At 73.7% G+C, this 54,326-nt stretch carries 44 protein-coding genes; 22 read left to right on the plus strand and 22 right to left on the minus strand.

Annotated elements, in window-relative coordinates:
- A partial coding sequence (locus H6X67_RS09660) for a restriction system modified-DNA reader domain-containing protein (RefSeq protein ID WP_502797305.1) occupies positions 1-369 on the plus strand: 369 nt, incomplete at its 5' end.
- Positions 370-437: 68 nt separating this feature from the next.
- Here H6X67_RS09660 and H6X67_RS09665 read toward each other — a convergent pair.
- The 3 genes from H6X67_RS09665 to H6X67_RS09675 form a co-directional block, all read right to left on the minus strand.
- Entirely contained in the window at positions 438-1,457 is a 1,020-nt protein-coding gene (locus H6X67_RS09665; RefSeq protein WP_249368707.1) for an alpha/beta hydrolase, read from the minus strand.
- Positions 1,458-1,621: 164 nt separating this feature from the next.
- On the minus strand, positions 1,622-2,806 hold the full coding sequence (gene metX, locus H6X67_RS09670) for a homoserine O-acetyltransferase MetX (protein WP_249368692.1): 1,185 nt from the start codon (positions 2,804-2,806) through the stop codon (positions 1,622-1,624).
- Positions 2,807-2,986: 180 nt separating this feature from the next.
- Complete coding sequence (locus H6X67_RS09675) at positions 2,987-4,327, minus strand: O-acetylhomoserine aminocarboxypropyltransferase/cysteine synthase family protein (protein ID WP_249368893.1); 1,341 nt, start codon at positions 4,325-4,327, stop codon at positions 2,987-2,989.
- A 414-nt stretch (positions 4,328-4,741) separates the two neighbouring features.
- Between H6X67_RS09675 and H6X67_RS09680 the strand changes: the two genes are divergently transcribed.
- Positions 4,742-6,151: a C40 family peptidase gene (locus H6X67_RS09680; RefSeq protein WP_249368894.1), complete on the plus strand. Its 1,410-nt coding sequence runs from the start codon at positions 4,742-4,744 to the stop codon at positions 6,149-6,151.
- Positions 6,152-6,375: 224 nt separating this feature from the next.
- Here the strand turns inward: H6X67_RS09680 and H6X67_RS09685 are convergent, their stop codons facing one another.
- Positions 6,376-6,876, minus strand: coding sequence for an inorganic diphosphatase (locus tag H6X67_RS09685; protein WP_249368895.1), 501 nt, complete (start codon positions 6,874-6,876; stop codon positions 6,376-6,378).
- 194 nt (positions 6,877-7,070) lie between these two features.
- On the opposite strand from H6X67_RS09685, the gene dacB reads away from it, so the two are divergent.
- From dacB to folE, 4 genes are all read left to right on the plus strand, one after another.
- A complete protein-coding gene (gene dacB / locus H6X67_RS09690; protein WP_249368896.1) occupies positions 7,071-8,468 on the plus strand; it encodes a D-alanyl-D-alanine carboxypeptidase/D-alanyl-D-alanine endopeptidase in 1,398 nt (465 codons plus the stop codon).
- Positions 8,469-8,663: 195 nt separating this feature from the next.
- Positions 8,664-9,218: a hypoxanthine phosphoribosyltransferase gene (gene hpt / locus H6X67_RS09695; RefSeq protein WP_249368897.1), complete on the plus strand. Its 555-nt coding sequence runs from the start codon at positions 8,664-8,666 to the stop codon at positions 9,216-9,218.
- Positions 9,219-9,759: 541 nt separating this feature from the next.
- Positions 9,760-11,793: an ATP-dependent zinc metalloprotease FtsH gene (ftsH, locus tag H6X67_RS09700; protein WP_249368904.1), complete on the plus strand. Its 2,034-nt coding sequence runs from the start codon at positions 9,760-9,762 to the stop codon at positions 11,791-11,793.
- Complete coding sequence (gene folE / locus H6X67_RS09705) at positions 11,793-12,365, plus strand: GTP cyclohydrolase I FolE (protein WP_249368898.1); 573 nt, start codon at positions 11,793-11,795, stop codon at positions 12,363-12,365. The genes ftsH and folE overlap by 1 nt, the downstream gene beginning before the upstream one ends.
- Before the next feature lie 74 nt (positions 12,366-12,439).
- Here folE and H6X67_RS09710 read toward each other — a convergent pair whose 3' ends face one another.
- Positions 12,440-13,675: a sensor histidine kinase gene (locus tag H6X67_RS09710; protein ID WP_249368899.1), complete on the minus strand. Its 1,236-nt coding sequence runs from the start codon at positions 13,673-13,675 to the stop codon at positions 12,440-12,442.
- A 36-nt stretch (positions 13,676-13,711) separates the two neighbouring features.
- On the opposite strand from H6X67_RS09710, the gene H6X67_RS09715 reads away from it, so the two are divergent.
- Entirely contained in the window at positions 13,712-14,380 is a 669-nt protein-coding gene (locus H6X67_RS09715) for a response regulator (RefSeq protein WP_249368900.1), read from the plus strand.
- 351 nt (positions 14,381-14,731) lie between these two features.
- Here the strand turns inward: H6X67_RS09715 and H6X67_RS09720 are convergent, their stop codons facing one another.
- Together H6X67_RS09720 and H6X67_RS09725 are read right to left on the minus strand one after the other, a co-directional pair.
- Positions 14,732-17,266 carry an FtsX-like permease family protein gene (locus H6X67_RS09720; RefSeq protein WP_249368901.1) on the minus strand — a complete coding sequence of 845 codons (2,535 nt, stop codon included), beginning with the start codon at positions 17,264-17,266 and terminating at the stop codon, positions 14,732-14,734.
- Complete coding sequence (locus tag H6X67_RS09725) at positions 17,266-18,054, minus strand: ABC transporter ATP-binding protein (RefSeq protein ID WP_249368902.1); 789 nt, start codon at positions 18,052-18,054, stop codon at positions 17,266-17,268. The genes H6X67_RS09720 and H6X67_RS09725 overlap by 1 nt, the downstream gene beginning before the upstream one ends.
- Positions 18,055-18,243: 189 nt before the next feature.
- Here H6X67_RS09725 and folP point away from each other — a divergent pair, with 189 nt between their 5' ends.
- From folP to panD, 8 genes are all read left to right on the plus strand, one after another.
- Positions 18,244-19,098 carry a dihydropteroate synthase gene (gene folP, locus H6X67_RS09730; protein ID WP_249368905.1) on the plus strand — a complete coding sequence of 285 codons (855 nt, stop codon included), beginning with the start codon at positions 18,244-18,246 and terminating at the stop codon, positions 19,096-19,098.
- Positions 19,095-21,338 (plus strand): 2-amino-4-hydroxy-6-hydroxymethyldihydropteridine diphosphokinase, encoded by a 2,244-nt coding sequence (gene folK, locus H6X67_RS09735; RefSeq protein ID WP_249435514.1) that lies wholly within the window; start codon positions 19,095-19,097, stop codon positions 21,336-21,338. The genes folP and folK overlap by 4 nt, the downstream gene beginning before the upstream one ends.
- Positions 21,338-21,829, plus strand: a complete 492-nt coding sequence (locus H6X67_RS09740) for a DUF3180 family protein (protein ID WP_249435515.1) — start codon at positions 21,338-21,340, stop codon at positions 21,827-21,829. The genes folK and H6X67_RS09740 overlap by 1 nt, the downstream gene beginning before the upstream one ends.
- A gap of 133 nt (positions 21,830-21,962) precedes the next feature.
- On the plus strand, positions 21,963-22,466 hold the full coding sequence (locus H6X67_RS09745; protein ID WP_249369945.1) for a PH domain-containing protein: 504 nt from the start codon (positions 21,963-21,965) through the stop codon (positions 22,464-22,466).
- Positions 22,463-24,175 (plus strand): PH domain-containing protein, encoded by a 1,713-nt coding sequence (locus H6X67_RS09750; RefSeq protein ID WP_249375661.1) that lies wholly within the window; start codon positions 22,463-22,465, stop codon positions 24,173-24,175. Before H6X67_RS09745 ends, H6X67_RS09750 begins: the two co-directional genes overlap by 4 nt.
- A gap of 161 nt (positions 24,176-24,336) precedes the next feature.
- Positions 24,337-25,266, plus strand: a complete 930-nt coding sequence (locus tag H6X67_RS09755; protein WP_249375663.1) for a Rossmann-like and DUF2520 domain-containing protein — start codon at positions 24,337-24,339, stop codon at positions 25,264-25,266.
- A gap of 4 nt (positions 25,267-25,270) precedes the next feature.
- Positions 25,271-26,221 carry a pantoate--beta-alanine ligase gene (gene panC, locus H6X67_RS09760; RefSeq protein WP_249435516.1) on the plus strand — a complete coding sequence of 317 codons (951 nt, stop codon included), beginning with the start codon at positions 25,271-25,273 and terminating at the stop codon, positions 26,219-26,221.
- Positions 26,222-26,320: 99 nt separating this feature from the next.
- Positions 26,321-26,785, plus strand: a complete 465-nt coding sequence (panD, locus tag H6X67_RS09765; RefSeq protein ID WP_249368722.1) for an aspartate 1-decarboxylase — start codon at positions 26,321-26,323, stop codon at positions 26,783-26,785.
- 146 nt (positions 26,786-26,931) lie between these two features.
- On the opposite strand, the gene H6X67_RS09770 is transcribed toward panD, so the two are convergent.
- Positions 26,932-27,864 carry an endonuclease domain-containing protein gene (locus tag H6X67_RS09770; protein ID WP_249368721.1) on the minus strand — a complete coding sequence of 311 codons (933 nt, stop codon included), beginning with the start codon at positions 27,862-27,864 and terminating at the stop codon, positions 26,932-26,934.
- Between the two features lie 416 nt (positions 27,865-28,280).
- On the opposite strand from H6X67_RS09770, the gene H6X67_RS09775 reads away from it, so the two are divergent.
- Positions 28,281-29,954 carry a lysine--tRNA ligase gene (locus tag H6X67_RS09775; RefSeq protein ID WP_249368720.1) on the plus strand — a complete coding sequence of 558 codons (1,674 nt, stop codon included), beginning with the start codon at positions 28,281-28,283 and terminating at the stop codon, positions 29,952-29,954.
- Positions 29,955-30,031: 77 nt separating this feature from the next.
- Here H6X67_RS09775 and H6X67_RS09780 read toward each other — a convergent pair whose 3' ends face one another.
- The 12 genes from H6X67_RS09780 to H6X67_RS09835 all read right to left on the minus strand — a co-directional run bounded on the left by H6X67_RS09780 (position 30,032) and on the right by H6X67_RS09835 (position 45,392).
- Entirely contained in the window at positions 30,032-32,239 is a 2,208-nt protein-coding gene (locus H6X67_RS09780) for an FtsX-like permease family protein (RefSeq protein ID WP_249368719.1), read from the minus strand.
- Positions 32,236-33,015: an ABC transporter ATP-binding protein gene (locus H6X67_RS09785; RefSeq protein ID WP_396121336.1), complete on the minus strand. Its 780-nt coding sequence runs from the start codon at positions 33,013-33,015 to the stop codon at positions 32,236-32,238. The genes H6X67_RS09780 and H6X67_RS09785 overlap by 4 nt, the downstream gene beginning before the upstream one ends.
- The gene (locus tag H6X67_RS09790) at positions 33,012-33,536 is read right to left on the minus strand and encodes a PadR family transcriptional regulator (RefSeq protein WP_249368718.1); all 525 of its coding nucleotides are present in this window, start codon (positions 33,534-33,536) and stop codon (positions 33,012-33,014) included. The genes H6X67_RS09785 and H6X67_RS09790 overlap by 4 nt, the downstream gene beginning before the upstream one ends.
- A gap of 235 nt (positions 33,537-33,771) precedes the next feature.
- The gene (locus tag H6X67_RS09795; RefSeq protein WP_249368724.1) at positions 33,772-35,040 is read right to left on the minus strand and encodes an alpha-hydroxy acid oxidase; all 1,269 of its coding nucleotides are present in this window, start codon (positions 35,038-35,040) and stop codon (positions 33,772-33,774) included.
- A 458-nt stretch (positions 35,041-35,498) separates the two neighbouring features.
- Positions 35,499-36,164, minus strand: a complete 666-nt coding sequence (locus H6X67_RS09800) for an ATP-binding protein (protein WP_249368717.1) — start codon at positions 36,162-36,164, stop codon at positions 35,499-35,501.
- A 35-nt stretch (positions 36,165-36,199) separates the two neighbouring features.
- On the minus strand, positions 36,200-37,645 hold the full coding sequence (locus tag H6X67_RS09805) for a mannitol dehydrogenase family protein (RefSeq protein WP_249368716.1): 1,446 nt from the start codon (positions 37,643-37,645) through the stop codon (positions 36,200-36,202).
- A gap of 76 nt (positions 37,646-37,721) precedes the next feature.
- Complete coding sequence (locus tag H6X67_RS09810) at positions 37,722-39,035, minus strand: RbtT/DalT/CsbX family MFS transporter (protein WP_249368715.1); 1,314 nt, start codon at positions 39,033-39,035, stop codon at positions 37,722-37,724.
- 257 nt (positions 39,036-39,292) lie between these two features.
- Positions 39,293-40,126: a DeoR/GlpR family DNA-binding transcription regulator gene (locus H6X67_RS09815; protein ID WP_249368714.1), complete on the minus strand. Its 834-nt coding sequence runs from the start codon at positions 40,124-40,126 to the stop codon at positions 39,293-39,295.
- A 105-nt stretch (positions 40,127-40,231) separates the two neighbouring features.
- Complete coding sequence (locus H6X67_RS09820) at positions 40,232-40,891, minus strand: LutC/YkgG family protein (protein WP_249368713.1); 660 nt, start codon at positions 40,889-40,891, stop codon at positions 40,232-40,234.
- A 2-nt stretch (positions 40,892-40,893) separates the two neighbouring features.
- A complete protein-coding gene (locus H6X67_RS09825) occupies positions 40,894-42,537 on the minus strand; it encodes a LutB/LldF family L-lactate oxidation iron-sulfur protein (protein WP_249368712.1) in 1,644 nt (547 codons plus the stop codon).
- The gene (locus H6X67_RS09830) at positions 42,534-43,337 is read right to left on the minus strand and encodes a (Fe-S)-binding protein (RefSeq protein ID WP_249368711.1); all 804 of its coding nucleotides are present in this window, start codon (positions 43,335-43,337) and stop codon (positions 42,534-42,536) included. The genes H6X67_RS09825 and H6X67_RS09830 overlap by 4 nt, the downstream gene beginning before the upstream one ends.
- Positions 43,338-43,721: 384 nt before the next feature.
- A complete protein-coding gene (locus H6X67_RS09835; protein ID WP_249368710.1) occupies positions 43,722-45,392 on the minus strand; it encodes an L-lactate permease in 1,671 nt (556 codons plus the stop codon).
- Between the two features lie 242 nt (positions 45,393-45,634).
- Between H6X67_RS09835 and H6X67_RS09840 the strand changes: the two genes are divergently transcribed.
- Genes H6X67_RS09840 through H6X67_RS09850 form a run of 3 tightly spaced genes read left to right on the plus strand, consistent with a single transcriptional unit; the run spans position 45,635 to position 47,793 of the window.
- The gene (locus tag H6X67_RS09840) at positions 45,635-45,817 is read left to right on the plus strand and encodes a DUF8730 family Cys-rich protein (protein ID WP_249368709.1); all 183 of its coding nucleotides are present in this window, start codon (positions 45,635-45,637) and stop codon (positions 45,815-45,817) included.
- 3 nt (positions 45,818-45,820) lie between these two features.
- Complete coding sequence (locus tag H6X67_RS09845; RefSeq protein ID WP_249435517.1) at positions 45,821-47,524, plus strand: FAD-dependent oxidoreductase; 1,704 nt, start codon at positions 45,821-45,823, stop codon at positions 47,522-47,524.
- Positions 47,524-47,793, plus strand: a complete 270-nt coding sequence (locus tag H6X67_RS09850) for a metal-sensitive transcriptional regulator (protein WP_249369560.1) — start codon at positions 47,524-47,526, stop codon at positions 47,791-47,793. The genes H6X67_RS09845 and H6X67_RS09850 overlap by 1 nt, the downstream gene beginning before the upstream one ends.
- Before the next feature lie 108 nt (positions 47,794-47,901).
- Here H6X67_RS09850 and glpK read toward each other — a convergent pair whose 3' ends face one another.
- Together glpK and H6X67_RS09860 are read right to left on the minus strand one after the other, a co-directional pair.
- Positions 47,902-49,557: a glycerol kinase GlpK gene (gene glpK / locus H6X67_RS09855; RefSeq protein WP_249369558.1), complete on the minus strand. Its 1,656-nt coding sequence runs from the start codon at positions 49,555-49,557 to the stop codon at positions 47,902-47,904.
- Between the two features lie 75 nt (positions 49,558-49,632).
- Complete coding sequence (locus tag H6X67_RS09860; protein ID WP_249369556.1) at positions 49,633-51,357, minus strand: glycerol-3-phosphate dehydrogenase/oxidase; 1,725 nt, start codon at positions 51,355-51,357, stop codon at positions 49,633-49,635.
- Between the two features lie 135 nt (positions 51,358-51,492).
- Between H6X67_RS09860 and H6X67_RS09865 the strand changes: the two genes are divergently transcribed.
- From H6X67_RS09865 to H6X67_RS09875, 3 genes are read left to right on the plus strand one after another with little or no spacing between them, the layout of a single operon-like run.
- Positions 51,493-52,581, plus strand: a complete 1,089-nt coding sequence (locus tag H6X67_RS09865; RefSeq protein ID WP_249369554.1) for a sugar-binding transcriptional regulator — start codon at positions 51,493-51,495, stop codon at positions 52,579-52,581.
- Positions 52,578-53,156 (plus strand): amino-acid N-acetyltransferase, encoded by a 579-nt coding sequence (locus H6X67_RS09870; RefSeq protein WP_249369552.1) that lies wholly within the window; start codon positions 52,578-52,580, stop codon positions 53,154-53,156. The genes H6X67_RS09865 and H6X67_RS09870 overlap by 4 nt, the downstream gene beginning before the upstream one ends.
- Positions 53,153-54,136: an iron-sulfur binding domain-containing protein gene (locus H6X67_RS09875; protein ID WP_396121356.1), complete on the plus strand. Its 984-nt coding sequence runs from the start codon at positions 53,153-53,155 to the stop codon at positions 54,134-54,136. Before H6X67_RS09870 ends, H6X67_RS09875 begins: the two co-directional genes overlap by 4 nt.
- Positions 54,137-54,326: the final 190 nt, after the last annotated feature.

Consider the following 54,326-nt stretch of genomic DNA (forward strand, 5'->3'; position numbering starts at 1 on the left):
GCCCCGGTGCCCGCCACGGCGCAGCCGGTGGCGGCCGTCGAGCCCCCGCCGGTCACCGGCACGCACCGCTCGCTGGCTCCCGTGCTCGGCGCGCAGCACACGGTCAGCGCCGCCGACGCCCCCGCCGCCCTGACCGCCCTCGCCCGGCGTCTCGGCAAGACGAGCACCCTGCGCTGGCGCAGCCCGCGCCGCGGCATCGACCACACGGCCACCCTCTCGCGCGACGGCGTCATCACCCTGGCCGACGGGCGCACCTTCACCGACCCCTCGCGGGCGGCGGCGGCCGCCCAGCGCACCCAGGACGTGGACGGCTGGCGCGTGTGGCGCCTGGGGGAGCGCGGCGCCACGCTCGCCGACATGCTCGGCTGAGCGCGCTCGCCGGGCTGTTGGCCGGGTGCCGGGCCGATGGCCGGTTGAGGCCCGGCCGGTCGCGGGCCTCAGCTGAGCACGTACCCCCGCAGCCACCGCTCGAGCACGGCGTAGCCCTGCTCGCGCACGGGCGGTGCGGACAGGAACACGTCGTGCACGGCGCCCTCGACCCGCGCCACGGTCACCAACGGCCCCAGGCCGATGGCCCGGCGGGCAGTGCCGTCCGCGTCCACCACCGTGTCCGTGGAGCGCGAGTCCTGCGAGCGTACGACCCCCAGGTGGCTGCGCGCGGAGCCGATGGACAGCACCGGGCAGGTCACGGCGAGCCCCGAGGCGACCGCCGCCTGCCCGTCGAGGATGGCCGCCAGCCAGCCCGGGCGGATCGGCGGCGTCGGCAGGTGCTTCCACTCGGGATCCACGTGCCAGCCGGTGACGTAGGGGTCGTCGGCCCAGGAGGGGTCCGGCAGCTCGCCGTCGGCCTCGGTCCAGCCGTCCACCACCGTGAACAGGGTCGAGGGGTCGTAGGACGGCAGCGTCACGGGGTCGCGGGGGCTCAGGCGCGCCAGGGCCCGCACGATGGGCTCGCCCAGCACCCGCACCGGCTCCGCGCCCTGGATCTCCAGCCAGGCGGAGCTGAGGACGAGCCCGGCCAGCACCCCCGGGTGGCGGTGGGCCCACAGGGAGGCGGTCAGCCCGCCGGTGGAGTGCCCGCACAGGACGGTGGGCAGCGACTGGCCGTGCTCGGCCCACGCGAGGGTGAGCGCCAGCCCGATCTCCTCGTCGTAGGCCGCCAGGTCCTCCACCCACCCGAGCATCTGGCCCTCGCGCAGGGAGCGTCCGTAGCGGCGCAGGTCGAGGGCGTAGAAGGCACCGCCGAGCCGGGCCACGCGGCGCGCCAGGCCCGGGTTGAAGAAGTAGTCGTTCCAGCCGTGCAGGTAGAGGAGCACGAAGGAGGGCTCCGACGGCGTGCCCTCGGGCGCCGCCGGGTCCTCACGGGGCAGGTAGCGCACGAGGGTGGCGACGGCGCCGTCCTCCTCCGTGTCCGGGGTCAGCTCCAGCGTGCGCGCCTGGAAACCGGGGCCGAGCAGGTCCTCGCCCCAGGAGCCGACCGGCGGGTGGGGGCGCTCAGGAGCCGCAGGAGCCTCAGTGGTCTCGGTGGCCGGGGCCTGCGGGTCAGCGGCCGCCTTCAGCGGCCCAGTGGCCGACTCCGGCGTCCCGGGGCTCTGGCCGGCCACCTCCGGCGTCCCGCCGCTCACGCCTCGTCCTCCGCCAGGAAGTCGCGCAGGACCCGGTCCATCTGGTCCGCCTCGATGAGGAAGCCGTCGTGCCCGTGCAGGGAGTGGATCGTCGCCCGCCGGGCTCCGGGGATGCCGGAGACCAGCTGATCGGCCTGCTCGGGCGGGAACAGGCGGTCGGAGTCGACGTCGACGACGAGCGTGCGGGCCGTCACCCGAGCGAGCCCCGCCTCGGTGCCGCCCCGGCCGGTGCCGACGTCGTGGACCATCATCGAGTGGGTGACGATGAGGTAGGTGTTGGCGTCGAAGCGGGAGATGAGCTTGCCGGAGTGGTGGTCGAGGTAGGACTCGATCTGGTAGCGCCCGCCCACCGCCGGGTCCTCCTCGCCCTGGTGCCGGCGGCCGAAGCGCGCGTCCAGCTCCGCCGCCGAGCGGTAGGTGGTGTGGGCGATGGCGCGCGCCAGGCCCAGCCCGCGCACCGGGCCGACCGCGTGGGAGTAGTAGTCGCCGTCGAAGAAGTAGGGGTCGCCGACGATGGCGAGCTCCTGCAGGTGGCACCAGGCGAGCTGGTCCGCCGTCGTCGAGGCCCCCGTGGCCACGAGCGCCAGGTTGCGCACCCGCTCGGGGTGGCCGGCCCCCCACTCGACGGCGCGGTGCCCGCCCAGGGAGGCCCCGATGACGAGGTGGAAGGTCTCGATGCCCAGGGCGTCGGCGAGCAGGGTCTCGGCCTCCACCTGGTCGCGGGTGGTGAGCCAGGGGAAGCGCGAGCCCCAGGGGCGCCCGTCGGGTGCGGTGGAGGAGGGACCGGTCGAGCCCTGGCAGCCGCCGAGGATGTTGGCGGCGATGACGAAGTAGCGGTTGGTGTCCACGGCCCGGCCCGGGCCGATGAGCGTGTCCCACCAGCCCGGTGTCGGGTGCCCGGGGCCGGCGGGGCCGGTGACGTGGGAGTCGCCGGTGAGCGCGTGCAGGATGAGGACGGCGTTGTCGGCGGCGGGGGTCAGGGCGCCCCAGGTCTCGAAGGCGAGCACGGTGGAGGGCAGGACCTCCCCGGACTCGAGGGTGAGGACGCCGATCTCGAGGAAGCGGCGGTTGCCGGGCTCGTCCCCGGGGCGCCATGCGCCCGTGGGGGAGCCGGCCCTGCGGTCGACGAGCTTGGCGGAGGCTGAGCCGACTCCGGGGGTCGGGGGCTGTGGCGCGCTCATGAGGTCATTGTGTCGGGTCGGCGGGCGGAGGCGGAACCGGGCCGCTGGGCGGGACCGGGTTGCCGGGGGCCGGGCCGGCGGGTACGGGACCGGGTGGTCGCCGTCGGCCCCTCACCTGAGGTGACGGCCCGCCGCCCCGTGAGCGCTCACGGGGCAGCGGGCCGTCACGCGGAAGAGGGCTCAGCCGAGGGCGGCGACGGCCGCCAGTCCCCGCTCGAGGTCGGCAATGATGTCGTCGATGTGCTCGATGCCGATGCTCAGGCGCACCGTGCCCGCGGTGATGCCCGCCCTGGCCAGGCCGTCGTCGTCGAGCTGGGAGTGGGTCGTCGTCGCCGGGTGGACGCACAGGGAGCGCACGTCACCGATGTTGGCGAGGTTGGAGAACAGGCTCAGCGCGTCGATGAAGGCCGCACCGGCCTCGCGCCCGCCGGCCAGGTCGAAGGCGAAGACGCTGCCGGCCCCGCGCGGGCAGTACCTGCGGGCCAGCTCGTGGTAGGGGCTGGAGGCCAGGCCGGAGTAGCGCACCTCGGCGACCTCCGGGCGGCCCTCGAGCCAGCGGGCGACGGCGAGGGCGTTGTCGACGTGGCGCTCCATGCGCAGGGACAGGGTCTCGATGCCCTGCATGATGAGGAAGGCGTTGAGGGGGCTGGCGGCGAAGCCGAGGTCGCGCTGGCCCTGGGTGTGCGCCTTGAGGATGAAGGCCTTGTTCCCCAGGGGGCTGCCCACGCCCAGGTCGCGGGCGTAGACGAGGCCGTTGTAGGAGGCGTCGGGCTGGTTGAAGCCGGGGAAGCGCTCGGGCTGGGAGGCGTAGTCGAAGCGGCCGGAGTCCACGATGCAGCCCATGACGCTGGAGCCGTGGCCGCCGAGGAACTTGGTGGCGGAGTGGATGACGATGTCCGCGCCCCACTCGAAGGGGCGGATGAGGTAGGGGGAGGCGACCGTGTTGTCGACGACGAGGGGGATACCCAGCGCGTGGGCGGCCTCGGCGATGGGCTCGATGTCGAGGACGTCGCCCTTGGGGTTGGGGATGGACTCGCCGAAGAAGCAGATGGTTCGCTCGTCGGCGAGGGCGGTCCAGGAGGCCGGGTCGCCCGGGTCCTCGACGAAGCGGGTCTGGATGCCCATGCGGGGCAGGGTGTGGGTGAGCAGGTTGACGGTGCCGCCGTACAGGGAGGGGGAGGCGACGATGTTGGAGCCGGCGTCGCCCAGGGTGAGGAAGGTGAGGGTCTCGGCGGCGATGCCGGAGGAGACGAGGAGGGCGCCGAGACCTCCCTCGAGGGCGCTGATGCGGCTGGCGACGGCCTGGTTGGTGGGGTTGTCCAGGCGCGTGTAGATGGGGCCGAGGGACTTGAGGGCGAAGCGGTCGGCGGCCTCCTGGGCGTCGGGGAAGACGAAGGAGGTGGACTGGTAGATCGGCAGGGCGCGGGCGCCGGTGTCGGAGTCGGGGGTGTGGCCGGCCTGGACCTGCTTGGTCTCGAAGTGCCAGCCGGCGGGGTTGGCCGCGGTAGGGGCGTCAGTCATGCGGGGTCCTCGTCTCGGGAGCGTCTGCGCCGTCCGTGGCGCTGTCGTGAACCCTAGCGGCGGGTGCTGGAGCCGGGTGGGGGCGTCCACTCTCCGACGGCGTGGGGCCCGACCGCCCGGCGGGGCGGGTCGGCTGGTCCGACGGCGTGGGGCCCGGCCGGTAGCGGGCCCGTCCGCACGGAGGGCGGCCTCGGGTCGGGAATGACAACAGTGTCGTGATGCGTATCACATCAGGCGTCGATCGGCGTGTTGCTGCGGGAGTCCGGGGGCGATGGGGGCTAAAGGAGCCTGTGACTGATGTGAATGATGAGAAAACTGTTCCCTCATGTGACGAAACCTGGCTAGTGTGCCGTCAGCCAGGAGTCCTCCCCGCCCGGCCCGCCCACCCGGCGGCACCGGTTCCCGACGAGGAGGATGCAGCAGACGGAGGAAGCAGTGACCCGGACGACGAGCACGCGGCACCACCGCGACCGGACCGGCGCGCGCGGCGGCGCCCGCACGAGCGCACCCGCCGCCAGGCGCACCAGGAACGCCACCCGGGGGGCCCTGGCCACCGCCGCCCTCGCCCTGGCCGCCTCCCTCCTCGTCCCCGTCGCCACCGCCGACCCCGTCACCCAGGACGACATCGACTCCTCGCGCGCCGCCGAGACCTCCACCTCCCAGTCCATCGCCTCCCTCGAGGCCCAGCTCGCCCAGCTCACGGTCGACTCCGACGCCGCCGCCCTGGCCGCCCAGCTCGCCAACGAGGACTACCTCGTCGCCCTCGACGAGCTCGAGACCGCCACCACCGAGGCGGAGACCGCCCAGGCCGACGCCGACGCCGCCGCCGAGGCCACCGAGCAGGCCCGCTCCGAGCTCGGGGCCGCCGTCGTCCAGACCTACCAGGACGGCGGCAACGCCCTCGACGTCCTCACCCCCTACCTCACCAGCTCCTCCCTCGCGGACCTCGCCGACGCCGACGTCGCCCTGGCCCGCATCGGCGAGCAGTCCGACGCCCAGCTCCAGGGGGTCGAGGCCCTCCAGGCCGTCGCCGACACCCTCCAGGCCCTCGCCGACGACAAGCTGGCCGCCAAGCAGACCGCCTCCGACGCCGCCGAGGAGGCCAAGACCATCGCCGACGAGGCCGCGGTCACGGCCGCCAACGCCGTCGTCTACGCCCAGACCCAGCGCGAGACCCTCATTGCCCAGCTCGCCGCGCAGCGCAGCACCACCGTCGAGCTCGAGACCCAGTACCAGGCGCAGCTCGAGGCCGAGCGCAAGGCGCGCGAGGAGGAGGCCGCCCGCCAGGCCGCCGCGGACGCAGCCGCCGAGCTCGCCGCGCAGCAGGCCGCGGAGGCCGCCGCCGAGGCCGCCCGCCAGGCGGAGGAGGCCGCCGTCGCCCCTGCACCTGCCCCGGCTCCCGCACCTGCGCCGGCACCCGCTCCTGCGCCCGCTGAGGACCCCTGGCCCTCCAGCTCGGGCTACGGCGCCGATACCGCCCTCGCCGCCGCCTACACCTACATCGGCGTGCCCTACGTGTGGGGCGGCGAGTCCTACGGCGGCGTCGACTGCTCCGGCCTGACCATGCTCGCCTACCGCTCCGCCGGGGTCTACCTCACCCACTCCTCGCGGGTCCAGTACGGGCAGGGGGCCAAGGTGCCGCTCTCCCAGGCCCAGCCCGGGGACCTCGTCTTCTGGTCCTCCAACGGTACCCAGTCCGGTATCTACCACGTGGCCATGTACCTCGGGGGCGGGCAGATGATCGAGGCCCCGACCTTCGGCTACACCGTGCGCGTGACCTCGATGCGCTACTCCGGCGCCATGCCCTACGCCGTGCGCCCCTGAGCGCGCCGCCCGGCCCGCTGCCCGCGCGGCCCAGCGCGGCACCGCCGCCCGGCCCTGCACGACGCGACCGGGACCGCTCCGCCCCGCCCGGCACCGCCGTCGGACCCGCTGCCCGCGCGACCAGACCCGGTCAGCCCCGCACCGCCGTCGGACCACCCCAGCAGCACAGGGGCCCCGCCACGTGGTGACCGGGCCCCTGTCCCGTGCTGACTCGTGCTGCGGTCTCAGTGGCCCTCGCGGGCGACCCGCTCGGCCTCGCGCTCGTAGGAGCGGCGGATCTCCTCCTCCGCCTCCTCACGGCCCACCCAGTGGGCGCCCTCGACGCTCTTGCCGGGCTCCAGGTCCTTGTAGACCTCGAAGAAGTGCTGGATCTCCAGGCGGTGGAACTCGCTGACGTCCTCGATGTCCGTGCGCCAGGAGGCGCGCTGGTCGCCGGAGGGCACGCACAGGACCTTGTCGTCGCCGCCCTTCTCGTCGCGCATGCGGAACATGCCCAGGGCGCGGCAGCGGATGAGGCAGCCGGGGAAGGTCGGCTCCTCCAGCAGGACCAGGGCGTCGAGGGGGTCGCCGTCCTCACCGAGCGTGTTGTCGATGAAGCCGTAGTCATCCGGGTAGCGGGTGGAGGTGAAGAGCATCCGGTCCAGCCTGATGCGGCCGGTCTCGTGGTCCACCTCGTACTTGTTGCGGTTGCCCTTGGGGATCTCGATCGTGACGTCGAACTCCACGGAGTCCTCCTTAACGTGTGGTCGGCTGCGGCCCGCCGGGCCCGCGAGCACCGGCACCCGCGTGGGCGGACCGGGACTCAGCGCTCCCGGAAGGGCGGTCTCGATGGCACTAGTGTGACCTACGACGGCGCCGCGGGAGGCATCCCGCGCCCCGACGTCACCTACCCGACGCCCACCAGCACCCCGGAGGACCCGTGCGCAAGGCCACCACCGCAGCCCTCACAGCCGCGACCCTCCTGGTCGCCGGCGGCTACTACGGCCTCGCGGACGCCCTCGACCTCGTCCCCGGCGCCCTCACCCTGGCCGGCCCCGCCTACGAGATCCAGGCCTTCCCGACGACGACGAGCGACCGGCCCGTCGCCGAGCCCGCCGCCGCCCTGCCCGCCGAGGCGCCCGTCCCCAGCGCCTCCGTGCTCGCCGGCTACGCCCAGGCGCTCGCCACGGACGAGCGGGTCGGCACGGGCGTCACCGGCGTGTCGGTCATCGACGTCGCCACCGGCCAGGAGCTCGTCGACCACCAGGCGGGCACCCCGCTGACCCCCGCCTCCTCCAACAAGGTCCTCACCGCCTGGGCGGTCCTCAGCGCCCTGGGGGCCGACCACCGCCTCACCACCTCCGCGGTCCTGTCCGGAACGACGGTCACCCTCGTGGGGGGCGGCGACGTGCTCCTGGCGGCCGACGCCGGCGACCCGCAGGCCGTCGTCGGGCACGCCGGCCTGGGGGACCTCGCCCGCGACACCGCCGAGCAGCTGCGGGCCCAGGGCGTGACGAGCGTGAGCCTCGCCCTGGACGACACGATGTTCGACGGCGTCACCTGGAGCCCGGACTGGGAGGAGGGCAACGAGTCCTGGGTCGCGCCCATCCAGCCCCTCATGATCGACGTCACCGCCCACAGCTCCGCCACCGGCTACCCCGCCGACCCCGCCATGGAGGCCGCCGAGGCCTTCGCGACGGCGCTCGCGGCCGCCGGGGTGGAGGTGACCGGGACCGTCACCCGGGGCGCCGCGCCCCAGGGCGCGAGCGTGCTCGCCGCCGTCGAGTCCGCGCCCCTGTCCGAGGTCCTGGCCGTCTCCCTCAAGGCCTCCGACAACTCCATGACCGAGGTCGAGGGGCACGTGCTCGCGGCGGAGACGGGGTACCCGGCGTCCTTCGCGGGGGCGGCGCAGGCCGTGCGCGCCCAGCTCGAGGCCGACGGCTTCGACACCACCGGGCTCACGCTCCTGGACGCCTCCGGCCTGGCGCGCGGCAACAAGGTGCCCGCCCGGCTGCTCGCCCAGGTCATGGCGCGCTCCGCCGGGGCCGACGGCGGCACCACCGGCCGCACGCTGCTCACCGCCCTGCCCGTGGCGGCCCTCGACGGGACGCTGGACGACCGCTTCTGGCAGACGACGGCGGCCGGGCGCGTGCGGGCCAAGACGGGCTCGCTCGACCAGTCGGTCTCGCTCACCGGCACCGTCGTCACCGCTGACGGGCGGCTGCTGGCCTACTCGGTCATCGTCGACGGCTTCGCCGAGGGCGGGCTGTACCCGGCGCGCGTGGCCCTCGACCAGGACCTCATCGGGCCCCTGGCCGAGTGCGGCTGCCAGGGATGAGGGAACGGACTCCGGGCTGAGGGGGCCGGTAGCTGGGTGGCTCGCCGGGCTGGGGCCCCGCCGTCGGAACTCGTCCGCCGGGGCCGGGCTGTGACCCGCTCGGCGTGGCAGGCGGGGGCGTGACAGACTCCTGCCGTGCGGGCACCGGCCCGCCGACCCCACCGGCACCCGACTGTTGACGGAAGGCACACCAGGATGGACGCGCGCGACATGCAGGACGACCTCGCCCAGGTCCTCATCACCGAGGAGGAGATCTCCCGGCGCCTGGACGAGATGGCCGCGCAGATCGACGCGGACCACGAGGGGCGCGAGCTGCTGCTCGTGGGGGTGCTCAAGGGGGCCGTGTACGTCATGGCGGACCTGTCGCGGCGCCTGCGCTCGAGCATCCAGATGGACTGGATGGCCGTGTCCTCCTACGGGTCCGGCACCAAGTCCTCGGGCGTGGTGCGCATCCTCAAGGACTTGGACGCGGACCTCACCGGGCGGCACGTCCTCATCGTCGAAGACATCATCGACTCCGGGCTCACCCTGTCCTGGCTGGTGGGCAACCTGACCAGCCGCGGGGCGGCCAGTGTGGAGATCGCGACGCTGCTGCGCAAGCCCGAGGCCCTCAAGGTCGAGGTGGATGTCGACTACGTCGGCTTCGACATCCCCACCGAGTTCGTCGTCGGCTACGGCCTGGACTACGCCGAGCAGTACCGCAACCTGCCCTTCATCGGGCTGCTCAAGCCCGAGGTCTACGAGGGCTGAGGCGGCTCGGGGGCTCCGCTGCGGCCGGAGCGCCTGTAGCGTGCCGTCGCCCGGCCTGGGGGTGCAGGGCCCGCACGTGGACAACTTGTGTGTGCAAGGGACAACTTGCTTGCACAAGGACAACTTAGCCGACCCAAGGACAACCTGCGTGCAGCAGGACAACCTCAGGGCATCCGCCAGGTTGTCCTACGGACAGCACGTTGTCCTGAGGGCGTCAGGTTGTCCTCACGCGGGCACGTTGTCCAACGCGCACGCCTGTGCCCCCAGAACGAGGGCCGGCTGGCCTGCGCTCGGCCCGGACCCGACCGACTCCCACGTCCTTCCCGCCCACGCCCGGCGCGAACAGGGGCCCAGGGGGCAGCGCCCGCGCCCCGGCGTCGGCTAGCGTTCGCGGAGTCGGAGGCAGAAGGGACCGGAATCCGTGAGCAAGACTGACAGGCCGCAGCAGGACTCCCCGGGCAAGGGCTCGAAGAAGCACGGGCCCGAGCGCCGCAGGCGCGGCGCGCTGGGCAACCCCTTCCTGTGGGCAGCCCCGGTCATCATGGTCGCCCTCATCGGCTGGATGCTGCTGTCCTCCCTCAGTGGCTACCGCACCATCGACACCTCCGAGGGCCTGGACATCCTGCGCCACAACCCCGGGACCGTCGAGGCCGTCACCGTCATCGACGGCACCCAGCGCGTCGAGCTCGACCTCACCGAGAGCTACACGAGCGAGCCCAACCGCAAGGGCGAGACCGCCCAGCAGCTGGGCAAGCGCGTCCAGTTCACCTTCACCGACGCCCAGGCCGACCAGGTCGCCCGCCTCGTCGAGTCCGCCGACCCCTCCGGCGGCTACAACTCCGTCGTGCCCACCACCTCCTGGTGGTCCTACATCGCTCAGCTCATCCTGCCGCTGGCGATCTTCTTCGCCGCCATGTGGTGGCTGCTGAGCCGCATGAACGGCGGGCGCGGCGGCGCCCTCGGCTTCGGCAAGTCCAAGGCGAAGATCGGCTCCAAGGAGATGCCCGACGTCACCTTCGACGACGTCGCCGGCGAGGACGAGGCCGTCGAGGAGCTCGAGGAGATCCGCGAGTTCCTCTCCGAGCCGGAGAAGTTCCAGGCCGTCGGCGCCAAGATCCCCAAGGGCGTCCTGCTCTACGGCCCTCCCGGCACCGGCAAGACCCTCCTCGCCAAGGCCGTCGCCGGCGAGGCCGGTGTGCCCTTCTTCTCCATGTCCGGCTCCGAGTTCGTCGAGATGTTCGTCGGCGTCGGCGCCTCGCGCGTGCGCGACCTGTTCGAGCAGGCCAAGGAGAACGCCCCCGCCATCATCTTCGTCGACGAGATCGACGCCGTCGGCCGCCACCGCGGCTCGGGCATGGGTGGCGGCCACGACGAGCGCGAGCAGACCCTCAACCAGCTCCTCGTCGAGATGGACGGCTTCGACGCCACCACCAACGTCATCCTCATCGCCGCCACCAACCGGCCCGACGTCCTCGACCCCGCCCTCCTGCGCCCGGGCCGCTTCGACCGCCAGGTGAGCGTCGAGGCCCCCGACATGGCCGGGCGCGAGGCCATCCTGCGCGTGCACGCCAAGGGCAAGCCCATGACCCGAGACGTCGACCTCGCCCTCGTCGCCAAGCGTACCCCCGGCTTCACCGGCGCCGACCTCGCCAACGTCCTCAACGAGGCCGCTCTGCTCACCGCCCGCTCCAACGCCCAGCTCATCGACAACCGCGCCCTGGACGAGGCCATCGACCGCGTCCTCGCCGGCCCCCAGAAGCGCACCCGCGTGATGAACGAGCACGAGAAGGCCGTCACCGCCTACCACGAGGCCGGCCACGCCCTGTGCGCCGCCGCCGGCGCCTACTCGGACCCGGTGACCAAGGTGACGATCCTGCCGCGCGGCAAGGCCCTGGGCTACACGATGGTGATGCCCAGCGACGACAAGTACTCCACCACCCGCAACGAGCTCCTCGACCAGCTCGTCTACGCCATGGGCGGACGCGCCGCCGAGGAGATCGTCTTCCGCGACCCCACCACCGGCGCCTCCAACGACATCGAGAAAGCCACCGCCACCGCCCGCAAGATGGTCACCGACTTCGGCATGACCCGCTCCGTGGGCGCCGTCAAGCTCGGCACCACCGAGAACGAGACCGTCCTGGGCCTGTCCGCCACCAACCGCGACTTCTCCGAGTCCGTGGCCGCCACCGTCGACGACGAGGTCCGCGCCCTCATGGACGGCGCCTACCGCGAGGCATGGGAGATCCTCACCCGCAACCGCGCGGTCCTCGAGGACCTGGCCACCCAGCTGCTGGAGAAGGAGACCTTGCTCGAGAAGGACCTCGAGGAGATCTTCGCCCCCGTCGTGCGCCAGGCCGAGCGGCCGCTGTGGCGGGCGGATGACTCCCTCGCCCTGGACGAGGAGATCGTCTCCGGCTCCTACTTCGCCGGCTCCCGGGTGCCGCGCCGCTCCCGGCCCGCCGGCGGTGACGCCCAGGCCGTCTGGGAGGCCTCCGACGACGCGGCCGCCGTCGTCACCTCCGACGGCGACGCCCCCGCCGAGACGGTCGGCACCCCCGACGCCGGGACCCTGTGATGGTCTACGACGCCGAGGGCGTGCGCCGGGCGGTGCGCGACCTCCTGGTCGCCATCGGTGAGGACCCGCAGCGCGACGGCCTGCGCGAGACCCCCGAGCGCATGGCCCGCGCCTACGCGGAGATGTTCTCCGGCCTGGGCGAGGACCCGGCCTCCCACGTGGAGAAGGTCTTCGACGTCGGCCACGAGGAGATGGTCCTCGTGCGCGACATCCCCATGTACTCCGTGTGCGAGCACCACCTGCTGCCCTTCCACGGCGTCGCCCACGTCGCCTACATCCCCGGCGAGGACGGCCGCGTCACCGGCCTGAGCAAGCTCGCGCGCCTCGTCGACGGCTACGCCCGCCGCCCCCAGGTGCAGGAGCGTCTGACCGCGCAGGTCGCCGACGCCATGGTCGAGCGCCTGGGCGTGCAGGGCGTCCTCGTCGTCGTCGAGGCCGAGCACCTGTGCATGTCCATGCGGGGCGTGCGCAAGCCCGGCTCCAACACGGTCACCTCCGCCGTGCGCGGCCAGCTGCGCAAGGCCGCCACCCGCGCCGAGGCCATGAGCCTCATCCTCGGCCGCCGCTCCTGACACCCCGGCGGCTCAGCCGGCGCCCAGGGGCACCGACAGCACCACGGTGAAGCGCGTCCCCACCTCCACGGACATCACCCCGCCCAAGGCCTCCACCCGGCGTCGGGCCCCGACAGCCCCAGGCCGCTCGTGAGCGTCCCGGCCCCCTCGCCGTCGGCCACGACGACGTTGGAGGCCATCGCCTCCAGGCTCACCCCGTCGCACTCGACCAGCAGCCGCGCCGCGCCCGGCGCCGCGTACTTGCTCATGTTGACCACCAGCTCGCTGAGCACCCGCACGAGCTGCTGACGCACACCCGGCGTCACCTCCGGCCGCTCCAGCGCCTCCAGGCCCATGACCTCCAGGGCCACCCCGCGCGCGGCCAGCAGCGTGCGCGCCTGCGCCACCACCTCGGCCAGCGGGCGCGGCGCGACCGAGGCCAGCACGTCGAAGCCCTCCCCGCCGGCCACCCTCCCCATGGCCCGCAGGCTCGAGCGCAGCTGCTCGACCGCCACACGCACCGAGGCCGTCATCGCCGCCAGCTCCCCGGCCAGGCTGTCCCCGGGCGCCGCGCCCAGCCGGGCCTGCTCGGCGCGCATGACCGCGTGGGTGAGGTCGCGCACCACCGTGTCGTGCAGCTCGGAGACCACCAGGAGCCGCTGGCGCTCCAGGTCCGCCTCGAAGCGCCGGGCACTGGCCTCGGTCTGCGCCCGCGGCGCTCGCAGCAGCTCGGTGACCACCAGGCACGTGGTCCCGAGGACGAGGGAGGCGAAGTAGTAGTCGGAGACGAAGGTCGAGACGTCGAAGGCGTAGAGCTCCGGGTAGAAGGTGTTGGGCTCCTTCTCAAGGAACCACAGGAAGGCCACCAGCTCCTCGACGACGCCGATGACCACCGTGGTGTAGGCGCCCACCCGGCGAAAGCCTCGGCTGACGAGCACGCAGGCGCACAGCCAGGGCACAAGGCCGGGCGCGATGTAGATGGGCGTCTCCACCACCATGTGGAAGACCGGGCCCAGGAGGAGCGCGAGCGCGGCCGCCCCCAAGGGCCACACGGAGATGAGCGCGACGCACGCCCCACCGGCGAGCGAGACCACGACGGACGCCGGGGGCAAGCCGCTCATCTGGGCCAGCGACACGAGCGTGAGGACCAGGGCGCAGACCAGGCACAGCAGGTGCGTGCGGCGGGTGGGCCGCCACGTCGGGAAGCGGCTCGCGGCCAGCACCCCGGTGGTGCCGGCCCGCTGCGCCCGCACCCATGCGCGGGCTGCCCCGAGCGGTGTCGGGCCCGGTCGCGCGCCCGGGGCCGCCGACCCGAGGGGTGTGGGCGTCATCGTGGTCTCCTGTTCGCCGGCCGCTAGCATCCTGCCATGCCCTCCTCCCCGGTCGCCGCCCGCACGCGCCCCGTGAGGGTCGCCGTCGTCGACGACGACGCCTTCGTGCTCACGGCCCTGCGCGGCTACCTCAGCGCCGACGAGAGGATCGAGGTCGCCTCCACCTTCTCCCGAGCCGCTGACGCCCTCGCCTTCCTGGGCCGGGTCCCCGTGGACGTCCTGCTCACCGACGTGCGCATGCCGGGCATGGACGGGCTCGAGCTGCTGGCGCGCGTGCGCCGGGACCACCCGGCCCTCGCCGTGGTCGTCCTCACCTCCTTCGACGACGACCAGGCGATGCTCACCGCCCTGGCCTCCCAGGCCAACGGCTTCCTCCTCAAGGACGCCGCCCCCGAGGAGATCGCCCGGGCCGTGCTGGCCGCCGCCGAGGGCGGCACGACGATCGCCCCCTCCACGGCCTCCCGGCTCGTGGCCCGCCACCTGCGCCCCGTCGCCGTCACCGGCCACGAGGACCTGACCGCCGCCGAGCGCGAGGTCCTGGCCCTGCTGTGCGAGGGCTACTCGAACGCCGAGATCGCCGAGCGGCTCGTCATCGCCGAGTCCACTGTCAAGACCCATGTCTCCAGCCTCATGAGGAAGTACGCGGTGGCCTCGCGGCTCAAGCTCGTTGTCGCCGTCCACCGCGAGCAGGAGCTGCGCGGCTGAGTGCCTCGTGCTCGGGGTCGCACGCTCATCTGAGCGGGCGGTGCGCATAATCCGCAAGACTCCGCGGTTCTCGGGATGGGATGTCTTGCGTCCTGCGGCTCCCATGTGCGTGGGCCTCACCCACGCACATGGGAGCCGCAGCGGGCGTTCTCACTGAAAGACCCCAAACCTTGGGATACCAACGAGAACCCCGGATCGGCCAAATCACATGCGTCACATGAGCGTGCCACTGACCATCCGGCGCCGGCCCGGAGGTCACGGGGAGCACCACCCGGGCCCGCTGGGCCTGCCCGGGCCCGGAGGCCGCCGGCCGCCCGGCCCGCCCAGGTTCTCCCGGGCGGGCCTCTCCGCTCAGTCGGTGGCAAGCGCCTCCACAGGGGCGACGGCCGCTGCCCGCGCCGCCGGCCGCAGGGCCGCCAGCAGGCCGACGACCGCCGAGGCGGCGAGCACCCCCGCCAGCTGCGCCCACGGCACCACGAGCGACAGCTCTCCCCCGCCGTCACCCATGAGCCCCGCGACCCCCGCCTGGCCCATGAGCACGCCCAGGACCACGCCGATGACCCCACCCAGCAGGGTGGTGAGCACCGCCTCGGTGAGGAACAGGCCACGCACCAGGCGGCGGTCGGCCCCCGTGGCGCGCAGCACCCCGATCTCACGGGTGCGTTCCAGGACGCTGACCTCCGTCGTGTTGGCCAGGCCCACCAGGCTGATGAGCACCGCCAGGAGCAGCACCGCCCCGACCTGCCGGATCGTCCCCCAGATCTGGGAGGTGAAGGCCACGCGCCCGTCGGCGCTGCCCGTCACGAGCAGCCCCGTGCCGTGCAGCTGCTCGCGCAGCGCCTCGGCGGGGGCCGTCGAGGCGCCGTCACCGCTCGTACGCGCCCACAGGGACACCTCCGTCGGGGAGTCGCCGTAGAGCTGGGCGGCCACCGCCGGGCTGATGACCGGACCGAAGCCGCCCTCCTCGACGTGGGCCGTGAGCGTCACCGAGCCCGCCGGGCCGGTGAGGATCACCCGGGTGCCGTCCGGGATGAGGTAGATGCCGCCCAGCACGAGAGTGGAGTCATCCAGGTGCTCCAGACCGTGCTGGGAGCGGACGACCGGCGCCAGCGCCTGCCTGTCCACGCTGTGCACCACGAACTCGTCACTGCCCGCCGTGGAGGAGACCTGGACCGTCAGGCTGGGGACCACCGCCACCTGCTCGACCCCCTCGATCCGCTCCACCTGCCGGGTGAGCGCGGCGACGTCCTGCTCGGCACCGACACCGTCCACCCGCAGGTCCATGGGGTTGCCGCTGGCGAGATAGCCCGCCATGGAGGCGTTGATACTGGCCATGGCCGTGAGCATGGTGACGGCGACGACGACGGACACGAGCAGGGAGGCCGTGGTGGCCGCCGTGCGGCCCGGGTTGCGCGCCAGGTTGCGGCAGGCCAGGTGCGCCACCGGGTGGCGCCGGGCCGGCCGCTCGACGGCCCCGGCCACCAGGACGACGACGAGGGGCAGCGCCACCAGCACGCCGACCACCAGCGCTACGGACCCGACCGCCATGATCTCGATGGTGCGCGTGAGGACCCCGGCGACGAGCACGGCCCCACCCGCCGTGGCGACCACGAGCCCGACGGCGGCCGTCACCACGCGCCGTCGGCTCAGACGACGGTCCTCCGCGACCTTGCCGGTCAGGGCGATGAGGGGTGAGACCCGCCCCGCCTGGACGGCCGGGCGCAGCGCGGCCAGCACCGTCGCGGCGGTGGACAGCCCGACGGCGAGGGCGAGGGAGCGCCAGGTGACGGTGAGGTGCTCGGCGCTCAGGCCCTCCACGAGGCCGAGCCGTGAGGCCGCCAGCGCGGCCCCCGCGCCGAGGGCGGCCCCCAGGACGGACCCCGCCAGGCCCGTGCCCAGGGCGGTGCGCAGCACGAGGCGGCGCACCTGGGCGCGGCTGGCGCCGACGCAGCGCAGCAGGCCGGTCTGGCGTGTCTGGTGCGCCACCAGGGTGGTGAAGGTCGTGGCGATGACGATGACGGCGACGACGGCGCACACGGGTGCCAGCAGGTTCAGCAGCTCGAGCGTGGCGGAGGTGAGCGCGTTGTTGTTCTGGGCGCGCAGCGAGGCGATCTCGGAGGCGGTGTAGACGTCCACGCTGTCGCCGTAGCGGTGCTGAAGGGCTGCGGTGACAGCGTCGGTGGACGCCCCGTCCTGGACGGTGAGGTAGACGGCCACCGGCACCTCGGACAGCCCGAGCGAGCTCCAGCCCTGCGCCGTGGTGAGGACGTAGGACTCCTGCACGCCGAAGCGGGTCATGGAGGCCGCGGGCTCAAGGACCCCGACGACGCTGACCGCCGACACCGTGCTCCTCGTGTCGTGGAGGTTGGCGTTGAGGGGGATCGTGTCGCCGACGCGGACGTTGTTGCTGCGTGCGAGGACGGGGGAGACGGCGACCTCGCCCGGCGCCGTGGGCAGGCGCCCCTCGATGAGGCGCGGCGCGTCCCCGGTGGTGGAGGGAGTGCCGGGTGGGGCGCCGTCGGTGCTGCCGGTGGCCGGGGCGGTGGGCTCCCCGCTGACGGCGGCCGGCTCGGGGGCGAGCAGGGCGAAGGCGTGGGTGTCGTAGCCGTCGCCGGGGCGGTCGATGTGCATCAGCTGCTCCAGGAGGGGGCGCGCGGCCGCGACGCCCTCGACCTCCGCAGCCGTCCGGGCCACGTCCGCGGGCAGCTCCTGCCCGCGTGGGGGCAGGAGGACGAGGTCGGCGTCCCCCACAGACGCGCGGGCGGTGGCGGTCACCTGGGCGGTGAAGGAGGCGGTGAGGATGAGGGCGACGGCGATGAGGGCGGCGCTGAGCGCGACGGCGACGAAGGCGGCCAGCGTGCGGCGCAGGTCGAGCAGGGAGGGCATCAGCGCGCTCCTGCGGTGAGGCCGGCCGCCGGGCCTGCCTGGGCCCCCGGGCCTGCCAGCGCGGCCGGTCCTGCCTGGGCGGCCGGCAGCTCCACCCGCCCGTCGCGCAGGCGGACCACCCGGTCCGTGACCGCGGCGGCCTTCTCGTCGTGGGTGACCATGACGACCGTCTGCCCCAGCTCGGAGCACATGCGCCTGAGGGTGTCGAGCAGTGAGGCGGCCGACACCGAGTCGAGGGCACCGGTGGGCTCGTCCGCGAAGACGACCTCCGGGCGGCTGACGAGAGCCCGGGCCACGGCCACCCGCTGCTGCTGGCCGCCGGAGAGCTCGCTGGGCCGGTGCGCCAGGCGGTCGCCGATCCCGAGGATGTCGATGACGGCCTCGTGCCAGTCCGCCTCGGGACGGCGCCGCGCCAGCCGCAGCGGCAGGAGGATGTTCTCCTCTGCCGTGAGCGTGGGCAGCAGGTTGAAGGACTGGAAGATGAAGCCCAGCTGGTCGCGGCGCACCGCTGTCAGCTCCTTGTCGCTCATGCCCGCCAGGTCACGACCGGCGATGAGGACGTGGCCGGAGGTGGGCGAGTCCAGGCCCGCCAGGCAGTGCAGGAGCGTGGACTTGCCCGATCCGGAGGCCCCCATGACCGCCAGGAACTGCCCGCGCGGCACCGTCAGGCTCACGCCGTCCAGGGCGTTGACCCGCGCCTCGCCCGAGCCGTACACCTTGCGCAGGTCGCGGGCCTCGATGACGGTGCTGCCCGGGCTCCGGGTGAGGGTGGGGGACGGCGGTCTCATGGTGACTCCTCTGACGCGGCCCGGGCCTGTCCCGGGCTTCTCACCGAGGCTAGGAACCGGCGGCGGCGCACCGAATCCCCCGAAGGGCGCGACCACCCGGGCCGTCTCCGACCTTCGGAGGACCCGCGAGCACACCTGCCCCCGCCGGGGTGGTCCTGCCGATAGGCTGTGACCGTGAGTGCTGACGTCATGACCCCGGTGCCGCTGCCGCAGAGCCTGGACGTCCCGGCTCGCGCCGGCCGCACGCTCGTCATGGGGATCGTCAACGTCACCCCCGACTCCTTCTCCGACGGCGGCCGCTGGGACACCACGGAGGCCGCCGTCGCCCACGGCCTGGCGCTCATGAGCCAGGGGGCGGACCTGCTCGACGTCGGCGGGGAGTCCACCCGCCCCGGCTCCGTGCGGCTGAGTGCCGAGGAGGAGCAGGCCCGGGTCCTCGACGTCGTGCGCGAGCTGGCCGGCGTGGGCGCGCCCGTGAGTGTGGACACGATCCACGCCTCCACCGCCCGGGCCGTCGTGGGGGCGGGCGCCGTCATCGTCAACGACGTCTCCGGCGGCCTGGCCGACCCGCTCATGCACCGCGTCGTCGCCGAGACCGGCGTCGTCTACGTCTGCCAGCACTGGCGCGGCGACCCGGACACGATGGACCGCCTCACAAGCTATCCCGACGGCGTCGTCGCGGGGGTCGAGGCCGAGCTGCGCCAGCGCCTGGACGAGCTCGAGGCCGCGGGAGCGGCCCCTGAGCAGGTGGTCATCGACCCGGGCCTCGGCTTCGCCAAGACCCACCCCCAGTCCTGGCAGCTGCTGGCCGCCACCGCCGCCCTGCGCGAGGACCTGGGTCGCCCTGTCCTCGTCGGGGCCTCGCGCAAGCGCTTCCTCGCCGCCGCGCTGCCCGCCGGCGCCGGCCCGCTCGCGCGCGACGCCGCCACCACCGCCACCACCGCCCTGGCCGCCGCGGCCGGTGCCTGGGCCGTGAGAGTCCATGAGGTCCCGTCCAACCGGGACGCCGTCAGAACCGCTCGCCTCTGGAAGGAACCACGATGAGCACCTCCTCCACCCCGGTTGACAGGATCCGCCTGAGCGGACTGTCCGCCCGTGGCTACCACGGCGTCCTGGGCTCCGAGCGCGAGGAGGGCCAGCTCTTCGTTGCCGACGTCGTCCTGGGCCTGGGCCCGCGCGGGACCGCCGTCGCGGCCGTCACCGACTCCATCGACGACGCCGTCGACTACGCCGAGGTGGCCTGCGCCGTCGTCGCCGTCATCGAGGGCGAGCCCGTCAACCTCATCGAGACCCTGGCCTGCCGTGTCGCGGACGTGGTCCTCGGCTTCGGGCGCGTGCAGGAGGTCGAGGTCACGATCCACAAGCCCCAGGCGCCGGTGCCCGTCGCCTTCGAGGACGTGACGGTGACGATCACGCGCACGGCGCAGGACGCGGACGGGTCCCTCACCGGGGTCGCTGAGGGGCGTGCCGACGGCGGCGCCGACCTTCCGGCGTGGTCCGCCTCCGTCCCGGCTGCCGTTGAGGCGCCGACGGCGGCCGAGCCCGTGGTGGCACCGGTGGGTGCGGCCGTGCCCGTGGTCGCCCCGCTGCTCGCCGGGGGGCTCCTGGGCGATGTCGCCGGGGCGGCCCCGGCGGCCCATGCGGAGGACCCCGTCCCCGGGCCGCCGCTGTCCGAGGAGCCGGTCGAGGAGGTTGGCGTGGCGCAGGCATGGGCTGAGGATGCCGGCGCGCCGGAGGCGTGGGCCGAGGACGCGGGTGTGTCCGCGGCCCAGCCCGAGCCCGTGGACGAGCCTGCTGAGGCCCCGGCTCTGCCGGCCGTGCCACTGCCCGAGGACGAGCCCGCCGACGGCCCGCAGGCCGGAGGCTGGTGGACCGAGGCGGCCGGTGAGCCGGAGGCGTGGGCCGAGGACGCGGGTGCGCCCGCGGCCCAGCCCGAGCCCGTGGACGAGCCTGCTGAGGAGCCCGTGGTGGCCCCGGTGCCCGCCCCCGCGGAGGACCTCGTCCCCGTGGAGGACCCGGCCGCCGGCGGCGCCGGCCTCTGGCCGGACCCTGCCGCCGCCCCCGTTGAGACGGGCACCGCCCTGGGAACCGCGGGCCTGGCCTCCGGCCTCGGGGCCGGGGCCCTGGCCGCCGGCGCAGCCCTCGTGCCGGGCGCCGTCGTCGATCCCGCCGTCGATCCCGCTGAGGAGGCCGCCGCACCGGTGGCCGCCGACGCGGACGAGGCGCCCGCCCCCGGGTGGGGGGACGAACCCGCCGAGCCCACCGACGCCGCAGAGCCGGCGGCCCTCGCCGAGACGTCCGACCCGCTGCTCCCCGAGCCCGCCGCCCCGCCGGTCAACGAGCCCGGCCCGCTGGGCGCCGCCGTCCCGCTCGCGCAGCCCCCGGCCGAGGCGCCCGTGGACCCGCTCAGCCTGCGCCCAGCCGCGCCCGCGCAGGTGGTCCTCGCCCTGGGTGCCAACGTCGGCAAGGTCGTCCCCACCCTGCGCACGGCGGTGCGCGCGCTCAGCTCGCTCGAGGGCCTGACCGTCACCGCCGTCGCCCCGCTCGCCCGCACCACCGCCGTCACGATCCCCGGCACGGAGCCCCAGCCCGACTACCTCAACACCGTCCTCCTGGCCACCACGACGATGACGCCGCGCGAGCTCCACGAGGTCTGCCAGGACCTCGAGGCCGCCGCCGGGCGGGTGCGCACCGCCCCCTGGGGCCCGCGCACCCTCGACATCGACCTCATCTCCTTCGAGGGCGTCACCTCCGACGACCCCGCCCTCACCCTGCCGCACCCGCGGGCCGCCGAGCGCGCCTTCGTCCTCGTGCCCTGGTCCACCGCCGACCCCTTCGCCGAGCTCGACGGCCGCAGCGTCGCCGCCCTGGCCGAGGCGGCCCCGGACCGCGGGGGCCTGCGCTGGCTCGCCCTCGACTGGCTCGACTCCGACCGCCTCCCGGCCCTGCCGACCGGCCAGTACGTCGTCCCGCCCACCGATGACCAGGTCCCCGCCCCGGAGGGGACCCCGGCCCCCGAGCCGGCCCCCGCCCCTGTGGCCGAGGCGGTCCCGGCGCCGGTGCTCCCGGCAGCTGAGCCCGTGGCTCCCGCCCCGGTGCCGGCTCCGGCTGAGCCCGTGGCTCCCGCCGCCCCGGCGGCGGCCCCCGTCCACCAGCCCGAGCCCGCTGCCCCGCAGGCCCCGGCCGCCCCCGCCGAGCCGGTCTTCTCACCCGGGCCCGCCCCCGAGGACGACTGGGCCGCCCCCATGGGCTGGGACGACGTCATCGGCGGGAACCGCTCCTGATGCGCCGCACGCGCTGGACCGGCCTCCTCGCGTGCTACGCCGTCGCCACGGTCCTGACCTGGACGGCACTCGACCTGGTCCTGCGCCACCGGGGCTGGACCCCCGTCATCACGCCCTGGACCGCCCTCGTCGCCCTGCTCGTCAGCGCGGTCGTCCTCACCTGCGGGCTCGCCGTCAGGCGGCTGCGCTCACGCGAGCGCACCTGGATGACCCCCACCGGCGCCGCCGTCACGGCCGCCGCCGCGCAGGCCTCCAGCGTCGTCGGCACGGTGCTCGCCGGCGCCTACACCGGCCAGCTCGTCCTCGCGCTCGTCAGCCACGGCTCGCCCGCCGCGACCGCGGCCGCCTGGACCTCCGCCACCTGCCTCGTCGCCTGCGCCGTGTGGACCGGCACCGGCCTGCTCGTCGAGCACTGGTGCGCCCTCGACCTCACCGACGACGACAGCGACGACCCCTCCCCGGGCGTCCCCCAGGACGGCGCCCCCGCCTGAGCCCCCGGACACGGGTCCCCGAGCCCGGCCCGCGACGACGCCGTCGTCACCCCCGAATCCCCCCACAGGGGGATTCGTGCCCGACGGGCCCTGTGACACAGTGGGGCCGTTCCGCCCCAACGAGGAGCCCTCCATGAGCACCCCCAGCCCCGCGCCGGCCAACCCCTTCGCGCCCGAGGGCGTCGAGTTCCAGCCCGTCTCGCCCCGCCTGGTCACCGCCCGGCTCATCGCGAGCCTGCCCGTCAACCTCGTCCTCGCCGCCGGCCTCGCCGTGCCCGCCATCCTCCACAGCCCCTGGTGGTGGACCGGCACCGCCCTCATGCTCGCCCTGAGCCTGTGGGAGATGTGGCTCATCCCCCGGCAGGTGCGCGCCATGGGCTACGCCCTCAGCGAGGACCACCTCCTGTGGCGCAAGGGCATCATGTTCCGCCAGATGAACGTCATCCCCTACGGGCGCATGCAGTTCGTCGACACCTCCCAGGGGCCCCTCGCCCGCCACTTCGGCATGGCCGAGGTCAAGCTCCACACGGCCGCCGCCACCACGGACGCCACCATCAACGGCCTGCCCGTCGCCGAGGCCGAGCACCTGCGCCGGATCCTGTCCGAGCGCGGCGAGCAGAGGATGGCGGGGCTGTGAGCGCGCCCGAGGCCACGGCGGAGCGCCACATCAGCCTGCCCGCCGACGTCGAGTGGCGGCGCATGCACCCCGTCACCCCGCTGCTCGAGGGCTGGAAGGTCATCACCGCGCTCCTCGTCTTCGCCACCATCCAGAACGGCGACGACCTGCTCGCGCTCATCGAGGCCGTGCGCGAGCACGGCTTCAGCCTCCAGCACGACCTCGTGCGCTGGGCGATGGTCGGCCTGCTCGCCGTCCTGCTCCTCATCGGCGCCTACCTCGCCCTGGCCTGGCGCGCCAAGACCTTCGCCATCGACGGCGACGGCGTCTACCTGCGCACCGGCATCCTCTTCAAGCAGCTGCGCACCGCCCGCCTGCCCCGCATCCAGGCCGTCGACGTCGTCCACCCCCTCCTCGGACGGGTCCTCGGGCTCGGTCAGCTCACCGTCGAGGTCGCCGGCGGCAACGACTCGCGCGTCGTCATCGGCTACCTGTCCAGCGGCGACCTCACCGCCCTGCGCGACCAGATCCTCGACCTGGCCGCAGGTGCCCGCACCGCCCCCGGCAGCGCGGCCGCCGTCGGCACCACGACGCCGAGCGCGGACGCGGCGGACAGTGCCCGTGAGGACTCGGGCCCCGCCGTCGGCACCATGACAGCGGGGCGCGACGCCCTCCTGGGCCAGGACAGCGCCGCGCCCCTGCCCGCCGGGCGTCTGGCCGGAGCCGAGGAGACCCCCCTCTACACCGTCGAGACCCGCACCCTCATCGGCTCCCTCCTGCGCTCCGGGATGACGATCACCGCCCTGCTCACCGCCGTGGCAGCGGCCGTCCTCGTCATCGTCATCCCCCTGGCCCTCACCGGGACCATCATCGAGGAGGGCAAGGGCCTCCTGGAGTCGCTCAGCGGGATGCTGGCGCTGTTCTTCATCCCCTTCGCCTTCATCTCCCTGGCCTGGGGACGCTTCTCCAACGGCTGGGGCTTCCGCGCCGCCGCCACCCCCGCCGGCATCCGCATGCGCTTCGGCCTGACCTCCGACACCTCCACGACGCTTCCCCCCGGGCGCGTCCACGCCGTCGGCCTCCAGCAGGGCCTGCTGTGGCGGGGCAAGGACTGGTGGCGCGTGAGCGCGACCGTCGCCGGCCGCGAGGCCGTCGACACCAGCTCCGGCGGCGGCATCGAGGAGAACGGGGCGAACGTCCTGCTGCCCGTCGGGGACCGCGACACGGCCCTGCGGGCCCTGTGGCTCGTCACCCCGGACCTGGGCGTGAGCGACCCCGACGCCCTGCTCGACGCCGCCCTGTCCGGCCAGGACGACGACGGCGTCATCGACCCCGCCGCCCCCATCGGCTCCGCCGAGCGCGGCTTCGTGCGCGTGCCCCGCCGGGCCCGCGTCTTCGACTGGCTCAGCTGGCGCCGTCAGGCCGTGGCCCTCACCGCCACCTGCGTCATCCTGCGGCTGGGCCGCTGGCAGCGCAGCGTGAGCGTCATCCCCTACGAGCGCATCCAGTCCGTCCACGTCGCCCAGGGGCCGCTGGCACGGCGCCGGGACCTGGCCGAGCTGCGCCTCGACCTCGTGCAGATGGGGGCGGCCGTCTCCCATGTCTCCAACCTCGACGCCGCCGACGCCGGGGCGCTCGCGGCCGTCATCGCGCAGCGCGCCCTGCGCCGGCGCAGCGCGGAGTCTCTCGACCGCTGGCTCGCCCGCGCCGAGGCGGCCCCGTCCTTCTGAGGCCGGTGTCAGGATCCAGGCCATTGTCCGGGGTCCACTACCGGGACAGTCCCGTGATCGTTGAAGTCTCGCGGTTCTACGGGTGCCGTGAGGCGTGCCGGTGAGGCAATGGCCTGGATCGTGACAGGCGCCCTGGCCGCGGGCGTGAGACCATCAGCGCCGTGAGCACCACCACCGCGCCAGGACGCCTCGGCGTCGGCATCATCTCCGCCGGCCGCGTCGGCGCCGTCCTCGGCTCCGCCCTGCGCGCCGTCGAGCACCAGGTCGTCGGCGTCCACGCCGTCAGCGAGGCCTCGCGCGAGCGCGCCGAGATGCTCCTGCCCGGCGTGCCCGTCCTCGAGGTCGAGGAGATCGTGCGCCGCGCCGAGCTCGTCCTGCTGGCCGTTCCCGACGACGCCCTCGCGGGCCTCGTCCAGGGCCTCGCGGACCTCGGCGCCTGGCAGATGGGACAGATCGTCGTCCACACCTCGGGCGCCCACGGCACCGGCGTGCTCGCCCCCGCCCAGGCCGCAGGCGCCATCCCCATCGCCCTGCACCCCGCCATGACCTTCTCCGGCTGGTCCACCGACCTTGCCCGCCTCACCGGCTGCCCCATGGCCGTGACCGCCCCCGCCGCCTTCCTGCCGGTGGGCCAGGCCCTCGCCGTCGAGCTCGGCGGCGAGCCCTTCGTCCTGGACGAGGCCGCCCGCCCCGCCTACCACGCCGCCCTCGCCCACGGCGCCAACCACCTCGTCACCCTCGTCGACCAGGCCGTGCGCGCCCTGGCCGCCGCCGGCGTCGCCGACCCCGAGGCCACCCTGCAGCCGCTGCTCACCGCCGCCCTCGACCGGACCCTGCACGAGGGCGCCGAGCACGCCCTCACCGGGCCCGTCGCCCGCGGCGACGCCGGGACCCTCAGCCGCCACCTCACCGCCCTGGCCGCGCTGCGCGACGAGCAGGGGCGGGCCCTGGACGAGGTCGTCGCCACCTACCGGGCCCTGGCCGAGGCGACTGTCCGCCAGCGCCTGGACGCCGGCCGCCTCGGCGAGGAGCAGGCCGCTCGGCTGCGCGAGGCCCTGGGGCCGGACAGCACGGGGCCGGGACTAGCCTGAGCCCATGACCCGCGCCCCCCACCGCACCGCCCCCGTGCTCGCCCGTACCCGGGAGGAGCTGGCCGCAGCCCTCGGCCCCGACACCGCCCCCCGCGCGGTCGTCATGACGATGGGCGCCCTCCACCAGGGGCACTTCGACCTCGTCGCCGAGGCGGCGCGCCGCGTCGGGCGGGACGGCACCGTCGTCGTCACCATCTTCGTCAACCCCCTCCAGTTCGCCGCCGGGGAGGACCTCGACACCTACCCCCGCAGCCTCGAGGCCGACGTCGACGGCATCGACGCCACCCTCACCGGCGAGGACGGCACCCCGGTGGTCGGCCACCTCGTCGTCTTCGCCCCCACCCCGGAGGTCATGTACCCCGACGGCGAGCCCTCCGTCCGCCTCGACCCGGGCCCGGCCGCCACCGTCCTCGAGGGCCGCACCCGCCCCACCCACTTCGCGGGCGTCCTGCAGGTGGTCCTCACCCTCATGCACCTGACCCGGCCGCGCTGGGCCCTGTTCGGGCGCAAGGACGCCCAGCAGCTCGCCATCGTCTCCTCCATGGTGCGGGACCTCGCCGTGCCCGTCGAGATCGTCCCCGTCGACATCCGCCGGGAGCCGGACGGGCTCGCCATGAGCTCGCGCAACGCCTACCTCAGCGCCGAGCAGCGCCAGCAGGCCCTCGCCCTGTCGCGCGCGCTCGCCGCCGGCCGTGAGGCCGCCGCCGCGGGCGCCGACGCCGCGGGCACGCGCGCCGCGGCCCTTGAGGCGATGGTGTCCGCCCCCGGCGTCGAGGTGGACTACGTCGCCGTCATCGACCCACTGTCCTTCACCGACAGGGCCGGGGCCGGGCTGGGGCTGGCGCCGGCCGGGGGAGAGGCCGCCGTCGCGACCAGTGGCGAGGTCCTGCTGGCGGTCGCCGCCCGGCTCGGCACCACCCGCCTCATCGACAACACGCTCATCGCACTGGGCTGAGCGACGGGGGACCGCGGCCGGCGGCGGGCGGGGCCGCACGCTGTCGAGTCGGTCACCTCGGCTTCAACACGGCCGCCCGGACGCATAGCCTGGGCCGCGATGAGCACCCGCACGCGGACGATGATGACGTCCAAGATCCACCGCGCCACCGTGACCCAGGCCGACCTCGACTACGTCGGCTCGATCACCGTGGACGCGGACCTGCTCGACGCCGCCGACCTCCTGCCCGGCGAGCGGGTCGACATCGCGGACTGCACCAACGGCAACCGTCTGTCCACCTACGTCATCCCCGGCGAGCGCGGCCGCGGCGAGATCTGCATCAACGGGGCCGCCGCCCACCTCGTGAGCCCGGGCGACGTCGTCATCCTCATCGCCTACTCCCAGATGAGTGATGACGAGGCCCGTACCTACGTCCCGCTCGTCGTCTTCGTCGACGAGCGCAACCGCGTCGTGGACCTGTCCGGTGACCCGGGCCAGCTCCCGGAGGAGGGCCTGGGCGCTGACGTCGCCCGCATGCGGGGCCTGCGGTCCTCGGGCACCGCCTTCTCCGACGTGCGCGGCTGACCCGGGACCTGTGCTCCCCCCTTCCCCCGCTCGGCGGCGGGGCTTGCACGCTCATGTGACAGCTGTTGACGATGGCACGGGAGCTTGGGGCGGTGGTGTGAGCTCCCATGTGCGTCGTGGTCGTGCACGCACGTGGGAGCCGGCAGCTATCTGGCTGCTTCCTCAACTTTCCGCATGATTCCGCGGTTGTAGGGGAGGGCGAGTCGGCGTGAGCGTGCGATGCCGAGCAGGGCGCGGCACACCGTGCGCCGGATGGCCCTCTCCCCCTCGACGACATCCGCCGCGGAGAGCCTGACCGGCACGTACCCGGCGGCCAGTGCCCGCTGGTCCCGCCGCCGGTCCTTCTCGAACTGCCCGCACGAGGAGTGGAACTCGAAGCCGTCGCACTCCACGACCAGCCAGCCCTCCACACACAGGTCCACCTCCCCGACGCCCTCCACGACCGGCGCCACCTCGACGTCCAGCCCTATCGCCCGGAGCGCGAGCCGCACCCGGGTCTCCAACGGAGAGCGGCAGCCCGGCTCCGCCAGGGCCAGTCGGCGGCGAGCCCCCACCGAGTACCGGCCCGTCAGCAGCTCGGTGACCTCCTCCGTGGTGGTGTCCCCACGGTTGAGCGCGGCGTCAGCGATGGTGAGCGCGTCGAGCTCGCTCAGGCACGTGAGAGCGCAGGCCACCACCTCCGCTGGGCGCACCAGAGGACGGTCGTCGACGGTGACCGGGGTGAGGACCGTCCTGCGGTGGACGACGACGCCCGTGGTCGGCCGGGTCGTGCTGGGGCGCAGCCCGCGGTTGGCCGGGACGACGATGTGGGTGCGCTGGTCGGTGCTCCAGGTGGGGTAGCCCAGCGCCCGCGCCGCGGTGAGGCACGTGAGATGGGCGCGGAAGTGACGCGCCTGCAGCACGTGGGGGTCGGTCCCCGGGATGGCCACGAAGCCCGGCGCGTGCTGCTGGAGGGTGCCGGCGGCCACGGCCGTCCTCAGCAGAGCCCGCTCGCGGGCGCCATGAGCCACCTCATCCACGTGCGCGGCTCCGTGCAGCGCCTCGATACGGGCAGCCAGGGAGGCGGTCTCCAGATCCATGGGGACAAGGATCCCTGTCGAGGTCACGACCTCCCCGAGTTATCCACAGGCTGGCGGTGGTGCCGTGGCGACGGAGCACGTAGCCGGGGCCTGTGGACTGGTGCCGTCCGTGCTCTCCAGCCTCCCCGCTGGCCCCGGCTCGGCGTGGTCGCCGCTGGCTGGCACGCTCATGTGACAGGTGCGACGAGCGTGCGGGCCTTTGGCGGTGCTGCGTGAGCTCCCACGTGCGTGGGTGGCGCCGACGCACGTGGGAGCGAGCCAACTGAATTCGACACCATCAGCTGAACCTTAGGATTCCAACGAAAAACTAGGGTCCTCGAGATACTTGGATGAGCATGAGCGTGCCACCGCGCCCAGGTGCCCACTCACCTGCCGCCCGGCGGGGAGGGCGCGGCTGTGCCGGTACACTCGCGCGCGTGAGTGACGAGAACCAGAACCCCGCCGCCGAGCCCGCTGTCCCCACCACCACCACCGCGGAGCAGTCCAGGAAGCAGCCCAAGGCGGAGCCGGGTCCCGGCGAGCAGTTCGAGGTCCGCGCCGCCAAGCGCGAGAGGCTCAAGGCCGAGGGCTGGGAGCCCTACCCGGTCCAGCTGCCCGTCACCACCACCATCGCCGCGGTGCGCCGGCGCCACGAGGGGCTTGAGGCCGGTGTGGAGACCGAGGACGTCGTCGGCGTCGCCGGACGCGTCGTCTTCCTGCGCAACACCGGCAAGCTGTGCTTCGTCACCCTGCAGGACGGCGCCGGCGCCACCCTGCAGGCGATGGTCTCCGCCAAGAACCTGCCCGGCCACGGGCACACGAGCCTGGCCTCCTTCAAGTCCGACGTCGACCTGGGCGACCACCTCTTCGTCCACGGGCACGTCGGCGCCTCGCGCCGCGGCGAGCTGAGCGTCTTCGCCGAGACCGCCCTCGTGGACGGGACGGACCCCGAGGCCCTGCCCGGGCTCGGGGACGAGGCCGTCGCCACCCCCGCCTGGCGGATCGCCTCCAAGGCCCTGCGCCCCCTGCCCAAGACGTGGACCAACGAGGCCGGCGAGTCCGTCACCCTCTCCGAGGACAACCGCGTGCGCCGCCGCGAGCTCGACCTGCTCACGCGCCCCGCCGCCCGCGACATGGTGCGCACCCGCTCCGCCGTCGTGCGCTCCATCCGCGAGAGCTTCCACCGCCGCGACTACCTCGAGCTCGAGACCCCGATGCTCCAGGTCATCCACGGCGGTGCCGCCGCGCGCCCCTTCGTCACGCACATGAACGCGTACGACATGGACCTCTACCTGCGCATCGCCACCGAGATCTACCTCAAGCGGGCCGTCGTCGGAGGCGTGGACCGGGTCTTCGAGATCAACCGCAACTTCCGCAACGAGGGCGCCGACTCCTCCCACTCCCCGGAGTTCGCCGCCCTGGAGGCCTACGAGGCCTACTCCGACTACAACGGCATGGCGGAGCTGACCCGCGACCTCGTCCAGCAGGCCGCCCGCGACGCCTTCGGCCTCGCCGAGGGCGAGGAGGTCGTCACCCTGGCGGACGGCACCGAGTACGACCTGTCGGGCGAGTGGGACAAGATCGACCTCTACACCTGCGTCTCCGAGGCGGTCGGCGAGGAGATCACCGTCGACACCCCGCGCGAGACCCTCGTGAGGATCGCCGAGCGGCTCGAGCTCGAGGTGGACGACTACGCGGTGGCCGGCAAGATCGTCGAGGACATCTTCGAGGTCACCGTGGGGGACCGGCTGTGGGCCCCGACCTTCGTCTACGACTTCCCGGAGGACACCTCCCCGCTCACCCGCTACCACCGCTCGCGCCCCGGCCTGACCGAGAAGTGGGACCTGTACGTGCGCGGCTTCGAGCTGGGCACCGCCTACTCCGAGCTGGCCGACCCGGTGGTCCAGCGCGAGCGCTTCGTCGCCCAGTCGTTGGCCGCCGCCAACGGGGACCCCGAGGCCATGGTCGTGGACGAGGACTTCCTCGTCGCGATGGAGCAGGGCTTCCCGCCCTGCGGCGGCATGGGCATGGGCATCGACCGCCTCCTCATGGCCCTGACCGGCCAGGGCATCCGCGAGACGATCACCTTCCCGCTCGTCAAGCGCTCCTGAAGCCGCCGGCCGGGGCGGAGGCGCCCCGGCCCGCCCCTCGGCCCGCCTCCCGGGCCGCCGTCTGCGGGCGCGCCCGGCTACTCGAAGCGCACCGTGCTGCCGGACACCATCCGCTCCCCGGCCCGGGCACTGGCCGTCACCGCGGCCCCCACGAGCACCAGGCACGCACCGACCACCGCGTAGTAGGAGCCGCCCGGCCAGCCGACCTCACGGGCGGACAGCCCGGTGACCAGCGCCCACGCCGTGTAGGCGCCGACGGCGACCGACAGCCCCAGGACCGTGGACAGCGGCAGCAGGCTCTCCCAGGCGATGGTGCGGCGTAGCGCCTTACGCGGCATGCCGACCAGGCGCAGCAGAGACAGGACCCGGCGCCGGTCCAGCACGGAGGCCACCGAGGCCACCGACAGCGACACCGCCGAGACCCCTGTGGCGATGAGGATCCCGATGTAGCCCAGTGCCGCGAACTGGTTCTCCGTGGCCGCCGCGGTGAGGGTCACGACGTCGGCGCGGGTGGTGGGGAAGGTGGTCAGCGGCAGGCCCGAGGTGGTCAGGGCCGTGCGGGCCCGCTCCACCGCCGCCGTGGTGCCGTCGGTGGCGACCAGCACGACGGCGGCACCCGGGCTCTCGGGCGGGCTCGTTGGCCGGGGGTCGGCCGCGTCGGTGGTCAGCCACAGGACGGAGACCGACACCCAGCCGGTGGCCGACCCGGCGTCCTGGGCGCCCAGGGCGCGGGCCTGCTCCACGGGCAGGACCAGCCGCGCCTGCGTGCCGAGCGCCTGCGTCGCCTCCGTCTCGTCCTCGCCGTCCTGGGGGAAGGCCAGGGTCGCGACCGCCACGGTGCTCACGCCCTCGACCTGCTCCAGGGTGCTGCGGGCGCTCTCCGCGGCCGCGGGGGCGGGCAGGTCGGCGGTGGCCGCGAGCGTCGTCGTCCGCAGGTGGCCGGGTCCCTCGTCGAGCCTGAGGACGCCGGAGGCGGCCGTGATCCCGACGGCGAACAGGGTGACGGCGTAGAGGGCGGCCACCAGCCCGCCGACGGAGCGGAAGGCGCTGCGCGGGTGCTGGGCCACGCGCGCCAGGGCGATGACCTGGGCGCTGGTGCGGGCGCGGCGCTGACCGGCCCGGGCCGCCCAGGAGGTGAGCAGGGGGCCAGCGAGCAGCAGGCCCACCATCGTGAGGGCGACCGAGGAGACGATGGTGAGCAGGACCAGGGTGGCGGGGACCTCGGAGTCCACCATCTCCCGTGAGGCCGCCATCCCGATCACCCCCAGCACGAGCGGCAGGAGGCCGACGGTGCGGGGCCGGCGCTCGCTGCGCTCGCGGCTGCCCCCGAGGGGCCCGAGGTCGGCTCGGCGGGTGCGCCACCAGGCGACCGCCGTCGAGCAGGCGACGGTGGCGAGGACCGTGCCCGCCACCGTCGCCGGGCTGGTGAGCAGGTCGGAGGGGAAGAAGGTGGAGGAGCCGATCCTCACGCGCGCCGCCAGCGGGATGAGTGCCAGGTACAGGGCGGTGCCGGCGACGGAGCCCAGGAGGGAGGTGGCGGCGGTCTCGGCGGCGGCGATGGCGGCAACGCGTCCCGGCGCGGCTCCGATGAGCCTGAGGGTGGCGAAGCGCTCGGCGCGCTGGGCGGCGCCGAGGTCGGTGATGATGCCGATGAGCAGCAGGACCGGCACGAGGATGGCGACGGCGCCGACGACGGCGACGACGCGGTAGGTCTGCGACTGGTAGTCGTAGCCGGCGAAGCCGGTGACCAGCTGGGGCCCGTTGGAGGAGTCGGTGCGCTCGACGGCGGCCTGCTCGGCGCCCCGGACCAGGACGAGGGAGTCGGGCCCCTCGAGGGCGTCGTCGGAGATGGTGCCGACCTGGGTGCCGTAGCGCTCGCCGAGCTGGTCCGCGGGGGACGCGGCGATGAGGCGGGTGAGCGCGGGGGAGGCCAGGTACTCGCCGGGGCCGGGGACGACGTCGGAGCCGGGCACGCGCACGGTGGTGCCCGGGGCGGTGGCGATGGTGAGCACGGAGATCGTGCGGTCGCCGTAGTGGTCTGAGGCGGAGACGGCGGCGGCCTGGTCGGGGGAGAGCTCGGTGCCCGGCTCGAGGTAGGTGGGGGCGGTGGTGATGAGCTCGTGCCAGGTGGAGCGCTCGGCGCGCACGCCGACGGACTGGGAGGCGGCCAGGATCATGAGCAGCAGGGCGGTGCCGAGTGTGACGCCGGCGACCACGCCGACCAGCCGGCGTCGGGCCGAGGCGTCCCCGGCGACGATGAGGTGGGCGAGCGCGAGGCTGCTCATGGGCGCTCGCCCCCTGCCGGCGGGGTCGTGCCGGGGGCGTCCAGCGTGCCGGGGGCGCCGCTGAGACGGCCGTCGCGCACGATGACCTCGCGGTCGCAGTATGCGGCGGTGCGCGCGTCGTGGGTGACGACCACCAGGGCGGCGCCGACGGCGCGAGTGGCGGACAGTAGGGTGCGCATCGTGTGCTCGGCGGACAGGGAGTCCAGTGCCCCGGTGGGCTCGTCGGCGAAGAGGGCCCTCGGCTCGGTGACCAGGGCGCGGGCGACGGCGACCCGCTGCGCCTGGCCGCCGGAGAGCTGGGTGGGCCGCTTGTGCTCGTGTCCTTCCAGGCCGAGCTCGGCCAGGCGGGCGCGGGCCCGCCTGAGCGCCGTGGCGCGCGGGACCTCGCTCAGCAGCAGGGGGATGGTGACGTTGTCGAGGGCGCTGAGGTCCGGCAGGAGCTGGCCGAACTGGAAGACGAAGCCGAAGGCGGCCAGGCGCAGGCGGGAGCGAGCGGTCTCGTCCAGGCGGGTGATGTCCTGACCGTCGTAGAGGACGGTCCCGGAGTCCGGCACGAGGACCCCTGCGAGCACGTGCATGAGGGTGGACTTGCCGGAGCCCGACGGGCCGGTCACGGCCAGGGACCGGCCCGCGGCGATGTCCAGGTCGATGCCGCGCAGGGCGTGGGTGGTGCCGAAGGACAGGTCGAGCCCGCGGGCGCTCATGACGAGGTCGGGTCGTCTGGTCGCCGGTGCCGTGGGGGTGGCGGGTGCTGGCGTGCTGCGGTCGGTGCTCATGCGAGGACCTCCGTGCGCAGCTCGGCCAGGCGGGCGGCGGTCAGGTCGATCCAGCGCAGGTCCGCCTCGAGGTGGTAGAGGGCGTGGTCGGCCAGAAGGGTGGTGCGCAGGTCGGCGCCGTCCTTGCGCCGGGTGATCTCGCGCATGCGGGCGGTGTGGGTGGTGCGCTGCAGGTCGAGGAGGTGCTCGGCGTCGTCGTCGAGCAGCAGGGCGATGACGGTCTTGGCGAACAGGTCCGCCTGGATGGAGTCGGAGGGGACCTCCGGGGTGGTGATCCACTCCTCGACGGCGGCGCGGCCCTGCGGGGTGATCGCGTAGCGCTTGCGCTCGGGGCCTGCTCCGGGCTCGGCGCCGGCGAGCTCGATGAGGCCGTCGCGAAGGAGGCGCGCTAGGGAGGCGTAGACCTGGCCGAAGGCCAGGGGCTTGGTCTGGGCGAACCAGCGGTCCCAGCTGGTCTTGAGGTCGTATCCGTGGCCGGGGCCGGTGCCCAGCAGGCCGAGGAGTGTGAGTCGCGTGTCCACAGCCCGAGTATACATTCGTAGTATACCCTGTGTGTACAGATGGTCGTGGTCCTTGAGGGTCGGGACCCGTCCTGCGCCCGGGACGGACAACCGGCCTCGGCACCCGTCGGTGCCGAGGCCGGTGCCGGGACACGCCCGCGGCCTCGGTGCCCGCGACAGCACGGAAGACCGGAGTGCTGCGCGGGAGGGCGCGCGCGTGCGGTGGTGGCGTGCTCGCGGTCGCGCCGGAGCGCGGCTAGCGCGAGACGGCGTCCGCCGCCGCCTTGACCTGCGCTCGCACCGGCACCAGGCGGGTGAGCTGGGTGACGTGGCGCGGCTCGAGCTCCTCAAGGCTGGAGACGCCCAGGAGCTTCATGGTGCGCACGAGCTCCTCGCGCAGGATCGCGATGGTCCGGTCCACGCCCTCGCGGCCACCGGCCATGAGCCCGTAGAGGTAGGCGCGTCCGATGAGCGAGAACTTGGCGCCCAGCGCCGTCGCGGCCACGATGTCGGCGCCGTTCATGATCCCGGTGTCGATCATGACCGTGGCGTCGGAGCCGACCTCGCGCACCAGGTCGGGCAGCAGGCGGAAGGGCACCGGGGCCCGGTCGAGCTGGCGTCCGCCGTGGTTGGACAGGATGATGCCGTCCACGCCCAGGTCCAGCAGCCGTTTGGCGTCGGGGATGTTCTGGACGCCCTTGATGACGATGTTGCCGTCCCACATCCCCCGGATGACCTCCAGGTCCTCGTAGCTGATGGTGGGGTCCATGGCGGAGTCGAGCAGCTCGCCCACGGTGCCGCCCGTCGAGCTGAGCGAGGCGAACTCGAGCTTGGGTGTGGTGAGGAAGTCGAACCACCACCAGGGCCGGGGGATGGCGTTGAGGACGGTGCCCGCCGTGATCTGGGGCGGGATGGAGAAGCCGTTGCGCTTGTCCCGCAGACGGGCCCCGGCCACGGGGGTGTCCACCGTGAACATGAGGGTGTCGAAGCCGGCGGCCGCCGCGCGCTTGACCAGTCCGTAGGAGATCTCGCGCTGGCGCATGACGTAGAGCTGGAACCAGTTGCGGCCGTGAGGGTTGGCGGCGCGCACGTTCTCGAGGGAGGTGGTGCCCAGGGTCGAGAGGGTGAAGGGGATGCCGGCGGCCCCGGCGGCGCCCGCCCCGGCCACCTCCCCCTCGGTCTGCATCAGGCGCGTGAACCCGGTGGGGGCGATGCCGAAGGGCATGGCCGAGGGGTCGCCGAGGATCTGGCAGGAGGTGTCGATGTCGACCGCCGGCCTGAGGATGTCGGGGTGGAGCTCCACGTCGCGGAAGGCCTGGCGGGCGCGTCGCAGTGAGATCTCGCCCTCGGCCGCGCCGTCGGTGTAGTCGAAGGCGGCGGCGGGGGTGCGGCGCTTGGCGATGGTGCGCAGGTCCCAGATGGTCTGAGCGGCTGCGAGACGGCGGCGGCGGGCATTGAGGTCGGGTGTCGTGAAGTGGAGAAGCTCGAAGATCTCGGATGGGTTGGGGACCTGGCGCTTGACCATGTAGTGACCAACTTCGTTGTTGACGGACAGTGCTGGAGCGAGCCGGCGCCGCACGGGTGCGGGCCGGATGTCCGCCCTGAGACTAAGGTCAGGCATACCTAACTGCAAAATGGTGTATGGGGTGAGGCCCGAGTCGGCCTGGCTACCGAGTCCGCCGGGGCGCCGCACGGTTGGCGCAGCCCTCGGCGGGTTGCACGCTCATGTGACGAGGAGACGCGCACGATCCGCATGATTCTGCGGTTCTCGCGCGGGCTCGCTCAAAGGCTCGCGGCTCCCGTGTGCGTGGGTGTCACGCACGCACAGGGGAGCATGCCAGCCAGTTTTGGCGCCAGTGCGCAAACCGTGGAATACCAACGAAAAACCTGGATCGCCGACGGGGCCTGGGTGTCATGAGCGTGCGACCGCACGGTGTCGAGGGCCAGCGTCGGGGCCGGCAGGGCCGTCCGGCCCGATCCCGCTCAGGCGGCCCCGTCGGCACGGGGCTCCGGTACCCCGGGCGAGGCGATGAGCCGGGTGGTGAGCGCCTCGCGCTCGCGGCGCGAGACCGGGCGGCAGCCCTGCGCCACCCAGCGGTCGATCCTCTCCCGCTCCGAGCGGGCCAGCCGCAGGCCTCGCGTGAGCAGCACCGGCAGCGGCTTGCGGTGCTCGGACAGGTCCCGGCGCAGACGGAACCACCAGGTCTGAGCCCGCGGGCGGCGCAGCACGAGCGCCTCGGCGATCAGGCCCTCGGCCCGGCAGCGCTCGACGAGCTCGGAGGCGAAGATCTCCTCGGCGACGAAGACCGGGGCCTGGCCGATGTCGAGGTCCCGGTGCCCGCGGGTCGCGTTGTCCGGCAGCGAGTAGACGGGCACCCGGGTGCCTCCGGCGGCGCACAGCTCGCGGATCGCCGCCATGGCGCGCTCGGCGTCCCAGGAGGCCGGGTGGTCCCAGTCGATGCGGCTCATGGCCTCATCCGGTCGCACGCCCTGCGGGCCGGAGACCTCGCCGTCGAGCAGGGGCATGCCCGGCTCGGTGCCGTCGCTGTAGAACTCGTCGAGGTTGAGACGCCTGGCCCCGATGCGGCGCAGCGGGGAGGTCTTGCCGGAGCCGGACGGGTCGGTGAGGAGGATGACGCGGGCGCTCACGGGGACCCAGCCTACGAGAGCGCCGGCCCGCGGTGTCACCCTGTGACGAGGTCCCTCATCCTCGCCCGGGCCCCCTGCTCGCGCAGCAGGCGCAGCTCCTCCAGGTAGGTCGTGCGGAAGCGCTCGTCCTCGGCGAGGTCGCCGAAGACCGCCGTGTTGCTGATGAAGGCCAGCGGGTCTGCCGTCTCCTGGGCCTGGGCCAGCGGGCGCAGGTCATCCACCTGCTCGATCTCACCGCCCTGCTCGTCGACGCCGAGGACGCCCAGCGACCAGGCTGCGCACAGGGCCGCAGCCAGACGGATGGGCCCGCCGTGCGTGAGGTTGTCGCGGACCGTGCCCAGGACGAACTTCGGCATCCCCGAGGGGGCGAAGAAGGTCAGGCGTGCCAGCGTGTCCGCGACGGCCGTGTTCGTGAACCGCTCGAAGAGCGTGTCGACGTAGTCGTCCAGGTCGATGCCCGCGACCGGCAGCAGGCAGGGCTGTGCCTCCCGGGCGAGGAAGGCGCGGGTGACGGCGGCGATGTCCGCGTCCGCGGCGGCCTCGTGCGCGTAGGTCATGCCCAGCAGTCGGCCCCAGTGGCCCAGCCACTGGTGGGAGGCGTTGAGCAGGCGCAGCTTCATGAGCTCGTAGGGCACGACGTCCTCGACGAGCTGGACGCCGACCTCCTCCAGGGGCGGGCGCCCGGCGCAGAAGTGGTCTTCCAGGACCCACTGGGTGAAGGGCTCGGCCACCACCGGCCAGGCGTCTCGGACCCCGAGCTCGGCCGCGATCTGCTCCACCTCCTCGGGGGTGGTGCGCGGGGTGATGCGGTCGACCATCGAGCTGGGGAAGGCGACCTGCGTCTCGATCCACTCGGCGAGCCCGGGGTCGCTCATACGCGCCTGGGTGACGACGGCGGTGCGCGCCGCGCGCCCGTTGCCCGGCAGGTTGTCGCAGCTCATGACCGTGAAGGGGACCGTTCCCGCCTCGCGGCGCAGGCGCAGCGCCTCGACGAGGTAGCCGAAGGCGGTCTCGGGCTCGTGCGGGTGCTCGGCGTCGTGCACGGCGCCTGGGGCGGCGGTGTCGAAGGCGCCGGTGGCGTCGTCGATGTTGTAGCCGCCCTCGGTGACCGTGAGCGAGACGATCCGTGTGGCCGGCGCCGTGAGGACCTCGAGGACGCCCGGACGGTCCTCGGGGGCGAAGCGGTAGTCGTGGATCGAGCCGATGACGGTGTGCTCGCGCCGGCCGTCGGGGTGCTTGAGGGTGAGGGAGTACAGGTGGTCCTGGCCGGTGAGGGCGTCGCGCATGGCGGCGTCCTGGGGCAGCAGGCCCACCCCGCAGATCCCCCATTCCAGGGCCTTGCCCGCGCGCATGAGCCGGTCGAGGTACATGGCCTGGTGGGCGCGGTGGAAGCCGCCCACGCCCATGTGGACGATGCCGGTGGTGACGGCGGAGCGGTCGTAGGTGGGGGCGAGCGGGGAGGCGGCGAGGGAGGTGGTCATGGTGTTGGAGTCCTTGTCCTGAGGGGGCGGTGCGTGGTTGGTGTCCGTGTCTCGGTGCGGCAGGCGCGAGGGCTGGTCAGGCGGTGACGGTCTCCTCCCGGGATCCGGCGGCGTCGGCCGAGGTGTCGAGAATGCGGGCGTTGCCGGGCAGCTTGAGGGCGAAGCACAGGAGGAAGGAGATGACGTAGAGCCCGGCCAGCGCCATGGCGACCCACAGGTACCCCTCGGCGGTGGTCTCATCGCCCATGAGGAGGGTGACGACGGCGGGGCCGACGAAGGCCCCCAGGCCCGCACCGAGGTTGAGGATGGCCAGTGCGTTGCCGGTCTCGCCGTGGGCGTGGGCGGTGATGAGCGGTGTGGTGGGCACGTGGGCGCTCAGACCGATGCCGACGGCGGAGGTGCCCAGGGCGATGAGCAGGAAGCTCGGGCCCGCGATGAGCGGGATGAGGTAGATGTAGACCAGGGCCGCTGCGGTGATGGGCGTGGCGAACCACTGCAGCGTGTTGCGCCAGCCGATCTTGTCGCCGACCACGCCCCAGAAGACGTCGCTGAGGACCGCCACGAAGCCGAAGATCGAGAACTCCAGGATCGCCAGGGACTCGGGCATGCCGAACACGCGGTGCAGGTAGACGACGTAGTAGGCCTGCATACCGTACTGGCCCGACAGGTTGATGACCTTGACGACGCCGCCCACGGACACCTTGGGGTAGCGCCACAGCACGGACACCGCCGAGCCGACGGACTCCAGCACCGACTTGCCGCGGGTCTGGGCGGAGGACGGGTGCCGCCGCAGGAACAGCATGCCGGTGGTGCCGCCGACGGCGGCCAGGGCCCAGCCCAGCCAGAGGGTGGCGATGTGGCCGATGTGGGGCAGCAGCAGGCTGGACAGGTAGGAGCCGATCAGCTGCATGCCGAAGCTGAAGGCGAACCAGAACCACCCGGAGACGGACGACTGGCGGGCGGGTGGCGTCACCATCATCGTCCAGGTGAGGAACCCGTAGGCGAACATCGGGTAGCCGAACCCGCGCAGCCCGTAGGACAGGAGCAGCAGGGGCAGGTTGTGGCTGGGCAGGCCGACGGTGATGAACAGCGCGTCGCACGTGAGGAACGAGATGAGACCGATGAGCATGACCCGGCGGCAGCCGATGGCGTCGCACAGGGCTCCGGACAGGAAGGCGGCCACGGCCACGACGATGCCGTAGGAGGTGACGATCATCGACGCCTGGGAGACGGCGAAGCCGACCGCGTCACTGGACAGGTAGTTCGTGATCCACACGGCCTCGATGCCGTCGCCGATGACGAAGATGATCACCGCCAGGAATCCGACGGCGAGGTTGGTGGGGAATCCAGTCCTCTGGATGGCTGCGACGAGCCTGTTGGAGCTGGGCATAGTGCACGATCACCTTCGATCGTTCTTCGGAGCCGGCGACCTTCGCCGGTGACCCCAGTGTGTGCTCGCAGAGTGACCGCGACGGTGCCCGGTTGACCGCCCTCGGTGGACCGTTGTGGTGGTGCGTTGACGCTGACATGTCGTTGACATGAGGTGCTCGCGGGTGACCGGACGGTGCCCGGGGCGCCCGCTGGTGGGGGCGGCGGTGACCGTTGTGGCCGTGTCGACGCCGGGGACGCTCGGGGCCCGGGCCCCGCTCACACGCGCTCGACCTGCGGTCCCATGGCGCTCAGTCGCCGCGCGGTCGCCGACCGCAGCTCCCTGCCGGTGATGATCCGTTCGACGGCGCGCACGTGCGCGAAGCGGACGAAGGTCGAGTGCCCGAACTTCATGTGGCTGCCGACGAACACCGCCCTGCGGGCGACGGCCAGCGCAGTCTCCTTGACCGCGGCCACGGCCGGGTCCGGAGTGGTCATCCAGCCATCGTCGGTGACGCCGTTGGCGCCGATGAAGGCCAGGTCCGGCTCCATGCGCCCCAGCATGGCGGTGGCCCAGTGGTCGACGGCGCCGAGCGTGGTCGGCCGCACTCGGCCGCCGACGCAGATGACGGTGTAGCGCGGCCGCTTCGCGAGCTCGACCGCCACCGGCAGGGAGGCGGTCACCACCGTGAGGTCGCGGTCGGCGGGCAGGGCGCGACCTACGAGCAGCGGCTGGTTGCCCTCGTCGAGGAAGACCGTCTCGGCGTCCTCCAGGAAGGCGGCGGCCGCGCGGGCGATGCGCGCCTTCTCCTCGGCCTGGTAGGTGGACCGGAAGGACTGGCTGGTCTCGTATGCGGCGGACTCGGCGGCCGTGACCCGCCCGTAGGAGCGGATGATGCGGCCGGTCGACTCCAGCTGGCGCAGGTCGCGGCGGATCGTCTCCACGGACACCCCGAACAGCGCCGGCAGCGCGGCCACCTCTGCCTCGCCGTGCTGGCGCAGGCGGGCGACGAGGGCCTCCCGGCGTGCGCGGGCGCCCGACGCGGCGGAGCCGGGCTGCTCAGCGGGTGTGTGGCTGGTGTGGGGCGTGGGAGCGGCGTCGGCGGCGGTCATGGCCCCATCCTGCCGTCTGAGGGGCGCCGCCGGAGCAGCCGGGCCCAGACACGGCGCCGGTCCGGTGGGGACCCCTGTCTCCATCGGACCGGCGCCGTGTGCGTGTCAGTGCGCGATGACGACGCGCAGGTTGCGCGGGCCGTGCACGCCGTTGACGCGCACGAGCTCGATGTCGCTGGTGGCCGAGCCGCCGGCGATCCACGTCGTCGGGCGGGTCGGGTGCTGGCCCAGCACGTCCACGGCCTGGGGGACCGTCGGCATGATCATGCCGCGCTCGATGACGACGACGTGCGTGTCCGGCACCAGCGTGATGGCCCGGCGCCCCTGGTCCGGCTCGCCGTCGAGGCAGATCGTGCCGGACAGGGAGATGGACACCCGCGAGCAGGTGACGACGGCGTCGATCTCGTTGAGCTCGAGCGTGGGGACCGGCTCCTCTCGGGAGTCCTCGCGCATGGTGCGGCCCCCGCGGGCGGCGGCCTCCTTGTAGGCCTCGGGCAGGCCGGCGGGCACGACGACGCTGCGCGCGCCCTGGTCCACGAGGAAGGCGTCGATCGCGTCGGCGACCTGGGCCTCCTCACGGGCCTCGACGACCTTGGCGGAGTAGTCCTCGAGCTTCTCGACCATGTCCGCGACCACCGGGTCCGAGCCGGGGGCGTGCTCGCCCTGGCGGATGTAGTCGCGCGGGATCTCGCGGACGGGACGCCCCTGCTGCGAGCGGGAGATGGCGTCGCGGGCGCGGGCGAGGATGGCGGTCTTGGCGTCCATGCTCAGGCCTCCTCATCGTCGTTGGTGCGGGTGGTCATGCCGTGCGGGCCGGCGAGCGGGATGCCCATGACGGGGGCGTCCGTGCGCGGCGCGCTGGCGTCCGAGTCCGGGTGGGTGCGCTTCCACCACTCGCGGAAGGACTCCTTGGGCGTGACGGGCACGTCGCGCGAGCTGGTCCACCCCTCGACGACGGGCACCGGCATGTGGCCGATGCGGCCCTTCTTGCCGCCGAGCAGGCGGGTGGCCTTGGCCCCCTGGTCGACGAGGTTCCAGACCTTGCTGTTGCTCATCGCCGGGCCGGTCACCCCCATCGCCAGGTCCCAGATGTCCGGCACCGCGCGGCGCTTGATGTCCACGGAGCGGGCGCGCAGGTGGATGAGGATCGTCGGGATGTCGATCTTGACGGGGCAGACCTCGCCGCAGGCCCCGCACAGGGAGGAGGCGAAGGGCAGGGTGTGGACCGGGTCGTCGTCGGCGAGCCCCTGGGTCAGCTGCGGGGTGAGGATCGCGCCGATGGGGCCGGGGTAGACCGAGCCGTAGGCGTGGCCGGAGGTGTGCTGGTAGACGGGGCAGATGTTCATGCAGGAGCCGCAGCGGATGCAGGCTAGGGCCTGGCGCCCGATGGCGTCCGACAGGACCTTGGTGCGTCCGTTGTCCATGAGGATGAGGTGGAACTCCTGAGGGCCGTCGCCGGGGGTGACACCGGTCCACATGGAGGTGTAGGGGTTCATGCGCTCGCCGGTGGCCGAGCGCGGCAGGAGCTGGGCGAAGATCTCGGCGTCCTGGTAGCGGGGGACGAGCTTCTCGATGCCCATGAGGGTGATGAGCGTGTCCGGCAGGGTCAGGCACATGCGGCCGTTGCCCTCGGACTCGAAGATCGAGACGGTACCGGTCTCCGCGATGCCCATGTTGGTGCCGGAGATGGCGACGGGGGCGTGCAGGAACTTCTTGCGCAGGTGGGCGCGGGCGGCCCCGGCCAGCTCCTCGGGGGTGTCGGACAGGTCCGCGGGGGCGTCGTCCATGCGGTCGAGGAAGATACCGCGCACCTCGGAGCGGTTGCGGTGGATGGCGGGCACGACGATGTGGGAGGGCATGTCGTCGGCGAGCTGGACGATCATCTCGGCGAGGTCGGTCTCGTGGGCGGTGATGCCCTCGGACTTCAGGTGCTCGTTGAGGTTCGTCTCCTGGGTGGCCATGGACTTGACCTTGACGACGTCGTCGCAGCCCTTGGAGCGCAGGATCTCGGTGACGATCTTGTTGGCCTCGGCGGCGTCGCGCGCCCAGTGGACGATGCCGCCGTGGGCGGTGACATTGGCCTCGAACTGCTCGAGCAGCTCGGGCAGGCGGGAGGCGACCTCGAACTTGACGGCCTCGGCGGCGTCGCGCAGGGCCTCCCAGTCCGGCATCTCGTCCACGCGCATCTGCCGCTTGTTACGGATCGTGCGTGTGGCGTGGCCGAGGTTGCGGCGCATCTGCGTGTTGGCGAGGGTCTTCTGGGCGCCCTCACGGAAGGTGGGGCCCCAGCGCAGGGCGTCCTCGGGGATGTCGACGGTGGTGCGCCACCCTCCGGTGTGGGCGGCCGGGGCGTCGGGCATGCCCAGGAAGGTGGGCTCCGCGGCGGTGCGGGGGAGGTCTGTCTGCGTCATCGTGACACCACCTGGGCGCTAGCGGGGGCGAAGGAGATGTTGCCCTGGAAGGGGGCCTCCTTGGTGGAGGCGAGGATCTCGGCGAGGTGCATGACGCGCACGCCGGACTGGACGCGGGAGAGGGCTCCGCCGATGTTCATCATGCAGGAGTAGTCGCCGGTGCACAGCACCTCGGCCCGGGTGGACATGACGTTCGCGGCCTTCTGGGAGACCATGGCGGTGGAGACCTCGGGGTTCTTGACCGAGAAGGTGCCGCCGAAGCCGCAGCAGACCTCCTTCTCGGGCAGGTCGATGAGGGTCAGTCCCTCGACGGCCTGCAGGAGCCGGTAGGGGCGGTCGCCGACGTGGGCGACGCGCACCGAGTGGCAGGTGGGGTGGTAGGTGACCGTGTGGGGGAAGTAGGCGCCGACGTCGGTGAGCCCGAGGACGTCGACAAGCAGCTCGGACAGGTCGTAGGTGTGGGCGCCGATGCGGTCGACCTGCTTGGCCAGGGCGGTGTCCCCGACGTGGTCGGCGACGATGCGCTGCTCGTGGCGGGCGGCCCCGGCGCAGGAGCCGGAGGGGACGACGATGGCGTCCCACTGGTGGTCGAGGACGGGCTCGAAGGTCCTCACGTGGTTGCGGGTGATCTCGGCGGCCTGGTCGAAGTAGCCGGTGTTGGCGTGCATCTGGCCGCAGCAGACCTGGCTCTCGGGGAACACGACCTCGTGCCCCAGGCGCTCGAGGATGCTGACGGTCGCTTGAGCGGCCTGGGTGAACATGGCGTCTGCGAGACATGTCGCGAACAGTGCGATTCGCACGGGTGGGGTCCTTCCTCCACGACGTCGTTGACGGGGCGGACCCAGGTTAAGAGCGTGTGACGGAGGTCCTGGCCCGTGCGCGACCACCCGCGTCGTCTCGCATGTCGAAACGCCGGTGCGGCGGGGAAAAGTCGGTGTGTCGCGACAGGGCTGCGGGTGCGCTGCCGGAGCCTGCTGGGCCCGTGGGTGGGGGCTATTGCGCAAACAGTGGCTGAGGTTTTGCCGGCGGTGCTCCGTGGTGGACGGTCCCGACGGCGAGGCAGGAGCCGGCAGGCGGCCCGACGGCGAGCGGCCCGTGGACGCGAACCGGCCCGCCCGCGTGTGCGGGACGGGCCGGTGCGGCTCGCGCCGGGTGCCGCTCCGGGGCCGCCGTGGTCCGAGGGCTCAGGGCATGTAGAAGCTGAGCACCCCCGAGGAGGCCAGGAAGGTGATGGTGCACAGCAGCAGGAGCAGGCCGATCGAGTAGGGCGCGACCTTCTTGAGGATCTCCGCGTCCTTGCCGGGGGCGTCGAGGGCGGAGGTCGCCACCGCCAGGTTCTGCGGGGAGACGAGCTTGCCCAGGCCGCCGCCGGCCGTGTTGGCGGCCAGGAGCACCTGCGGGTCCAGGTGGGCGCCGGCCGCGGCGGTCGCCTGGAGGTTGGCGAAGAGGGCGCCCGCCGAGGTCGCCGAGCCGGCGACCGCCGTGCCCAGCCAGCCCAGCGTCGGCGAGATGAAGGCGAAGGCCGCGCCCGTGGACGCCAGGGCGGCGCCGACGGCGGTGGTCTGGCCCGAGAAGTTCATGACGTAGGCCAGTGACATCACCAGGACGATGGTGAGGATCGACAGCCGCAGGTTGTAGATCGTGCGCGGCAGGACCATGAGCATCTGGGGGACGGAGGTCGGGAAGCGGCCGCCGGAGGAGACCAGGCCGTAGACGACGGCGACGACCAGCCCGGTGACGAAGATCCACGTGCCCGGGTTGGACAGGACCTGCAGGGTGTAGACCGCCGAGCTCGCGGGCTCGCCCGTGGGCGTGAGCAGGTTGCCGTAGATGCCGGGCCAGGGGATCTTGACGTCCGTGGAGGACAGGAAGGCGGACAGGGGGGCGACGAGCTTGGTGGTCGCGATGATGACGACGACGAGGACGTAGGGGAGCAGCGCCAGGCTGATGCGGCCGGCGTCGGGACGGTCCGTCTCGTTGACGCTCGTGCGGGCGTCCTCGGGGGTCCGGGGGGTCCACACGGCCAGGAAGAGCGTGCAGGCGACGAGGGAGAGCAGGGCGGCCGAGACGGCCGTGAGCTCGTAGGAGACCTGGGAGACGACGAAGTGGCCGACGGCCATGGCGGCGCCGCCGACGAGGGCGAGCGGCCACAGCTGCTTGACGCCGCGCATCCCGTCGATGATGAACAGGACGACGAGCGGGACGAGGACGGCGATGATCGCGGTCATACGGCCCATGACGGCGGCGACGGCGACGGGGTCCTCGCCGCCCAGGCGGCCGGCGGTCGTCGTCGGGATCGCCATGGCGCCGAAGCCGACGTTGATGCCGTTGGCGACCATGGCGGTGACGGCGGCCTTGACCTTGGGCATCCCGAGGGACAGGAGCATGGCGCAGGTGATGGCGACGGGGGCGCCGAAGCCGGCGAGGCCCTCGAGCAGGCCGGAGAAGCACCAGGCGATGATGAGGGCCTGGGCCCGCTGGTCGCCCTTGCCGATGAGGTCGAAGACGGACTTGAGGTCCTCGGCGCGGCCGGAGGTCTCGGTGAGGTTGTAGAGCCAGACGGCCGCCACGATGATGTAGACGATCGGCATCAGGCCCATGGTGGCGCCCTGGGTGGCGGACAGCAGGCTCATGCCCACCGGCATGTGGAAGGCGGCCGCGGCGATGAGCACCGACAGGACGAGCGCGATGAGCGAGCACCAGTGCGTCTTGACCTTGAACACGCCCATGAGGACGAAGAACACGATGAGGGGCAGCAGCCCGACGACCGCGGAGAGGAAGACGTTGCCGCCGACGGCGGTGGTCGAGGGGGTGAAGGCGAGCGGCACGAGGGCGCTCAGGGCGGTGGGACTCACGTGATTCACTTCCAGGGTCGGGAGCGGGACGTCGTTGTCGATGTCCCCGGCTGGGTCGGGCTGATTCTGGCACCTCGGGCGGCCGTGCACGAACATGACGAGGAGGTCGTGGTGACCAGGACTGGATTCTATACCCCCGGGGGTATAGAATCCTCGCGTTCCGACACCCCGAGGGGAGCCTGCGCCGGCTGCCAGAGCCGGCCTGCCAGACTCCGAGGGGCACCGAGAGAAAGGACCCTCCCATGTGCCGTCCCGTGACCTGCAAGACCTGCGGCAAGACCACCTGGGCCGGCTGCGGCCAGCACGTCGACGCCGTCAAGGCCTCCGTCCCCGCCTCCCAGTGGTGCACCTGCGACCGCAGCGCCCCCAAGCCGGGCGCCGCCCCCGCCGGAGGCTTCCTCTCCCGCCTGCTCGGAGGCCGCTGACCCATGACCAGCCCGACCCCCGCCCGCCGGGTCATCGTCGTCGGCGGCGTCGCCGCCGGCATGAGCGCCGCCACCCGCCTGCGCCGCCTCGACGAGCGCGCGAGCATCACCGTCCTCGAGCGCGGCGAGCACGTCTCCTTCGCCAACTGCGGCCTGCCGTACTACGTCGGCGGCGTCATCGAGGACCGCGACGACCTCCTCCTCCAGACCCCCGCCTCCCTGCGCGAGCGCTTCGGTATCGACGTGCGCGTGCGCACCGAGGCCCTGAGCGTCGACCGCCGGGCCCGCACCGTCCACGTGCGCACCACCGCCCCCGACGGCACCACCGGTGAGGAGGAGCTGGCCTACGACGCCCTCGTCCTGGCCCCCGGCGCCCGCCCCTTCGTCCCCCCGGTCCCCGGCGTCGAGCGCGCCCTGACCCTGCGCGACGTCGCCGACGCCGACGCCCTGGCCGCCGCCGTGGCCACCGGCGGCCCCGACGGCGCCCCCGCCCGCTCCGCCCTCGTCCTGGGGGCCGGCTTCATCGGCATCGAGACCGCCGAGAACCTCCACCACCGGGGCCTGGCCGTCACCGTCGTCGAGCTGGCCGACCACGTCCTGCCCCCGCTGGACGAGGAGATGGCCGCCCCCGTCGCCGCCCGCCTCGCCCAGGCCGGCATCGAGGTCCGCACCGGCGTGTCCGTCGCCTCCCTCACCGAGCGCGAGGCGCTGCTCACCGACGGCACCAGCGTGCCCGCCGACGTCGCCGTCGTCGCCGTCGGGGTCCGCCCCGACTCCACGCTCGCCCGCGAGGCCGGGCTCGAGGTCGACGACCGCGGCGGCATCGTCGTCGACGCCGAGCAGCGCACGAGCGACCCCGCCATCTGGGCCGCGGGCGACGCCGCCGTCAAGGCCGGTGCCATCGACGGCGCCCCGGCCCTCGTCGCCCTCGCCCAGACCGCCAACCGCCACGGCAGGGTCGTCGCCGACTCGATCGTCGGCCGCCCGGCGCGCTCCGTGCCCACCATCGCCACCGCCATCGTCGGCGTCCTCGGCCTGCAGGTCGCCATGACCGGGTGGAGCGAGAAGCGGGCGCGCGCCGCGGGCCTGGACGTCGCCGTCGTCCACGTCCACCCCTCCGACCACGCCGGCTACTACCCCGGCGCCCAGTCGATGAGCCTCAAGCTCGTCGCCGAGGCCGGCACGGGACGCGTCCTCGGCGCCCAGGGCGTGGGCCCCTCCGGCGTCGACAAGCGCATCGACGTCATCTCCACCGCGATCCGCGCGGGCCTGACGGCCCCCGACCTCGCCGACCTCGAGACCACCTACGCCCCGCCCTTCGGCTCGGCCAAGGACCCGGTGACGATGCTCGGGCTCGTCGCGGACAACACGCTGTCCGGCCTGACCCCCACGATCCAGTGGCACGAGCTCGACGAGGCCGTCGCCGCCGGGGCGAGCGTCGTGGACGTGCGCAGCGCCGCCGAGTACGAGCGGGGCCACATCCCCGGCGCCGTCAACATCAGCGTCGACGGCATGCGCGAGCACCTGGACGAGCTCCCCGACGGCCCGCTCATCGTCTCCTGCCAGGTGGGCCTGCGCGGTCACGTCGCCGCGCGCCTGCTGCTCCAGCACGGGCGCGAGGTGCGCAACCTCGACGGCGGCTGGCGCACCTGGTCCGCCGTCCACGGCGCCGGCGTCACCGGCCCCGAGCCCGGGCAGGTGCGCTGATGGCCGTCGAGCTCGACCCCGAGGAGCTGCGCCCCACCATCACGCGCCTCAAGCGCGCCCGCGGCCAGCTCGACGGCGTCATCCGCATGCTCGAGGAGGGGCGCGACTGCGAGGCCGTGGTCACGCAGGTCGCCGCTGTGTCCAAGGCCGTGGACCGCGCCGGCTTCGCCATCATCGCGACCGGGCTGCGCACCTGCTACGCGGACGAGCCCTCCGGCGAGGGCGTGGACGTCAAGCGCCTGGAGAGGCTGTTCCTCTCCCTGTCCTGATCCCGTTCCCGGGCCCCGCCGCGGGGCCCGGGAACGGGGCGGCCCGCCCGGGCGGCTGCCCTGATGGCGGCCTGGATGGCTCCGCCCGGTCTGCCCGGACTACCCGGTCTACTCGATGACGTCCTCGTCCACCCAGTCCAGGGTGCGCTCGACCGCCTTGCGCCAGTTGCGGAACAGGCGCTCGCGCTCGGCCTCGGGCATCCGCGGCTCCCAGCGCCGGCCCTCCGCCCAGTTGTCGACGACGTCCTGGGTTCCCGACCAGAAGCCCACCGCGATGCCCGCCGCGTAGGCCGCGCCCAGCGCCGTCGTCTCCGCCACGCGCGGGCGCACCACCGGCACACCCACCTGGTCCGCCTGGAACTGCATGAGCAGCTCGTCGCGGGTCATGCCGCCGTCGACCTTGAGCTCGGTCAGGCGCGAGCCCGTGGCCGCGGCGTCGCGGTTCATCGCCTCCAGCACCTCGCGGGCCTGGAAGGCGGTGGCCTCCTCGACGGCGCGCGCGATGTGCGCCTTGTTGACGAAGCGGGTCAGCCCCACGAGCACCCCGCGCGCGTCGGGCCGCCAGTGCGGGGCGAAGAGCCCCGAGAAGGCCGGCACGAAGTAGGCGCCGCCGTTGTCCTCGACGCTGCGGGCCAGCTCCTCGACCTGGCGCGAGTCGGTGATGATGCCGAGGTTGTCACGCAGCCACTGCACGAGCGAGCCCGCCACCGCGATGGAGCCCTCCAGGGCGTACACGGGCGCCTCGCCCTCGATCTGGTAGGCGACGGTGGTGAGCAGGCCGTTGTCGCTGCGCACCGGCTCGGTGCCCGTGTTCATGAGCATGAAGCAGCCCGTGCCGTAGGTGTTCTTCGCCTGCCCCCTCTCGAAGCAGGCCTGCCCGAAGGTCGCCGCCTGCTGGTCGCCCAGGATCCCGGCGACCGGCGTGTCCACCAGCAGGCCGTTGCGCCGGCCGTGCCCGTAGACCGTGGCCGAGGGGCGGATCTCGGGCAGCATGGACAGCGGGATGCCCATGTCCGCGCAGATCTCCTCGTTCCAGTCGAGGGTGTCGATGTTCATGAGCATCGTGCGCGAGGCGTTGGTGACGTCCGTGGCGTGCACGCCGCCGTTGACGCCGCCCGTGAGGTTCCACAGGACCCACGAGTCCATCGTGCCCATGAGCAGGTCCCCGGCCTCGGCCCGCTCGCGCGCGCCCTCGACGTTCTCCAGGACCCAGGCGACCTTCGGGCCCGCGAAGTAGGTCGCCAGCCCCAGGCCCACCCGGTCCTTGTAGCGGTCGTAGTCGTGCACGCCGTCCGGGGCCTGGGCGGCACGTGGGGAGGCGGCCGCCAGGCGGTCGCAGATGGCCTGCGTGCGCGTGTCCTGCCAGACGATGACGTGGTGGACGGGCTCGCCCGTGCGGCGGTCCCACACGACGGCGCTCTCACGCTGGTTCGTCAGGCCCACGGCGGCGATCTCATGGCGGTTGACCTCCGCCTTCGACAGGACCCCGGCGACGACGGCGCGCACGTTGGCCCAGATCTGCACGGCGTCGTGCTCCACCCAGCCGGCCCGGGGCAGGATCTGGTCGTGCTCGGCCTGGTCGACGGCGACGACCGAGCCGGCGTGGTCGAAGAGGATCGCGCGCGAGGAGGTCGTGCCCTGGTCGATGGCGAGCACGTAGCGGGGGCCAGGAGCGGCAGCGCGGTCGACTGCGTCGGTGCCGACGGCGCTGCCGGCCCCGGTCTCGTGCGCACCGGTGGTCGTCGTGGGGCTGGGGGACGTCATCGTCTGGGCTCCCTGTGTGAGTCCGGCCGGCGGGCCGGTGAGTCGGGCTGGCGGTTCGAGATGGTGCCGAGTGTGTCAGATGGCGACCTCGACCTGGGCGACGGCGGCCGCGTCGGTCGCCTCCTTCTCGGCGGCCAGGACCTGCTCGACCCGGGCCGCGTAGGCGGCCTTCTCAGCCTCGACGGCGGCCGCGTCCCAGCCGAGCAGCGGGGCCATGACCTCAAGGACCTCGTCCGCGGCGCCCAGGCCGTGGTCGCGGCGCTCGATGTCCAGGCGCACGCGCCGCAGGAGCACGTCGTCGAGGTGGGCGGCGCCCTCGTGGGTCACGGCCCAGGCGACCTCCGCCTTGAGGAAGGCGGGCTCGGCGGCCAGCGGCTCGCCCAGCCCCGGCTCGGCGTCGATCGTCTCGAGCAGGGCGGGCAGCTCGTCGCCGTAGCGGTCGAGCAGGTGGGTCACGCGCGCCAGCGTCCAGCCGCGCTCGCGGGCGATGTCACCGGCCCGGTCCGCGACCTCGTGGTAGCCGGCGGCGCCGACCAGCGGCAGGTCCGCCGTGGCGGAGGGGTGCGCCTTGGCCCCGGCCTCGCCCAGGGCGTGGTCGACGGCGTCGGCGGCCATGACCCGGTAGGTGGTGAGCTTGCCTCCGGCGATGGCCGTCAGGCCCGGCACGATGCGGGTGACCGTGTGCTCGCGCGAGACCTTGGTGGAGGAGGCCTCGGCCCCGGGGCGCAGGCGGGGCTGCAGCAGCGGGCGCAGCCCGGCGTACACGCCGATGACGTCCTCGCGGCTGATGGGGCGCTCCAGGACGGCGTTGGCGTGCTCCAGGACGTAGTCGATGTCCGCGGAGGTCGCCACCGGCTTGGCCACGTCCTCGCTCCACGGGGTGTCCGTGGTGCCGATGACCCAGTAGCGCGGCCACGGGATGATGAACAGGACGGACTTCTCGGTGCGCAGGAAGATGCCGGTCTCGGCGTCGATGGCCTCGCGGGGCACGACGACGTGGATGCCCTTGGAGGCGAGGACCTTGAGGCCGCCCTCACTGGTGGCCAGGTCCTGGGTGTCCTCGGTCCACACCCCGGTGGCGTTGATGACCTGGCGGGCGCGGACCTCGTGCGTCCGCCAGGTCTCGAGGTCGGTGACGACGGCGCCGGTGACGCTGTCGCCCTGGCGCAGGAAGCCGGTCACCTTGGTGCGGCTGGCGGCGAGGGCGCCCAGGCCGACGGCGGTGCGCACGAGGTCGATGACCAGGCGGGCGTCGTCGACGCGCGCGTCGTAGAACTGGATGGCGCCGGCGAGCCGGGAGGTGTCCAGGGCGGGGGCCAGGGCCTTGGTGCCCTTGCGGCCCAGGTGCTTCTGGGCGGGGACGGTCTGGTGGCCGCGGGCGCCGGCCAGGGCCAGGGCGTCGTACATGCCGATCCCGACGGCGGAGTAGGAGCGCTCGACCTGGTGCTTGAGGGGCCAGAGGAAGGGCTGGGCCTTGACCAGGTGGGGGGCGGTGCGGGTGAGCAGGCGGCCGCGCTCGGTGAGGGACTCGTGCACGAGGGCGAAGTTGAGCTGGTAGAGGTAGCGCAGACCGCCGTGGACGAGCTTGGAGGACCATGAGGAGGTGCCCGACGCCCAGTCGCCCATCTCGACGATGCCCGTGCGCAGGCCGCGGCTGGCGGCGTCCACCGCGATGCCGGCGCCGGTGACGCCCCCGCCGACGACGAGGACGTCCAGTCCCTCCGCCGCGCTCATGGCCTCCAGCGCGGCGCTGCGCTGGGCGGTGGTCAGGGCGCTGTCGGTGTGGCTGGTGGTGCTCATGGCTGCTCCTCGGGTCAGGCGCCGCGGGGTGCCCGGGCGTGTCGGCACGTGTCCTCCTCAAGGATCACGAGGGTGTGCGAGGATGAGCAAGCATCATGCACGAACGTGCACCACCGGAGGGGAGGACCTGGGACGATGCCCACCACACGGAGCGCGGCCGCCACCGCCCCCACCGCCACGAGCCCCGGCGCCGTCTACACCGCCGCCTCGATGTACTACGCGCAGGGCGAGACCATGGAGGTCATCGCCCGCCACCTGGGCGTCTCGCGCTCCACCGTCTCCCGCCTGCTCGCCCGCGCCCGCGACGAGGGAGTCGTGCGCATCGAGCTGCGCGAGCCCGGAGCCGCCGGCAGCCTCGAGCGCCACCTCCTCGACGAGCACGGCGTGCGCGCCCGCATCGTCCACGTGCGCGAGGGCACCACCGAGATCCACCGCCTCCAGCAGGTCGCCGCCGTCGCCGCCACCACCCTCACCGAGATGATCGACGCCGAGGCCGCCCAGGCCGGTACCACCCGCCCCGACGGGCCGGCCGCCGTCGGCCATGACACGGCCCCGGACGCGGACGGCGGGCTCGTCGTCGGCGTCGCCTGGGGCACCACCATGGGAGAGCTCGGCGCCGCCCTGCCCACCCGGCGCGTGCCCGGACTCACCCTCGTCCAGCTCAACGGCGCCTCCGACCCCCTGCGCGAGGGCCCCAGCGCGGGGGACGTCCTGTCCCGCATGGGCCAGTGCCTGGGAGCACGGACCATCGCCTTCCCCGTGCCCGCCTTCTTCGACCAGGTCGCCACCCGCCGGGCCATGTGGTCCGAGCGCTCCGTCAAGCGCGTCCTCGCCGTCGCCGAGCGCGCCCGCATCGCCGTCTTCGGCGTCGGCTCGCTCAGCTCGGAGCTGCCCAGCCAGGTCTACTCCGGCGGCCACCTCACCCGCGCGGACCTCGCCGTCGCCCGCCGCGAGGAGGTCGTCGGGGACGTGTGCACCGTCCTCCTGCGCGCCGACGGCACCTGGCGTGACATCGACCTCAACGCCCGGGCCACCGGCCCCACGCCCGCCCAGCTCGCCCGCGTCCCGCGCAGACTGTGCGTCGTGGCCGGCACCGGCAAGGCCCGTGCCGCGCTCGCGGCCCTGCGCGCCCGGGTCGCCACCGACCTCGTCATCGACGGCGCCACCGCCCGCGCCGTCCTGGCGCTCAGCCACCGGCAGGACCACCGGAAGGACAGGACATGACCCCCACCACCGTCCACGCCAGCCGTGCGGTCAGGGCCCTCGACGGCGGCGTCCTCCTGCGCCCCGCCCTGCCGCGCGACGCCCGCGCCATCAGCGAGCTCGTGCGCCCCTACGCCGAGCGCCGCATCCTCATCGCCAAGGACCTCATCAGCTACTTCGAGGACATCCAGGAGTTCAGCGTCGCCGAGACCGGCCACGGCGGCGAGCACGGCGCGGCCCCCGGCGCCCACGAGGTGGTCGGCTGCGGGGCCCTGCACGTCATGTGGGACGACATCGCCGAGGTCCGCACCCTCGCCGTGCGGCCCGACCACCTCCACCGCCGCCTCGGCTCCGCCCTCCTCACCCGCCTCGTGGAGCAGGCGCGCGCGCTGGGCCTGCGACGGGTCTTCTGCCTCACCTTCGAGGTCGGCTTCTTCCAGGCGCACGGCTTCAGACCCATCGAGGGCACGCCCGTGGGCACCGACGTCTTCAGCGAGATGGTCCGCTCCCACGACGACGGCGTCGCCGAGTTCCTCGACCTCGCACGCGCCAAGCCCAACACCCTGGGCAACACCCGCATGCTCCTCGAGCTGTGAGCGGGGCCGTGGACGCTGCCGGGGCGGCGAGTGCCCTGGTCACCGGCGTCGCCGGGCCCGAGGCGGCCCGCGAGGTCATCGACTGGTACGACGAGAACGCCCGCGACCTGCCCTGGCGCAGGTCCGGCACCAGCCCCTACGCCGTCCTCGTCTGCGAGGTCATGAGCCAGCAGACCCCCGTCGAGCGCGTCCTGCCCGCCTGGCGCGAGTGGCTGGGCCGCTGGCCCGACCCCGCCGCCCTGGCCGGTGCCGACACCGGCGAGGTCCTGCGCGTGTGGGGGCGCCTGGGCTACCCGCGCCGGGCCCTGCGCCTCATCGAGATGGCGCGCACCGTCGTCGAGCAGCACGGCGGTGTCCTGCCCGAGGACACCGCCTCCCTCCTCGCCCTGCCGGGGGTGGGCCCCTACACGGCCGGCGCCGTCCTCGCCTTCGCCCACGGGCGCCGGGCCCTCGCCCTCGACACGAACGTGCGCCGGGTCCTCGCCCGCGCCCACGCGGGCACGGCCCTGGCCCCGCCCACCCTCACCCGGGCCGAGACCGCCCGCGCTGACGCCCTTCAGCCCGCCTCCGACGCCGAGGGCTCGGCCTGGTCCGCCGCTGTCATGGAGCTGGGTGCCCTCGTGTGCACCGCGCGCGCCCCGCGCTGCGGCCAGTGCCCCTGGCGCGAGCGCTGCGCCTGGCTCGCCGCCGGCCAGCCGGCCGACGAGCACGCCTCCCGGCGCCGCACCCAGGCCTGGCACGGCACGGACCGCCAGGCCCGCGGACTCGTCATGGCCCGGCTGCGCGAGGCGCCGGTGGGGGCCGTGGTGGGGCGCGAGGTCCTGCTCCGGGCCGCCGCGCTCGCAGGAGCCCGGGGCGGGGAGGCGTCCGGCCGGGCCGGCACCGCGGACCGGGACCAGCCTCAACGGGCCCTGGCGGGCCTGCTCGCCGACGGGCTCATCGCCACCGACGACGGCGGCGAGACCTACCGCCTGCCCTGAGCACGCTCCGCCTTCTCTCCCCTCCCCTTGCCCTCTCGATCTTCTTGGTTTGTGTTCGAGGTTCTTGGGGTTGTGGGGTGGTTTGGCGCGCGTGGTGAGGGGTTCGGGGGTGGTGGGTTCTAGTGGCCTTGGGCGTGTTCGGCGTCGTCGGTCAGGACGGAGGTCAGGCGGATGAGGTTGAAGGGGGTGG

The sequence above is a fragment of the Actinomyces sp. AC-20-1 genome (genome assembly GCF_023369555.1).
Classification (GTDB): Bacteria; Actinomycetota; Actinomycetes; order Actinomycetales; family Actinomycetaceae; genus Actinomyces.

Coding starts and splice junctions, on each gene's coding strand:
- panD (WP_249368722.1), top strand. CDS start 26,321: ATGAGCACCCGCACGCGGACGATGATGACGTCCAAGATCCACCGCGCC.
- H6X67_RS09780 (WP_249368719.1), bottom strand. CDS start 32,239: ATGAGCAGCCTCGCGCTCGCCCACCTCATCGTCGCCGGGGACGCCTCG.
- H6X67_RS09845 (WP_249435517.1), top strand. CDS start 45,821: ATGACCAGCCCGACCCCCGCCCGCCGGGTCATCGTCGTCGGCGGCGTC.
- hpt (WP_249368897.1), top strand. CDS start 8,664: ATGGACGCGCGCGACATGCAGGACGACCTCGCCCAGGTCCTCATCACC.
- ftsH (WP_249368904.1), top strand. CDS start 9,760: ATGGTCGCCCTCATCGGCTGGATGCTGCTGTCCTCCCTCAGTGGCTAC.
- folP (WP_249368905.1), top strand. CDS start 18,244: ATGACCCCGGTGCCGCTGCCGCAGAGCCTGGACGTCCCGGCTCGCGCC.
- H6X67_RS09815 (WP_249368714.1), bottom strand. CDS start 40,126: ATGACCGCCGCCGACGCCGCTCCCACGCCCCACACCAGCCACACACCC.
- metX (WP_249368692.1), bottom strand. CDS start 2,806: ATGAGCGCGCCACAGCCCCCGACCCCCGGAGTCGGCTCAGCCTCCGCC.
- folE (WP_249368898.1), top strand. CDS start 11,793: ATGGTCTACGACGCCGAGGGCGTGCGCCGGGCGGTGCGCGACCTCCTG.
- H6X67_RS09745 (WP_249369945.1), top strand. CDS start 21,963: ATGAGCACCCCCAGCCCCGCGCCGGCCAACCCCTTCGCGCCCGAGGGC.
- H6X67_RS09840 (WP_249368709.1), top strand. CDS start 45,635: ATGTGCCGTCCCGTGACCTGCAAGACCTGCGGCAAGACCACCTGGGCC.
- H6X67_RS09860 (WP_249369556.1), bottom strand. CDS start 51,357: ATGAGCACCACCAGCCACACCGACAGCGCCCTGACCACCGCCCAGCGC.
- panC (WP_249435516.1), top strand. CDS start 25,271: ATGACCCGCGCCCCCCACCGCACCGCCCCCGTGCTCGCCCGTACCCGG.
- H6X67_RS09805 (WP_249368716.1), bottom strand. CDS start 37,645: ATGACCACCTCCCTCGCCGCCTCCCCGCTCGCCCCCACCTACGACCGC.
- H6X67_RS09810 (WP_249368715.1), bottom strand. CDS start 39,035: ATGCCCAGCTCCAACAGGCTCGTCGCAGCCATCCAGAGGACTGGATTC.
- H6X67_RS09825 (WP_249368712.1), bottom strand. CDS start 42,537: ATGACGCAGACAGACCTCCCCCGCACCGCCGCGGAGCCCACCTTCCTG.
- H6X67_RS09740 (WP_249435515.1), top strand. CDS start 21,338: ATGCGCCGCACGCGCTGGACCGGCCTCCTCGCGTGCTACGCCGTCGCC.
- folK (WP_249435514.1), top strand. CDS start 19,095: ATGAGCACCTCCTCCACCCCGGTTGACAGGATCCGCCTGAGCGGACTG.
- H6X67_RS09710 (WP_249368899.1), bottom strand. CDS start 13,675: ATGACGCCCACACCCCTCGGGTCGGCGGCCCCGGGCGCGCGACCGGGC.
- H6X67_RS09715 (WP_249368900.1), top strand. CDS start 13,712: ATGCCCTCCTCCCCGGTCGCCGCCCGCACGCGCCCCGTGAGGGTCGCC.
- glpK (WP_249369558.1), bottom strand. CDS start 49,557: ATGACGTCCCCCAGCCCCACGACGACCACCGGTGCGCACGAGACCGGG.
- H6X67_RS09725 (WP_249368902.1), bottom strand. CDS start 18,054: ATGAGACCGCCGTCCCCCACCCTCACCCGGAGCCCGGGCAGCACCGTC.
- H6X67_RS09770 (WP_249368721.1), bottom strand. CDS start 27,864: ATGGATCTGGAGACCGCCTCCCTGGCTGCCCGTATCGAGGCGCTGCAC.
- H6X67_RS09865 (WP_249369554.1), top strand. CDS start 51,493: ATGCCCACCACACGGAGCGCGGCCGCCACCGCCCCCACCGCCACGAGC.
- H6X67_RS09785 (WP_396121336.1), bottom strand. CDS start 33,015: ATGAGCACCGACCGCAGCACGCCAGCACCCGCCACCCCCACGGCACCG.
- H6X67_RS09720 (WP_249368901.1), bottom strand. CDS start 17,266: ATGCCCTCCCTGCTCGACCTGCGCCGCACGCTGGCCGCCTTCGTCGCC.
- H6X67_RS09870 (WP_249369552.1), top strand. CDS start 52,578: ATGACCCCCACCACCGTCCACGCCAGCCGTGCGGTCAGGGCCCTCGAC.
- H6X67_RS09675 (WP_249368893.1), bottom strand. CDS start 4,327: ATGACTGACGCCCCTACCGCGGCCAACCCCGCCGGCTGGCACTTCGAG.
- H6X67_RS09680 (WP_249368894.1), top strand. CDS start 4,742: ATGCAGCAGACGGAGGAAGCAGTGACCCGGACGACGAGCACGCGGCAC.
- H6X67_RS09820 (WP_249368713.1), bottom strand. CDS start 40,891: ATGGACGCCAAGACCGCCATCCTCGCCCGCGCCCGCGACGCCATCTCC.
- H6X67_RS09795 (WP_249368724.1), bottom strand. CDS start 35,040: ATGGTCAAGCGCCAGGTCCCCAACCCATCCGAGATCTTCGAGCTTCTC.
- H6X67_RS09850 (WP_249369560.1), top strand. CDS start 47,524: ATGGCCGTCGAGCTCGACCCCGAGGAGCTGCGCCCCACCATCACGCGC.